Below are 57,671 nucleotides of genomic sequence, written 5' to 3'. Positions count from 1 at the left end.
TACAATATCAACCGCAAGGAATACGCTATTGTAAACCTTAAAGACCTAAGCAAGTTTAATGACGGTGCTGAAGTTAATATCGATACATTAAAAGAAGCTGGAATCGTTAAGAAAGAATATAACGGTGTCAAATTACTTGCAAACGGCGAAGTTAGTGCTAAGTTAACTGTAAAAGTTGCTAAAAGCTCTGACGCTGCTACTAAAGCAATCGAAGCTGCTGGTGGAACTGTAGAGGTGATCTAATGCTTAGAACTATCAGAGATGCTCTAAAGGTGAAGGAAATCCGTAAAAAGATCCTATTTACCTTGATGTTACTTGTGATATATCGTTTAGGATCACAAATTACGGTCCCTGGTGTTAACGCTGCTGCGATGGACAAGGTTAGTTCCTCAGGGTTAGTTCCCCTACTGGATACCGTAACTGGTGGTGGTCTTTCAAACTACTCTATTTTCTCAATGGGTGTTTCACCATTCATTACCGCTCAAATTGTTGTTCAACTGTTACAAATGGATATTGTTCCTAAGTTCGTTGAATGGAGTAAACAAGGTGAAGTTGGTCGTAGAAAACTAAATCAAGTAACGAGATATTTGACGATTGTTTTAGGTTTTGTTCAATCAATCGGTATCACTGCTGGATTTAACCAATTGAGTGGTTTGGGACTAGTTAAGTCACCAAATATGAGAGCATTCATAACAATTGGTGTCATCTTAACCGGTGGTACTATGTTGCTTACTTGGATTGGTGAACAGATTACTGATAAAGGTTTAGGAAATGGTGTTTCAGTAATTATCTTCGCTGGTATCATTGCTAGATTCCCTAATGGGGTTTATCAAATTTATCGCGATAATATTATTAACGCTGATTCCGCAGACCTTGCAAAGAATATTGGATTTATGGTCGGATTGGCCGTTGCTATTCTAATAGTTGTCTTGTTCGTTACTTACGTACAACAAGCAAATAGAAGAATTCCAATTCAATATACAAGACGTGCAGCCGGAAGTGGTAGCGAAAGTTTCCTACCATTGAAAGTTAACGTTGCTGGTGTTATTCCAGTTATCTTCGCTAGTTCATTTATTGTTACGCCTCAAACAATCTTGATGGCGTTCCAAAGTCACAGTGAAGATACTTGGTATCAAGTATTAACTAATATATTCAGTATGCAAACGACGACAGGATCTCTACTATATACATTGTTGATTGTGTTATTCACATTCTTCTATGCATTTGTTCAAGTAAATCCTGAGAAGCTTGCTGAAAACTTGCAAAAGCAGGGAGCTTATATCCCTGGTGTATGGCCTGGTAATGAAACTATCAAGTTCATGTCAGGTGTCCTAATGAGACTTTCAACCGTTGGTTCAGTGTTCCTAGGACTTGTTTCATTGCTTCCATTACTAGCTGCTAACTTATTCAACTTACCTCAATCCATCGGATTAGGTGGTACGAGTTTGTTGATCATCGTTGGTGTTGCTTTGGAAATGGATCGACAATTAAGAGGTCTATTGATGAAACGTGAATACGTTGGATTTATTAGATAATTGGAGATGTGACGATGAATATTGTATTGATGGGATTACCTGGTGCTGGTAAGGGTACTCAAGCAGAAAAGATTGTTGAAGATTTTAAGGTTGTTCATATTTCTACTGGAGATATGTTCAGACAAGCCATGTCTGATAAAACTGAAGTTGGCTTAAAAGCCAAGAGCTTTATCGACAAAGGTGCGTTGGTTCCTGATGACGTTACCGAAGCTATCGTTGAAGAACGCTTAGCTAAAGAAGACGTTCAAAAGAGTGGATATATGCTTGATGGATTTCCGAGAACTCTTGAACAGGCAAATGCTTTACAGACAATTGCAAAGAATGTAAACAAACCTATAGATGCCGTCATCTACATAGATGTAAAGCCTGAGGCATTAGTTGATCGTTTATCTGGAAGATATATTTGTTCAAAATGTGGAGCTACTTATCATAAGATCTACAATCCTACTAAGGTTGAAGGAACATGTGACGTCTGTGGCGGACATGATTTCTTCCAACGTGAGGATGACAAGCCAGAAACAGTTAAGAACAGATTAAAAGTTAATATTGAAATGAATACACCATTAATTGATTTTTATGATAAGTTAAACTTGTTACATAAAATCAATGGTGAACAAGAAATAGATGAAGTTTATAACGAAGTAAAGAAAGTTTTACAAAGTCTGTAAGACTTTTTACTTTTATTTGTTTACATGTTCGTGAGATTATTGTATAATCTTGCGGTATATGCAGATGAATTTCATCCCGATGGAGGTTAATATCTTTGGCAAAAGAAGATGTCATTGAAGTAGAAGGTACAATTTCAGAAACATTGCCTAATGCAATGTTCAAGGTAAAGCTTGAAAATGGAGCAACTGTGTTGGCCCATGTCTCAGGTAAAATCCGTATGCACTACATTAGAATTTTACCCGGTGATAAAGTTACCGTGGAATTATCCCCTTATGATTTAACCAAGGGAAGAATTACATATAGATACAGATAATTTGATTTTAATGGAATGGAGGTTCCAACATGAAAGTAAGACCATCCGTTAAACCTATGTGCGAACACTGTAAAGTAATTAAGAGACGCGGTCGCGTTATGGTTATTTGCTCTGCAGATCCAAAGCACAAACAAAGACAAGGATAATAAAATATAGGAGGTGCAATTAATGGCTCGTATAGCAGGTGTAGATTTACCTCGTGATAAGAGAATCGTTATTGCCTTAACATACATTTTTGGTATTGGTAACACAACAGCCCAAAAAGTGCTAAAAGATGCCGGCGTTTCTGAAGACGTACGTACAAGAGACTTAACTCCTGATCAAGAAGATAAGATTCGTGCAGAAGTTGATAAGGTACGTGTTGAAGGTGACTTACGTCGTTCAGTAAGCATGGACATTAAGAGACTACAAGAAATTGGTTCATACCGTGGTATGAGACATCGTCGTGGTTTGCCAGTTAGAGGTCAAAACACAAAGAATAATGCAAGAACTCGTAAAGGTAAGAAAGTATCTATCGCGGGTAAGAAGAAGTAATTAACAGTTAGGAGGTTAATTCATGGCACAAAGTAAAGGTCGTAAGCGCCGTACTAAGAAGCATATTGAATCTGGTGTTGCACATATCCACTCCACATTCAACAACACACTAGTTATGATCACTGATGTTAACGGTAATGCCGTTTCATGGTCATCAGCTGGTGCACTAGGATTCAAAGGAAGCCGTAAGTCAACACCATTTGCCGCACAAATGGCTGGTGAAGCTGCTGCTAAAGAATCAATGGAACATGGTATGAAAACAGTCGAAGTAGCTGTTAAGGGTCCTGGTTCAGGTCGTGAAGCTGCAATTCGTTCATTACAAGCTACTGGATTGGAAATCACAGCTATTCGTGACGTTACACCAGTTCCTCACAATGGCTCACGTCCTCCAAAGCGTCGTCGTGTATAGAATGGTTTTATACCCATATGAACTAAGCTACACACATTTCGTTTTGAAAGGGGAACTAACCGAATGATCGAATTTGAAAAGCCAACTATCACTGCAGTTGAAGAAAGCAATGATTACGGTAAATATATTATCGAACCGTTGGAAAGAGGTTATGGTACAACTTTAGGTAACTCTCTACGTAGAGTACTATTGGCATCATTACCAGGAACAGCGGTTTCAGATATTCAAATAGATGGTGTATTGCATGAATTCTCAGCTATTGATGGTGTGATCGAAGACGTTACACAAATCGTGTTAAACGTTAAAGGTCTTAATCTTAAATCTTATGCTGAAGACAGTTTAAAAGCTGAAGTCGACGTTGTTGGTCCTGCTACTGTAACAGCCAAAGACATCAAAGCTGACGATGATTTGGAAATCCTCGATCCAGAACAATTTATTTGTACTGTTGCTGAGGGTGGACACTTCCACATGCAAATGACAATTAAAAATGGTCGTGGATATACTCCTGCAGAACAAAATAAAACAGATGAGACACCTATCGGTGTTTTACCAGTTGACTCTATTTTTACACCAGTAGATAAAGTTAACTATCAAGTTGAAAACACTCGTGTGGGTAAGAGAAACGACTTCGACAAATTAACAATTGATATCTGGACAAATGGTTCAATTGGACCACGAGAAGCTATTAGTTTGTCTGCTAAGATCCTTACAGAACACTTAACTAGTTTTGTAAACCTTACAGAAGAAGCTAAGAGCGCTGATATGATGATCGAAAAAGAAGAAACACAAAAAGAGAAGAAGCTTGAAATGACAATTGAAGAATTGGACTTATCAGTTCGTTCATACAATTGTTTGAAGCGTGCCGGTATTAATACTGTGCAAGAGCTTACTGAAAAATCTGAAGCTGATATGATGAGAGTTCGTAATCTTGGACGCAAGTCATTAGTTGAAGTTAAAGAAAAGCTCGCTGATCTTGGATTGTCATTAAGGCAAGAAGACTAATAGTCTGAAATTCAAACAGGAGGTATAGACATGGGCTACCGTAAATTAGGACGTACAAGTTCTCAAAGAAAAGCAATGTTACGCGATTTAACTACTGATTTAATCATTAATGAACGTATTGTTACAACTGAAACTCGTGCTAAGGAAATCAGCCGTACAACTGAAAAGATGATTACTCTTGGTAAGCGCGGAGATCTTCATGCTCGCCGTCAAGCAGCTTCATATGTTAGAAACGAAGTTGCTAACATTTCTGAAGAAGACGACGCAGTTGTTGTTCAATCAGCACTTCAAAAGTTGTTCAGTGATATTGCACCTCGTTACAAAGAACGTAATGGTGGATACACACGTATTTTGAAGACTGCCCCTCGCCGTGGCGACGCAGCTCCAATGGTTATTATTGAATTAGTTTAATAATAAGTTTATTAAAAATCAGTCATTCTGATGAATTAGTGAGTGTTAAGATGATGGTTATGAAAATAGCTAAGTCTATCTCTGAGATTTCGGTAAAACGAAACACTAATTTGTCGAATGATTTTTTTTTACCCAAAAAGACATTTTTTCGCTATGATATAACTAGCAGATATTGAGGAGAGACAATTGGACAATATAATTTCGATCAAAGATGTAACCTATACATATCCAGATTCAGAAGCTCCTGCAATTAATAACCTTTCACTAGAGATACATAAAAATGAATGGCTATCGATAGTTGGTAAGAATGGTAGTGGCAAATCCACGCTTACTAAATTGATCGATGGTCTTATTGAAAGTGACTCAGGTTCTATTGAAGTTGCTGGTCAAATCATTAACGAAGAAAATATTTGGGAAGCAAGAGAAAAAATTGGAATCGTCTTTCAAAATCCAGATCATCAATTTGTTGGTGCTACTGTTGAAGATGACGTTGCTTTTGGCTTAGAGAATCAAGGTGTACCTCGTGATGAGATGATCAAAAAAGTCGATGAGGCTTTGGTAATGGTAGGCATGCAAGCATATAAGACTCGTGATCCGCAGTCTTTGTCAGGTGGACAAAAACAACGTGTGGCGATTGCAGGCGTCTTGGCTACGAAACCGCAGATAATCATTATGGACGAATCAACCAGTATGCTTGATCCCAATGGTCGTAAGACAGTGCTTGATTTGATCAAACGATTGCGACGTGAACAAGATATTACGATTATTTCGATCACTCATGATATTGAAGAAACACAATTATCTGAAAGAATTGTTGTACTCAACAATGGAAAAGTTGTTGAAGACAGTGATCCGAAGTCTATCTATGATTTAGGCCCTGAGCTGACCAATTTTGGACTTGAGGAGCCTTTTTCTAGTCAAGTGGCATCATCGTTAAGAAGTATCATAAAATTGCCTGAGGGCTACTTAAATGAAGAGGAGCTAATTGATAACATATGGAAATCATCTTCAAACATGTAACACACTCATATGAAGCCAATAATCCTATGGCAGCTCTAGGCTTAGATGATGTGTCAGTTGACATCAAAGATAAGAAGTTTACAGCGATAATCGGTCAAACCGGTAGTGGTAAATCGACATTAGTCCGTCATATCAACGCACTGTTAAAACCCACCAGTGGCACGATCACGGTTGGTGAGCGTGAAATCAATTCAGAAACGAACAACAAGAATCTTAAACCACTTCGCAAAAACGTCGGAATGGTCTTTCAATTTCCGGAGAGTCAATTATTTGAAGACACTGTGGAAAAAGATATTATGTTCGGTCCAATGAATTTTGGTATGTCAGAAGATGACGCAAAGTCGGCTGCACATGATATGATTAAACTTGTTGGTTTAAATGAAAAGTATTTGAGCAAATCGCCTTTTGACTTGTCTGGTGGACAAATGCGCCGAGTTGCGATTGCTGGAGTGTTAGCAACACAACCGGAAACGATCATATTAGATGAGCCAACGGCTGGGTTAGATCCAGTTGGTCGCAAGGAGATCATGGATTTATTTAAGCATCTTCAACAAGAGGGTAAAACTATCATCTTAATCACACATAATATGGACGACGTGGCTAATTACGCTGACGAAGTAATAGTTATGCATGATGGTAAGAAAGTTGCTGAGGGGACTCCTATGGAGGTTTTCAACAATCAAAAGTTATTAACAGATGGTATGCTGACTCTTCCACAGAGTGCGATTTTTGCACAGAAACTATCACAAAAATATTTTCATTTTGCACAATTACCGATAACTATCAGTGACTTAGCAGCTGAAATAAAACGACAAATTAATGGTGATTAAATGAACAAATTAATTCTTGGGAGATACTTACCAGGGGATTCGTTGATTTATCGACTGGACCCGCGTGGTAAATTTTTGATTACATTTTATTTTATTGGAATCGTATTTTTAGCAAACAATGTTGCATCTTATGGATTTTTACTATTGTTTGTTTTATTTGCAGTTTATTTATCAAAGATCAGTTTAGGTTTCTTTCTTAAGGGACTCAGGCCGATGTTCTGGTTGATCTTGTTCACAGTTATCCTGCAGATGTTTTTTACACCAAGTAAGACACCTTTATGGAGCTTTGGAATTTTGACCCTCTCCAAAGAGGGGTTGATCATATCGGCCTATATTTTTATTCGATTCGTTTTGATTATTTTTGTATCCACTTTATTAACATTAACAACGACGCCAATCGAGATTTCTGATTCAATCGAGAGCATTTTAAAGCCTCTAAAAGCAATCAAATTTCCTGTAACTCAGGTTGCTTTGATGTTGTCGATTGCATTACGGTTCGTGCCCTTGTTGATCGATGAAACTACTAAGATCATGGATGCTCAAAGAGCACGTGGTGTCGATTTTGGTGAGGGTGGTTTGATCAAGCGTATTAAATCCTTTGTACCAATATTGATTCCATTATTCGTTAGTAGTTTTTCGATTGCTTATGACCTAGCAATCGCCATGGAATCACGAGGATACAAAGATGGAGAGGGTCGAAGTAAGTATCGAGTTCTCAGTTGGTCCACACGTGATACAGTAGCAGCACTGGTAATGTTAGTAATTACAGTGATTTTATTATTTATTCGGAGTTATTAATTTATGACAAGATACAAGTTGACCATCGCTTATGATGGGACTAAGTTTCACGGGTTTCAACGCCAACCTGATATGAGAACAGTTCAAGGCGTGATCGAGAAGGCTCTGTCTAAAATGACTAAGGGAACTCACGTCGAGGTATATGGTTCAGGCAGAACTGATGCTGGAGTCCACGCGTTTGGTCAGGTGATCCATTTTGATTATCCTGGACAGATGCCAGCAATCAGTATGTTAAAAGCCATCAATTCGCTGATGCCATTGGATGTGATCGTGAAAGATTCAGAGATTGTCGACGAAAATTTTCACGCTCGCTTTGGTGTCAAACGTAAGACTTATCAATATCGGGTCGATTGTGGATATTATACAGATCCATTCAAGCGGTTTTACACAGGCCATTATCAATATCCGGTCGATGTGGATAAAATAAAATTGGCATTGCAAGATCTTGAAGGTGAACATGATTTTACTAGTTTCGCGGCTTCAGGCGGAGTAATTGAAAATAAAGTTCGCACAATTTACTCAGCTACGGTAAAATATGTAGCATCAGAAAATGAATTGATTTTTGAATTTACTGGAAATGGTTTCTTATATAATATGGTAAGAATTCTCGTTGCTACGTTATTGGAGATCGGTAACGGCAGACGAGATGTTCATGATTTTTTGAGATTATTTGAAGTAAAAGACCGTCAAGAGGCACGAGGTACAGCACCGGCTAGCGGGTTATATTTAAAAGAAGTATTTTATGAATAAAACCTGTGGATAATTATTGACTTATGGCAGAATACCAAGTATTATTGTTGTTGGTATTGTTTGCCCCACGATGAGCCCCGGAAACTTATTGAGTGTCAAACAGACGTAGAAACTGGAGGAATTTAAAGTGCGTACAACACCATTAGCAAAAGCAAGTGAAGTTGAACGTAAATGGTATGTGATCGATGGTGAAGATGTCGTTTTAGGTAGACTTTCATCAGTTGTAGCTTCAATTCTTAGAGGTAAGAACAAGCCAACTTACACACCTAACGTTGATACAGGTGATAATGTTATTATCATCAATGCAGATAAAGTAAAATTAACAGGTAAAAAAGCAAAGGGAAAGATTTATTATTCTCACTCAGATCATCCAGGTGGTTTGAAGAGCATTAGTGCCGGCGAAAAGAGAGCAACAAAACCTGAATTGTTTGTTGAAGACTCAATCCGTGGTATGTTACCTAAGAACAGTCTTGGTCGTCAAGAAATCATGAAGTTGCATGTTTATGCAGGTCCTGATCACAAACACCAAGCACAAAATCCAGAAGAGTTGGATATCAACAAACTAATTTAAGGAGGAAAACATTTTGGCACAAGTATCATATGCTGGAACAGGCCGTCGTAAAGACTCAACAGCCCGTGTTCTATTAGTTCCCGGAAACGGAAAAATTACTATCAACAAGCGTGATGTCAAAGACTACATTCCTTTTGACAATTTGATTGCTGATATGAAACAACCATTAGATATTACTGAAACAGGCGCTAACTATGACGTTATTGCTAACGTTAATGGTGGTGGCTTCTCAGGACAAGCTGGAGCAATCAGACATGGTATTGCTAGAGCACTTCTTGAAGTTGATCCAGACTTCAGACCTACTCTTAAAGCAGCCGGATTCTTAACACGTGACCCTCGTATGAAGGAACGTAAGAAACCAGGTCTTAAGAAAGCTCGTAAGGCTTCACAATTCTCAAAACGTTAATATATTCCAGATATTACACTTTGGACACTCACCTTTTGGTGGGTGTTTTTTTGTGTTATATGATATTCTTTTGAAGCCTAAAGTATTAGGAGAAATATTTGTTGTGGAAAAACTGTGTTAATTCTAATTATTTGTTTTTAATAAAATCTAGGTGGGTAAGAAGATGTTGGAAACTAAAATCTATAATTGTCTGTATGATCAAAATCTCATGGGAAGTAAGTCGTCTGTTCATAAAGGAAATTCTTTTAGGTCGGACAGAGCTAAAGAGCAACTTGCTTTTTACGAGCAAAAGTATCAAAATGATTTGGATAAAAAAACTTATTTAGACTTAATAATAAATTATACAAATGATTTCTTAGATAAAATAGATATACCACGAATTAATAATCCAGTTAAATATGTTGATAAGTTACAATTCAATGATGAATTTTATGCTGCAATACAAGAAGAATCAGGTATAGCTTCGGATAAAGATATAGTTTGGATGAAATTTACTACTACCGGTCTTTTGGGTCTTGTAGCTGTGAGCAATGATATTAATTTTGAAATACCAAATGATGATAATTATGATGCTGTGAATGCTAAAGGTCAGTGGCGGTACAACTCTTCGGGCATCTTGGCACATATGTTAGATCAAAGATGGGACGAAAGTTTTGTCTTAATATTTCCTCTTAAAAATATACCAATTGCACTGTCTAGGAGTGATGTTGAGTGTGGAATAGGGAATTATTTAATTGAAATGGGCATTCCAATTATGGATTATTATTCTCACAAGTTTTAATTTAATTTTTGTACTAGGTTATGAGAATCTCTAATGAGATAATGTTGATAGAGTTATTAAACTTATCAGTTAGAGGAGGAAGACAATGTTTGATTATGAAGAATTAACATTTGAATCACTAGTGCTTACTTTTGATGAATCTAAAAGGGCGCATCAGTTAATGCATGCATCATTGATCGTTGCAGATGATAATGCGAAGGAACTATATAGTGATTTTGTAGATGCGTGTGTTTCTTATGCTAATATTAGAGCTATTTGGGCTACTTCCTCTAGTAAAGTTCGTTATGAAATTGACGAAAAAAGAACAGCTAATCATAATTTAGTGCTTAGCAGTTTGGATGCTCTGGATAGATATTTAACTAAAAGAAATATTGATACTAATTGGCGAAGTATAATCGGTAAGCAGCATTCTGGTCAGGAACGTAAACGACAAGGTGATTTTGCCTGCTATATAGCTTATATTCAAGGACTTGCTGCAAGGTAAATTTTTTTGTTGTGTATAACTTATTCAATAGCATCAAGGGAGTTGTTAATATGTGTGGAAGATTTACTTTTCAACCGTCAGATAACGAAGAAATCAACCGAATCTATCAATTGGCTGTGGATAATGGTTATGAACCCAAAACAGGAGAAGTCTTTCCCACAGATCAAACAGCAATTGTTCGGTCGGGTAAGGGACAAGTTCAAGTTGTTACGATGAAGTGGGGCTTTCCAGGCTTTAAGTCAGGACAAAATATTATCAATGCACGATCGGAGACAATCATGCAAAAGCCAATGTTTTCGGAATCATTTCTGAATAGACGTTGTGTATACCCGACGACTGGCTTTTTTGAATGGTCAGCTGACAAAGTGAAACACCGATTTAATTATGGATCTGACCCAGATACACTCTACATTGCGGGATGTTACAAAGTTTTTGACGGTGAAGCACACAGTGTCTTGTTAACAACTGCACCGAATGAATCGATGATCAAGATTCACGATCGTATGCCGTTGATCTTGCAAAAAAATCAAATCAAAGCCTGGATCTATGATCAGAAATTTGCCATTGATTTTTTGCAATCAGCAATGCCAAAATTAAAATCTGAACCATTATCTAATTAATAAAGCTCTATGCGTTAATATAATAATCGGATGAATATTTTCCGAAGAACTCAAATGTATCAAGACTTCAAGACCTGTTAATCACTAATAGTCATACTATTAGTAAATTGACAGGCTTTTTTTCATCCTGTAATCTGTGGGAGTCCTAAAGCAGCAGATGATATATCACAAGTAAATCAATTTAGGAGCAATACAATAATTTAGCAGGGGAACGCGAATGCGTTGAGAAGGTTTAACCTGACCCTTTGAACCTGTTGGCCAATACCAGCGTAGGGAGCATGTCATTAAATGACTATTTCGGCATTTCTCTATTCTGGAGAAGTGTCTTTTTTTATAAATTAAATAAAGTGGGGGATCAATATGGAAGCCAGTGTTGCAATTCAAGTTTTACCGATCGTAAATGATGAGGACAAACTGATCAGTATTGTGGATGAAGTTATTGCTTATATTTCTAGTACCGGACTTAATTATCAGGTGGGAGCATTTGAAACATCGATCGAAGGTGATTATGACGAGCTGATGGAAATAGTAAAGCAATGTCAATTGATTGCTGTAAAGGCTGGAGCACCAAGTGTTTCAGCATATATCAAAGTTGTCTATAAGCCAGAAGGAGAAGTATTGAGCATTGAAAAGAAAACGAAAAAGCACCAACATTAATGCTTATTCGATCCTTTCTTTGGTCTTGATACTAGTAATTTGGCAAGTGGTTAGTGTTCTCAAGTTAGTTCCTGACTTCATGTTGCCATCGCCATTACAAGTGGGACAGGCCTTTATCAGTGATTTTCATTTATTGATATTTCACGCCAAGATAACATTACTGGAAGCGGTGGTGGGATTGATATCAGGTGTTACTTTGGGAATAATCTCCGCTATATTTATGGATTATTTTCACGGAGTAAGAGATGCACTGTATCCGGTATTAGTCTTAACACAGACGATACCTACGGTTGCGATAGCGCCTCTATTGACGATTTGGTTTGGATTCGGGATCATGCCGAAGGTAGTTTTAATCATTATTACGATATTTTTTCCAGTATCAGTAGCGATGCTGAATGGATTTTCATCAGTAGATCAAGATGAGATACGTCTATTGCGTTCAATGGGGGCTAATCAATTTCAAATTTTTAAACACATCAAATTACCAGCTAGTCTAGGAGATTTCTTTTCAGCCATGAGAATTGCGGTCACTTATGCTGTGATCGGTGCCGTTATCTCGGAGTGGTTGGGAGGATTCGAAGGACTTGGTGTATACATGACTAGAGTTCGTAAGTCATATGATTTTGACAAGATGTTTGCGGTCATATTTTTGATCTCAATAATAAGTTTATTGTTAGTAGCGTTAGTTAATTTAATTGAAAAATACAGTATGCCTTGGAAAAGGGATTAATAATGGGGGATCAAATGAAATTTAGATGGAAAATTTTATTAGTTTTAAGTATTTTTGCAGTCTTTGCTGGATGCAGCAATAAAAATAGTTCTAAGTCAGAAGCAAAAGATTTAAAGAAAGTTACGATCGTATTGGATTGGACACCGAATACCAACCACACTGGTTTGTATGTCGCAAAGGAAAAAGGCTATTTTAAGAAGCAAGGTTTGGATGTAAAAATCGTTCAACCATCAGATGGGGATGCTAGCTCAATCGTTGCAAGTGGCAAAGCTGACTTTGGTATCTCAGCTCAAGATACATTAGCTGCTAATTATGCATCGAAGAAACCATTGCCAATTACAGCCGTAGCAGCCATTTTGCAACACAATACTTCGGGTATCATGTCTCGTAAGGGTGACGGAATCGAAACTCCTAAGGGCTTAGAGGGGAAGACATATGCCACTTGGGATTCACCAATCGAAAAAGCAATGATCAAGAACGTTATGGAACAAGATGGTGGGGATTATAGTAAATTAAAGATGATTCCTAATAATATCGTTGATGAACCAAAAGCATTGAAAGAAAAACAAGCAGATGCTATTTGGGTGTTCTATGGTTGGGGTGGTATTTCAGCTAAAGAACAAAAAGTTCCGGTGGATTATTTTTATTTCAAAGATTTGAATTCAACTTTTGATTACTACACGCCGGTAATTATTGCTAACAATAGTCTGTTGAAAAAAGACCCTGACACTGCTAAGAAGTTCTTAAAAGCAACCTCACAAGGATATGACTATGCGGTCGATCATCCCAAAGCTTCAGCTGATATTTTGAGTAAGCAAGTGCCAGAATTGAATAAGAAATTGGTCACGGCTAGTCAAGTTTGGATTTCTAAACAATACAAAGCTGAACAATCACGTTGGGGCTATATCGATCCACAACGCTGGAATAGCTTCTATAAGTGGTTGGGCGACAATAAGCTAGTTAAGAATGAGATTCCAAACAATACAGGATTTACCGATAAGTACTTGCCGGAGTAATTGCATGCCAAAGTTAGTAGTCGAACATATTTCAAAGAGTTTTGAGTATAAAAAAATACTAAATGATTTAAGTTTTTACGTGGAAAAGAACGAAATCGTCAGTATTGTTGGTCCCAGTGGTGTTGGTAAGTCAACTTTGTTCAATATTATTGCTGGTCTCTTAGTTCCTAGTCAGGGAGAAGTTTATTTGGATGGTAAGAGTATTCTCAATAAACCGGGCAATGTCTCTTATATGCTTCAAAAGGATCTGCTGTTGCCGTATAAAACGATTGAACAAAATGTCGCTTTGCCGTTACTTCTAAAGGGATGTCATCAGAAACAAGCTTTAATTCGTGCCAACGAATTGTTGAAGGAATTTGGTTTTGAAGCAGTTAATAAATCATATCCGGATGAATTGTCAGGTGGAATGCGTCAACGCATTGCATTACTTAGAACGTACTTATTCTCTGACAATTTGATCCTGTTAGATGAGCCATTCAGTGCTTTAGATACCTTTACAAAAGCAGAGATTCAATCTTGGTACTTAAAGGTTCACAGAAGCTTAGGTTTGACGACACTTTTTATCACACATGATATTGATGAAGCTATTAAATTATCCAATAGAGTTTATGTGCTAAAGGGTAGCCAGGTGAATAGCTTAGCTAGTGTAGAAATAAAGAGTGATTTTAAAAGAATAGACAAGTTTTTGTTGTCGAGAGAATTTTTAAATTACAAGAAAGAAATTATAGCTAGTTTAAATAAATAAAGAACCTGCCAAAATTGGCAGGTTCTTTTAATTGACCATTTGTTCATTTACGTACTGTGCGTATAACTTGTGATTCTTGATCAGTTCTTCGTGTGTTCCATGACCGGTAACTTGTCCATGTTCGATGAAGTAGATTTGATCTGCACCAACGATAGTTGATAAACGATGGGCAATGACCAAAGTAGTTCGACCAATCATTAATTGTTCTAAGGCACGTTGAACTTTTTCTTCTGATTCTGAATCCAAACTAGCAGTAGCCTCATCTAGCATTAGAATTTTAGGATCGCGTAAGAAGGCCCGAGCGATTGCGATTCTTTGCTTTTGACCACCAGACAATTTAACGCCGCGTTCCCCGATTTGAGTATCTAATTGTTCAGGGAACTCTTGAACGAATTTATCAGCATATGCTAGTTCCAAGCCATGCCACAAGTCTGCATCTGACAAAGTTTTATCCAATCCGTATTGAAGATTATCACGAATACTACCAGCAAAAACAGCACTATCTTGTGAGACATATCCAATTTGGGAACGCCAATTAGATACATTGATGTCATCGATATTGTGATCACCGATCGTTATTTGGCCAGCATCAGGCTGATAGAATCTCTCTAGTAAGGAGAATAAAGTCGATTTACCACCCCCACTAGGACCAGCAAAGGCAATGACTGTATTGGGTTTTGCTTCAAATGATACATTAGTCAGTATTGGATGATCAGGTTCATAACTGAAGGAAAGGTTGTGGGCGGAAATGGTTTTTCCCTCGACATTGATTGTATTGCCACTTTCAACCGGTTCAAGTTCAGTATTCAAAATTTCTTGAACACGTTCAGTCGATCCCATGGCCTTTTGAACTTGTGAGAAGAAGGTAGCAAAACTAGTGACCGGTGCAATGATATTGAATAAGTAGAGTAGGAAGGCGACTAGAGCGCCACTGGTCATAGTTCCTGCTTGAACACGAACGGCTCCGTAACCGAGGATCCCAACGAAGATTCCCAACATGGCTGTCATCATAATTGGTTGCAAGACGGCTTCAACCTTGGCATCTTTAACACCTAATTTAAAGATATTATTGATAAAGTTGCCGCCAGTAGTCTTCTCGAATGATTCACCATTGCTGGATTTGATCAGGCGTACTTCAGATAGTTTTTCACTAGCATCAGCATTGAAGTCAGCGGTAGCTGCTTGTAATTGTCGGCCTAATTTTGAAAGAATCCTACCCACTGGTAATAGGATCAATATAAAGATCGGCACTGCACTGAACATAATGGCAGCCATTTTCCAATCCATTAAGAATAAGATTATCATCGAACCGACTAATTGAATTCCACCGGTAATAAAGTTGGGGAACTGCGAGGTTACTAGATCCTTGATAACTGAGGTATCATTGACCAATCGAGAACTACTCTCACCTGATTTATGATCATCGAAGTAACTGACGGGAAGTTTCAGCAGGTGATTCCACAATCTCTCGCGCAGTGTCTTAACGGCACTTTCGCCAACGTAACGGAGCAGAAATCCGCCAATGGTTCCGAATCCTAGTTGGATCGCAAATGCTAAGAGTAAAACTGCCAGCATTTTGCCGTCTATTTTTGTCAGTTGGCTAGTATCTACTAATCCTTTAGTCAGTTGCGGCACAACCAAACTGGCACCGCTGGTGACCAAACTTAATAATAAACCTAATATAAAAATACCTTTTTTGGGGTTAACACTATTGATCAAGTGTAAAAACTCTTTGAGTTTAAGATTGCCTTTATTACGTGGCAAATCTGATCTCATAACTGCTTCACTGCGCATTATTAATATCCTCTAAGTTGTTAAAAATTAAAATCTAAAATTACGTGTTCGATGATCGCCATGTCCCATATGATTTCGGCAACCATGGTCCATCATCATACCGGGCATGAATCCCATACCATCAGGCATTTCGCCGTTCTTCATAGCTTTACGCATCTCTTTTCTCATTTGATGACGCATATCTTCAGGAGACATATCTTGCCAGTCATCACCAAATTTGGCCATCATTGTTTCATGGACTTTTTGCATCTGTTGCATGCGATCCATTGGATCAACGAATTTGTTAGCCTGTTGTTTGAAGTCATCGTCCCAGCCATTGGCTATTTTAGAGAGATTATCGCTGAAGGTTTGCTTTTCGTTGTCATCTAGTCCGGCAAAGAAGGTCTCACTGTAATCTTCATCCTTGAGGGATGCATTTTTATCGGCTTTTTCACGGCCAGCATCAGTCAAATAGACTAGTTTAGTTCGTTTATCATTGTCATCTTCTTTACGGATGATATCGCCACTAGTTTCAAGTTTCTTCAATAATTCGGCAACGGAACTAGGGCGTAGGTCTAATACCTCAGTCAAATAACGCTGACTTAGACCATCCTCTAATCTAAGAATGGCCAGAACACGTTGTTGTCCTGATAACCGTTGTTTATTTTGATGCATATAGTTATTGCTTGCTTCACTGATGAAGTGAAGCTGTTTCATTAAATCATCTGTTAATTTACTCATATTAAGTCCTCATTTCTAATTAATATCATTCGGTACCGAACCTTTTATTCCAAAAATGATTATAGTTCGGTACCGAATAATTGTCAACCAAAAGATTTTATATTAGTACCACACTAAAAAAATCGTTACTATATTTTACAGCAACGATTTTTTTGAGTAGTTAGTAAAATTTCAAACATTATTAATAAACAATGGCACTGATCTTTGGCAAATCAGAACTTTCAGCAGTATCGATCACCTGACAATGTACCTTATTTTGTGCAGCCTTCAGCATTAACTTGTTTTGATCTACGGAATACGAATCACCATTGTTGAATGAGATCAACGATTTAACGCGCTCATCATTCAACGCATGTTTGATACTGTCAACATCATTGATAACCTTGTCTTTTCGATCAGCTTGATTGTATTCTTTCATTAGTTCCTGTGACTTGAGTAATTTTTGATCTTCAAAGATTTGATTGATTCTTTCGGATAACTCGTTTTGTGATAGGTTAATGATCGACCCGTGGATCACATCATAAATATAGCTAGCGTTGCCGTAATTACTGAGATAATTATCAAGCACTTCAGGCAATCCTGAAATAATGAAACGGAATCCTTTTTCTTTATTCATTTTAGCTAATTCGCGATCTAAGTAACGATAGTAGATCAATTGGTCTTTTTGTTGTTCTTCGGATTTCGTCCGATGCCCGTGATAGGCTCCTGCTAATCCAGCGTATGATCCGGTATTTAAGTTAGAATTAGCATCGAAGTCTGAATAATAATCTGAAAAATTACTGTGTATTTCGGCAAATTCAATGGCCTTTAAACTAGCTATATCGATCACGTTGATGCGATCACGGCTAAGATTGATGATGTATTGAGGTCGGTCGGCAATTTCAGGGACGAATAAGTCTTGGATCAAAAAGGTGCTGCCAACGTGTGCCTTAGGTTGAACATCATGATCAACTTCGCTAATTTGGAGATTTTCATTGTTGGCAAAGATCAATAGCGATTTACTTGAAGAACTCCATAGATCACGGTCAAGCGTTAAGTTCTCTAATTTATCAACAACGTCGTTCCAATCACGGCGTGGGTAATTGTATTCAAGATCCTTTTTGACATCTTTGAGCAAGTTTTTATAAGTTAAGATGTTGTTTTCAATTTGAGGAGTTTCAGGGTGGATAGGTAGGATGATACTGATTTTGGGTTCAACGTTAGATGATAAAAGTTGTAGCAAATCTTTTTGAATAGTTATTTTCATAGATATTCTCCTAATCATTACTATAATTTTTTTGTAATATAATAGTATCATCATGCATAAGATGTTGGCTAGTAATAACCATTTTACCAATAATATTTTAGCTATTTTTGATAAAAAGTTATTGCGGTCGTTAAATTTTTGTGCCAGTAAGAAGTCTAGATTTATTCGAAACTTTGTTGTTTTAAAAGATAAATAATTCACAATATCTCTGTAAAGGCTTGCATGACCTATGATATACTCTTAAATGGGACTAAATTGGTTTAGTCAAATTTTAAAAAAGGGGTATTAAATCATGGCTACTACGAAAAAGAAAAAACACGCCTTTCCGTCGGCCTATACGGTCATAGTCATTGTTTTAATCATGGTTCAAGCTCTAACATTCTTTATACCTTCAGGTAAGTATTCAACTTTAGAATACAGTTCTGAGAGCGATGCTTTTGTTATTACCAATCCTAAAGGTAAAACTAAAGAAGAACCTGCGACTAAGAAAACACTTGATAAGTACAAAATAAATATCAAGTTGTCTAAGTTCAAGGATGGTACTATTTACCGTCCGGCAGCAATTCCTAATTCTTATGAAGGGATCAAGAAGCCAAAGCGTGGCGTATTTGGTACGATCAATCAGTTCTTGACCTCCCAAGTTCAAGGTATTGTTGACAGTGTTGATATTATTGTCTTTATTCTTATATTAGGTGGGGTTATCGGAATTGTTAATGCCACCGGAGCGATGGACGCAGGAATGAAGCGTCTGTCGGAAATCTTAAATGGTAAGCAAAAATGGCTGATCATCATTGTTATGTCATTGATTGCTTTGGGTGGTACAACTTTTGGATTAGCGGAAGAAACAATCGCCTTCTATCCAATTCTGATACCGATCTTCTTATTAGCGGGATACGATACTCTGACCGCGATTGCGACAGTTTATCTGGGAACCGCTATTGGTACGATGAGTTCCACAATTAATCCGTTCTCTACCGTAATTGCTTCGAATGCGGCTGGGATCACTTTTACCGATGGGATGCCGCTGAGAGTCTTGATGTGGGTAGCTGCTGTCGGAATTTCAATTATCTATACGATTCGCTATGGTGAAAAAGTTCGGAAGGATCCGTCTAACTCATTAGTTGCAGATCAAATGGAATCTGATCGTGAACAATTCTTAGATGAAGATATGGCTGAAGAAAAAGTCTTTACTCTTCGTCAAAAGCTCTCGCTGATCGTCTTTGCCTTAGGATTCGTCGTAATGATCTGGGGAGTGCAACAATTAGGCTGGTACTTCACAGAGATTGCGGTAGTCTTCTTAGCAGTAACTTATGTCTTAGTATTTGTCGCTGGTTTAGGTGAGAAAAAGTTCGTTGAGAGCTTTGTTTCTGGTGCTGGTGATTTGTTAGGAGTTGCTCTGACTGTTGGTTTGGCACGTTCAGTTGGTATCGTAATGGAAAATAGTTACGTTAGTGATACGATCATGAACTACTTCAGTAATCAGATCAGTGGCATGAACAATATTCTCTTTATTTGTGTACTATTCTTCGTTTATATTATCTTAGGTTTCTTTATTCAATCATCATCAGGACTTGCCGTCCTATCGATGCCTATTATGGCACCGCTAGCCGATGTAGTGGGAATCGATCGTGCTTTGATCATCGATGCTTACAACTGGGGACAAGGCTTGATAGGATTGATTGCGCCAACCGGTTTGATCCTAGTGTCACTATCAATGGTAAATATTGGCTTTGATAAGTGGATCAAGTTTGTTATGAAGCTTTTAGTTACAATTGTTGTCTTAATATTGATCTTCCTAAGTGTCGGAGTTTTGATTTCTTAAGTAAAAAAATAAATCTTTTTCGTAATTTAGTTTTGTAGGGAAAATTCTTATAAACTTTTGATTACGAGGAAGATTTTTTATTATGTTTGATAATATTATGGAAATACAATTAGAAAAAATTAGCGTTCAAATTGAACGAATCTTATTTGAAAATAATTTATTACTGTCCGAATTAGCCGATAAAACTGGATTGATAGCTGAAGATATTCAGAATTATATTGATTGCCGGCGCATACCACCGCTTTCGTCTGTCAAAGCCATTGCTGAATTTATTAGTAAACCAGTCGGTTGGATCTATTTTGGAGAAGTGAATGAATATATTTATGATTACTTGGTTTTACGGGGTTATGAAGCTATGCTGAATGACTATCCAGATATACCGAGACGGATAGAATATGATTTTATTAATGGTGAATTCAAGAACCCAGGTTGGGAAAATCAATACGGATATCCGGAAGAAGTGTTTATTGATGACTGTTTCTTCGATATTGAGCGTGAATGCATGAATGACCACGTTCGCCTTTCAGCATTGAGATATTTAGCACATCACAATATTCCTTTTAGAAGTTTTAAGGAAAAAGAACTGAGTATTAATCGAGTTGTCAATTTAGTTTCAGAAGTTAGAGAATATACAGGTGATTTTGGTTACGAAGATCAGGATGATATTGATTTTATCATTGAAGATTATTTTAAGAGAATATAGAAATGGCCACTCCACAAAAATGTAGAGTGGCCATTTTGATTTAGAATAATCCGCCAGCTAGATTATTTAGATCTGGCTTATCAACGGCGACGATTAATTTTTCATTAACGAATGCTTCAAGTCCTAGATTACTCATCTCACGACCGAAGCCTGATTTTTTAACACCACCAAATGGTAGTTCTGGAAGAGTGAACATGAATGTATTTACAAAGACCATTCCAGTTTCAATTTCCTTAGCAATATCTGAACCGTGCTTCTTACTACCGGAGAAGACGATACCGCCTAGACCATAATTGGAATCATTGGCAATTGCGACAGCTTCGTCATCACTTGAAGCTTTATAAACTTGTGCAACTGGTCCAAACATTTCTTTAGAGTAAGCAGGATTCTTACTATCGATGTCAGTTAATATCGTTGGCATGAAGAATTGTCCAGGTAGGTCAATTGGTTTGTTACCATATTGAACCTTGGCTCCGGCTTTGATAGCTTCATTCACTTGTTCAGTCAATTTATCCTTAGCTCTAGCTGATGACATTGGTGCCAAAGTTGTCTTAGGATCCATTGGATCTCCTGGTTTGAATTCTGAGAATTGCTTAGTTAAGCGTTCCACGAATTCATCGTATAAGTTATCAGCAACGATGAATCGTTTGGACGAAGTACATACTTGACCGGCATTGTAGATTCTAGCCTTAGCAGCTACGCTCATTACTTGATCGATGTCAGCGTCGCTTAGGACGATGAAGGCATCTGTACCACCGAGTTCCATTGTGGATTTCTTTAAATTCTCACCGGCAACTCGATTAACAGATTGTCCGCCACGTTCAGAACCAGTCAAAGCCACTCCTTGAATACGATCGTCGGCAATGATCTCTGACACTTGATCGTATGATAGGAATAAGTTAGTCAAACTACCTTGAGGAGCTCCAGCATCATTGACAACTTTTTCAAATGCTACGGCGGAGCCAGGTGTGTTTGAAGCGTGCTTTAAAATCATAGGATTACCAACCATAAAATTAGGTGCAAAGACACGCATAATTTGATAGTAAGGGAAGTTCCAAGGTTCAACCATCATGATCGTACCAGTTGATTGTTTCTCTACCCAGGCATCACCAGCACCTGATTTGATAGGTGTTGGTTTAAGTAGATCTTCAGCGTTATCAGCAAAGTAATCAGCAATCAAAGCACATAATTCTACTTCACCTTTAGCTTCACCAATCAATTTTCCCATATCAAGGACCATTGTTTTAGCAAGGTCAGCTTCATTCTTTCTCATTAAATCGGCTATTTTGTGTAGAATTGCAGAACGTTCTGAAATAGGTTGTTTTTTAAATTGGTGATAGAGCTTGTCATCAATTGTAAGTGTTTTTTGGATATCTTCCTCAGTTGCATTGTCGTATTCTTTTACGACTTCGTTATTAAACGGATTAATTGTTTTATAGGCCATAATTAAATTCCTCCAATTTTTGAGTACGGTTTAAGAATACACGTTAGAGTAGGGTTTAAGTCAACTAATTGCATTGAAACAAGCTTCACTAACTCTGAAAATATAAATTTATTCTTATTGATAGTACATACGAAATATCTAATAGATATATTGGAACTATAAGCTTTCAGTGATGCAACATTTACATTGTAAACTTTCAGTAAAGTTTTTTCTTACATATCATTGCAATCTTTACATTAAATATATAGAACGTATACATTCCTTTGTTAAGCTAGGTTTGTTCAAAAAAAGAAAGAGAAAGTTGGTTATTATTTAATGAAAAAAGGGCGATTTATAACAGTTTGTTTAGGGTTAATGTTATTACTTGTCGGTGTATTAACTGGTTGCTCCAGTCAAAACTCAGCAAGTGCAAAGAAAGACTCAGGTAAGATCTCAGTAGTATTTTATCCAAATGAATCTGCTAAGAACTTCACTGCTTCACGTGATGAAATGAAGAAACAGATCCATGAAGCAACTGGTAAGGAAGTAGATATCCAAACAACAACAGATTATAACGTTGCCATTGAGGCAATTGCATCAGGAAAGGCTCAATTAGCATTCATGGGGGCTGATGGTTATATTCAAGCACATGCACAAAACAAAAAGGTTCTTCCATTCTTACTACAATCTGGTGAAGATGGAACAACTAAAGGTGCAAGCTATAGATCATACTTAATGGTTCCAAAAGAAAAGGCCGCTTCATATATGAAAGACGGTAAATACAATATTGATAAGATCAAAGGCGAAAAGATCTCATTCGTTTCAGCAAGTTCAACTTCAGGTTTTGCAGTTCCAACAGATGAAATTCAAAAACACTTTAAGTTAGCTGATAAAGACAAGCTTTCTGAAGGTGGCAAGTTCTTCGATAAAGTTCTTTATGGTAGTTCACATCCTGGTTCAGCTGTTAACTTACTAAAGGGTGACGCTGATGTTGCCGCATTTGATGATATTGATTTAGCACCATTCCTAAAAGTATCAGAAGGTAGTTATGACAAGGTTGGTTCAACATTTAAGGTTAAAGATGATGCTGATGCACCATTTACAGATTTCAAGGGTAAAGAAATGATCAGTATTTCTGTACTTCCAGTTCAAAATGGACCATTCGTAGTTAATACAGAATCACTAAGTGAAAAAGATCAAAAAGCTATTCAAAAACGTTTCACATCAAAAGATGTAACAGACAATCCAAAGTTGTTCGCTAAAGAAGGAGCAAAGAATCCTACTCTATGGCAAAAGAAGAGTGCTAAAACAACACTTCTTCCAGTTAACGACGATTGGTACAAACCTACTCACGAATTAGTTGGTAAATAAGGGGACAAACAATGCTAGAGGTAAAACATTTAGAGAAAAGCTATCAAAAAGATAAACCGGCGTTGACAGATATTTCATTTTCCGTCGAGCCAGGAACATTTGTTGCAATTATTGGACCTTCAGGTGCAGGTAAGACAACTATTTTGCGAAGCTTGAATCAATTGATCAAGGATGACGGCGGACAAATTCTGCTTGACGGTGGTGATCTTAGGACAGCAAACAAATCACAATTACGAAATTATCGTCGACAAATTGGAATGGTATTTCAAAACTACAATCTTGTTGAACGTTTAACTGTAATTGAAAATGTTTTACACGGACGCCTAGGATACAAGTCTACTTTTGCAGGGATGTTTGGTCGTTACACAAACGAAGAGAAACAAGAAGCCATGACTTTGTTAGAAAAAGTTGGGTTAGAAGAATTCGCATTACAACGCTGCTCGGATTTGAGTGGTGGTCAAAAGCAACGTGTTGGTATTGCCAGATCATTGATTCAACATCCAAAAGTTATTCTTTGTGATGAACCGATTGCTTCACTTGATCCAGCATCATCTCAAACTGTTATGCAATTATTGAAGGATTTAACTACAGAATTTAACATTATCTGTATCGCTAATCTTCATCAAATTGGTTTAGCGAAAGATTATGCTGATCGTATCATTGGGATTCGTCACGGTAATATGGTTTTTAATGAAGAATCAGATGCCTTGTCTGAGGAAATATTGGAGACATTGTATGATCAAAACGTTACTGAGGAGCTTAATTAATGCAAACACCTGTAAATTATTTAGCTCGAAAACATTGGAAACAGACAGGAACTATCGTACTTATTGGAAGTATTTATCTATTAAGTAGTTGGATCTTGAAATTTGATAATCTATCAGGAGTTGTTGCAATTCCCAAGGCCTTTTCGTGGCTAGGAATCAATTTCAAACCGACTGCTAATTCAATACACTTCCTACCAACTATTTGGCAAAAACTGATAGGGACAGTGTTATTAGCAATTGCCTCTACTGTTGTTGCATCGATCATTGCGATTTTTGTCGCAATTTTAGGTTCAAAGGTAACTGGCGGTAATGCATTGATACAGACAATTGTTCGTGGTATAGCATCTTTCTTCCGAAATATACCATTGGTTGCTTGGGCAATGATATTGTTATTTTCATTTAAGCAAAGTGATTTCACGGGATTCTTAGCATTGCTTTTAATGTCAGTGGGATATCTGATCCGTGCTTTTATGGAAATTATTGAAGATGAGGCTAGCGAAACGATGCTGGCTTTGAAGGCAACTGGTGCCAGCTATTTTCAAGTGATTTTCCAAGCTGTGTTACCACAAATTATGCCAAGTTTAATTAGTTGGGTTTTATATATGATTGAAAACAATGTTCGAGATGCAACGTTGGTTGGTATCTTGACCGGAACAGGTATCGGATTTGTTTTTGATATATACTACAAAAGTTTTCGATTTGATGCGGCGGGTATGACAGTATTGTCGATCATTGTCGTAGTAATTGCGCTAGAAGTATTGTCGAATCAGATCAGAAAGGTTATCTTATGATTTCGAATAGCGATGAAAGGCTGATTACAAAGCCAAAGTCACCACAACCTAAAAAAATAAAACTGCGTAATCCTAGTTTATCAAGATATATGATTATTGGAGTTATTACCTTTTTAGTGTTGACTACTGCATATACATTGACACATTTGGATTCAGCTAATGTTAAGATCGGTTCAGCTTTTCGCGGGCTGATGATGACATTGAATCAAATGTTTTTACAACCAAGCGCTGGAACTGATGGGATAGTCATGCTTTTACAAGCATTAGGTATCAGTTTGTTACTGGCAATTATGACAACAATTATTGGTGCAGTTGTAGGTTTCTTTTTAGCTGTGATGGCTTCTAAAAACTTAACCAATGCATGGTTGAGTAGCAGTATTAGAGTTTTTATGGCTGTAGTACGTGCAATTCCAACTATTATCTGGGTTTTGATTTTTTCAATTGTCTGCGGATTGGGGACAAACGCTGCTATTTTGGGACTTAGTTTCCATAGTGTGGCTTATCTGACTAAAGCATACTCAGAAAGTATTGAAGAAATCGATCAATCTACTATCGAAGCATTGAAGGTTACTGGTAGTAAATTTTGGGTAATTGTATTTCAAGCAATTTGGCCAACGATAATTGCATCTTTAGTATCATGGACATTTATTCGTTTAGAGATCAACTTTGCCAATGCGGTTGCTGTGGGTGCAGCTGCTGGTGCTGGTGGAATAGGGTATCAACTATTTGTTGCCAGTGGAATGAGTTTTGATTTTCACGAAGTAGGGATGATCGTTTATCTGATTATTGCCGTTGCCATCTTATTAGAATTTATTGCGGTTAAATTAAGAAAGACTTACATCGCTAAGTAGGTCGAGAGGATAATTTTATGATTAAAACAGTAATTTTTGATTGGGCAGGAACTACTGTCGACTATGGTAGTTTGGCACCAGTCATTGCATTCAAAAAAGCATTTGATAAAGCAGGAATTAACATTTTAGATTCAGAAATCAGACAAGATATGGGAATTGCTAAATGGGATCATATTGGTAAGATCCTTGCAATGCCAAGGATTGCTGACCAATGGAAAGAAATTTATCATCGAAATCCTAGTGAAGAAGATAGAGAAAATGTTTATGGACTTTTCCAAGAATCATTGATCAATCATTTGAAAGTTTCTACAGAATTAAAACCAGGTGTATTGGAAGCATTTCAATATCTAACTGCACACCATATTCGAGTAGCTACTACAACTGGTTATACTTTGGAAATGATGAACATTGTAAGAGAAAGTGCTGCTAAGTTAGGATATCTTCCTGAATTAGTTGTAACTTCTGAAGATGTAGCTGGTCAAGGCCGTCCTTCACCAGCTATGATCAAAACAATTTTATCCCAATTCAGTATTGATGAATTGCAAAGTGTCATTAAGATTGGTGATACGGTGGTTGATATTCAAGAAGGTAAGAATGCTGGAGTTATAACTGTTGGAATCATTGAAGGTAGCAGTTTGATGGGACTATCAGAAAATGAATACAATAGTTTAACTGAAGATGAAAAAGTTCTAAAACGCGGAGCTGTTCGTAAGATTTTCGAACGTGAAGGTGCAGATTTAATTATTAACAATATGTCAGAATTACCAGATGTAATTGAAACTTTGAATGCATCTGAGGAGGTAACTAATGGATAACAATTATTTATTATTAACACCAGGACCATTAACAACTAGTGCTACTGTAAAGAAGGCAATGGAATTCGATTATTGTACTTGGGATAATGATTACAAAGAAATCACACAATCAATTCGTCAATCATTATTAGCTTTAGCTGATGTTAATCCGTCAAAATACACTGCTGTTCCCATTCAAGGAAGTGGTACTTATGGTGTTGAATCAGTTATTAGTTCAGTTATTCCGGATGATGGTACGTTATTCATTGCAATGAATGGTGCATATGGTAAACGAATAGGTCAAATGGCTGATGTGTACGGCATCAATCACGTTGACTTAGTTGTAGATGAACAGAAGCCGGTCCTTTTGGCTGATGTTAAGTCAACAATTGAAGAACATCCAGAAATCACTCATTTTGCGATGATTCATTGTGAAACAACAACTGGTATTTTAAATCCTATTGAGGATATTATTCCTTGGGTTCATGAGAAAGGTATTATTACTATTGTGGATGCTATGAGTAGTTTTGGTGGTATTCCAATTGATGTCAATGGTATAAATATCGATTACTTGATCAGTAGTACTAACAAATGTATTCAAGGTGTACCTGGATTTGCATTTGTAATTGCTAATAAAGCACTACTTGAAAGTACCGCAGGTATGGCTAGAACTTTATCCTTGGATTTATATGATCAATATAATGAAATGGAAAAGAACAATGGTAAGTGGCGCTTTACATCACCTACACACGTAGTTCATGCCTTTGCACAAGCACTTGAAGAATTAAAACTTGAAGGTGGTCTCCAAAGACGTTATAAGAGATACCAATCTAACCAAAAACAATTGGCATCAGGTATGGAACACCTTGGTTTCAAAGTTTTGATTGATGAAAAGTGGCAATCACCAATCATCACTTCATTTATTTATCCAACAGAAGATTTCGATTTCCAAGAATTCTATAATGAATTAAAAGAAGCTGGATTTGTAATTTATCCAGGAAAAATCTCACAAATTCCAACTTTCCGTATTGGTAACATCGGTGAAGTTTATCGAGATGATATTGCTAGATTGCTAAAAGCAATCGAACAAATTCAAGATAGAGAAAAAGCTTTATAATTTCTATTTAAATTTAAAAAGGTCTTGCAGATTTTTAAAATCTGCAAGACCTTTTTTAGAGTGTGGCAATAATTTTTCCGATAGTTTTATGGTTACTTAATTCTGTTAATCCTTCGGGAATCTCTGAAAAATCGATAATTTTTGTAATTACTGGATCTAATTTGTTGTCGGCAATAAGATCCGCCAATGATTCTGCCATTACGGATAAGTCGTTCAGTTGGTTGACATAACCAGATTGATGTACACCACCAAGATTTAGTGCTGCAACACCTTGTCCGTGCTCAGACAAATTATAATGTGTAATATCCGGTGTATTCAAGATACATATCAAATTACCATTATAGGCTAGTCTCGGTAAGTCCGCCTCAGGATTACCGATGTCGTTGATAATAACATCAACACCTGCGCCATCAGTGATTTTACTTATCTGTTCGTCTACGTTCTCATTTTTATAATCAATTATAAAATCGGCACCGAGTGATTTTACAATATCTTTTTTATGTTCCGAAACAGTGGTGATAACAGATAATCCAGCTAATTTGGCAAGTTGAATAGCAATTGTTCCGACGCCACCGGCACCAGCGTGAATGAGAATATTCTTTTTGCCAGTCAAACTAAATTTTCTATAAATTGCTTGATATGCTGTAAGTCCACTACATAGAATTGCGGCTGCTTCCTCATAAGTGACTTTGTCAGGTATTCTAGCAACATTATTATATTTTGACTTAGCATATTCAGCAAAAACTCCATCTTTTGATAAATCACTGTGGAAGAATACTCGTTCACCAATTTTGAAATTCTTAGGATTGTTTGATCCAACATCAACGATTTCACCTGCAGCATCTAGTCCCAGAATATGAGGGTAGTTCCACGCTGAGTTGTGATGTTCAACTAGTTTGAAATCAACTGGATTTAGTCCTAATGCGTGTACCTTTATAACTATTTCGTCAGCTGCCATCTGAGGCTTATTCATATTCATCGGTTGTATATCGTTAATACTGTTATCAGTAACTGCTGGTATTACTAGTGCTTTCATGATAAATTCCTCCATGTTCATTAAATTAATTGTTTTAATATTACCTTGCATTATTAAGTACATTATTATATTATTTATTCTTCAAGTACTCAATATTGTTAAGTAGAGGTAATAAGATGGATATTTATTTATTCAGATCAGTTAACAACTTAGCTAATAAATCTGATTTATTAAATCTAGTAGGGATTTTTACAGCCAAGTACACTGTCTATATTTTAGCATTGATCATGATATGTCTCTGGTTTGTTAAGAGAAATGATTCAAAATTTCGGCAGATGTTAATGATTAGTGTCATATCATGTTTGTTGTCTGAATTAGTTGGCAAATTTATTGCGGGAAATATTTATTTTCATCGCCAACCGTTTGCGGTTCTAAGCTCAGTAAATCAATTGATTCCTAAAAGTGTAGGAAATAGTTTTCCTAGCGATCATACAATTGTTTTCTTTAGTATCATGATTATTTTTTTCATTTACACTAAAAGTAAAATTAGATACATTTTTCCTGTAATAGCGATCATTGTAGGACTTTCCAGAATATTTGTAGGGGTTCATTATCCAATTGATGTATTTGTCGGTGCCTCAATTGGGACGATAATTAGTATTATCTCGTTTATTTATCTAAATGATTCAATAGTGGTCTCAAAAGTCTTAAAGAAGATCTATAAGATAGAAAATAAATTTTTAAATTGGAGCATCATTAGTAATTAGCAGTTAGATTCTGTAAAATATAAGTAATAATAATCACGTAAGAGGATTTAACCTAATGAATAAGGAAATGTTAAAAGGGACAATAGATTTACTGATTTTGTCTGTTCTCAAGGAAGCAGATAACTATGGTTATCAAATTTCCAAAACCATAACTGACAAGTCAAATTCTACGTTTGAAATTCAAGAAGCAACTTTGTATTTAGCTTTAAAACGGCTAGAAAAACAAGAATGTATTGAAGCCTATTGGGGAGAAAAGACCCACGGTGGTAAGCGTAAGTATTATCATATTACAGATCAAGGAATTAGCCAGTTAGATGATATGAAACACGACTTTAAATTACTATCTGAAGTTGTTCAAAGGTTTATGTGAGGTGGATATAATGAATTATTTTTCTATTAAGCAAATTAGCTACAAAGCGATTCTTATGTTCTCGATGATTTTGTTCTATGTCTGTTACTACTTAGATATTGTTATTGATCCATCGAAGACGGAATTTGTCTTTGTTGTTGGATATATGTTTGCCATCATGCTGGCCGCGTTTTGGGCAATTATCAACTACATCGATCATTTGAGAATCAATCCGTTGTATAAATCATATGGTTCAATCGATCAATTTGTTCATGATTTAGATATTTCTCAGGATGAAAAGATGGAAGTCAAGACGATGATGGTTGATTATGTGGCTGATCAGAAGTCACTCGGTAAGGACGAAGATACTGCCATTGCCGAAATAATTAATCAGTTTAAGAACGAAGAACTACATAAGTCGACTAACAGCGAGGTATTCTTTATCCATGTTCATAAATATCTACTTGGCTTAGGCGGCATCTTGTTAGTTGCCAGTATTTTAGTATATTTGATCGATCAAATGACTTTGAAAAATGAGGCACTGCGTGTCCTAGGTATAACGTTGATTTGTTACGCAGCAGGGTTCTACTTGTCATTTATTATGTACAATATTTTGAATAAAGTTCTAATAAAAAAATAATAGCTTATTCACACTTCTTTCATGTACTAATGCTATAATCTAGCATCATAAGGAGGAATGAAATGCTTACATTAATGGCAACAAGCACGTCAAGTTCAGCACCGCTTTTGATTGCAATTGGAGTAGCCATCTTAGTAATAATCTGGTTATTACTGAAGACGGGGGCGGCACTTTTACGCCATCCATTTATTGGAATCCTGCTGATAGTTTTCGGTGTTTTAGGCCTTTGGAACTTTTTCATCGTTGGAATTGGAATTATTGTCGGTGGGATAGTGTTCTTGATATTAACTCAGTTTTTTAATAATTAGCAAAATAAATAGGGCTTCTGGCTTTGACAAAACGTCAATCCAGAAACCCTATTTTTATAAACTTTATTGCTAAAAACGTTTTCAAAAATTAAATCGTGGGTTATTCTAAAATTGTATTGTAACTATTCTTTAATCAAGGGGGATTAAAAATGAATAATACAAAACTATTAGAGAATTTAAAGATCCTACAAGATTTAAAATTTGAAATCTATAAGCGCTGTTCTAATTCGATCGATTACCATAATTTCAATGTTTTAACACTAAATCTTCCCAATCGTACGATAGATTTAGCAGATTTTTATAAACGACATAACCAAGAATACTCAGTTGAAGAAATCGCTGGTTTGATCGTTAACGAATATGAACTATAGATTGATTACTTTCAACAGTACTTCTGAAACTCTTTTTCTTTCGTCTTCAGGTAAGTTCGATAGATATTTGATTAAATCTAATGTATAAATATCTGAAAGACTTGAATCGGTAAAAAAGTCTGATAGTTGCATATTCAAAGCAATCGCAATATCATTCAACTTTTTTATTCTAACGTTATCAACCTCACCTCTCTCGATACGTGAGATAAAACTTTCAGAAACACCAGACTTTTCAGCTAATTGTTCAATTGTTAAGTTCAAAGACCTACGACGTTCTCGAATAAGCTTACTTATTTTACCAAGCATTTATGTACCTCCAGTCAAAAATGATTCTCTTTAACGATAGATTAATTAGATTGCTCATTGAAGAGCAAGGTATAATTAATTAGTTTATCAAAAAGGGCATATTAGCACAATCAAAAGCGTTTACAGAACTATTGATTCCATCGTTAGTTTGTGAAATTTGAATTTGTTTACACTTTTAATCATTCCTGCTTCTTTTTTTGTGTATACAAGTATTACTTGATTTATTACACGATAAAATCAAGTTTTACCCTACAAAATAAGATAACAGTTAAAAATATATAATGAAATAATTTTTATGCTATTTATCCCATTAGTTCGTTGTAATTATACTATTCATTCCTTAAAGAAAACTAAAAATATGAGAATTAAATTCTTTTAAAGTTTATAATGCACTCAAAATACAAAAATCCGATAAATTAGTCAATAATTTTACATTTAAAAAAATTATTTCTGACAAAAAACGAGCTGTAGAATTTTTGCAGCTCGTTTTTATTTTCTTAACTTTGAATGCTTGTAAGAGTAGTTAAAGTAGATCACTAGTCCAATAGTAAACCAGATAATGAATCTCAACCAAGTTTCCCAATTTAGACCGGCTATCAGTAATAAGCAGAATGCAATGGCAATTAGCGGTGTAACAGGAACACCGGGAGCACGAAATCCACGATGAATTTCCGGATGCTTATGTCTCATCCAAAGAACTCCGGCTGAAACAAGAATGAAGGCCGTTAAAGTACCAATGTTTACTAGTTCTGAAAGAATATTTAAGTTGATAAGGCCAGCGGTTATGGCGGTAATAATACCGAAGAACCAAGTTCCTTTATATGGAGTTTGACGTTTTAGATCAACATCGCCGAAGAATTTGGGAAACAGACCGTCACGTGACATAGAGTAAGTGATACGTGATTGTCCATACAATTGAACTAGGATAACAGTTGTCATACCAAGGATAGCACCAATACTGACGATAATACTCAACCAAGTTTGACCAGTTGCTTTCAAAACTGCCAAGATAGGAGCATCGAGAAATTTAGCGAAAATAGTATATTTAACAACACCAGTCATGATCAATGTCATAGCAATGTACAAAATCGTAGAAATTCCCAGTGACAACATAATACCTCTAGGTAAAGTTTTGCTTGGATTAATTGTTTCTTCAGCGCTAGAGGAGACAGAGTCAAAGCCAATAAAAGAGAAGAAAACAATCGATGCAGCAGGAATAACACCAGAAGCCGTGCCGTTGTGGAATGAATAAATACCATAAGGTGTAAATGGCTTCCAGTTTTGAGGTTTGACGAACCAAATAGTACAAGCAATAAACAAAATAATTACAGCTAGTTTAATAATAACCATCGTGTCATTGACACGTTTAGTAGTATTGATCCCTTGAGCCAAAATATAAGTGATCAACAAGATAATTAAAAATGCGGGAAGATTAAAGTAAGTTGTTACGCCGGGAGTTGTTCCCGCTGCAGCCGTCAAAATTTTAGGAATATGGATCCCTAAATTACCCATTAAATTTACAAAGTAGCCGGACCAACCAGCAGAGACAGTTGCTGCACCTAGTGCATATTCAAGGATCAAATCCCAGCCAATGATGAAGGCAATTATTTCGCCAAAGGAAATGTAGGAATAAGTATAAGCTGAACCAGCTACAGGAGCCATTGAAGCAAATTCTGCGTAGCATAATCCAGCGAAACCACAGCAGATCGCAGCGATTAAAAATGACACCGCTAATGAAGGTCCAGTTGTCAAAGCCCCCTTGCCGGTTAAAACAAAGATACCTGTTCCGATAATTGCCCCAATGCCAAGAAAGGTCAAATCCCAAGTATGCAATGTTCGTTTCAAGGGGGATGTGTGGCTTAGTAGTTCGTTAATGTCTTTCTTCTGAAATACTTGCATGAGTAAGCACCACCATTCATTATTTTTGTCAATCTTAGTACATGTTTAAACATATATCCAGAAAAATGATTTTCAAATTAAAGAGAAATATTCATTAAATTTAATAATTAATGCTATTAAATAAATTATTCACGAGAAAGATTCTTTGACAATTTTTTCTATTATTGCAAGAATGAACGTGAATTCGTTTTCAGAATAAAAATGTTTAAAATAGAAGGAAGTTTTTATTATGACAAAAATGATAGCTGGACAAGCACTAGTAAAAGTTCTTGAAGAGTGGGGTGTCGATCATGTATACGGCATTCCTGGTGGTTCAATCAATCATACGGTTGAGGGACTGTACCTTGAAAAAGATAAGATCAAGTATATCCAAGTGCGTCATGAGGAGGTTGGTGCGATTGCTGCCTCAGCCGATGCCAAGTTTACAGGTAAGATCGGTGTAGCCTTCGGTTCAGCCGGTCCTGGTGCAACTCATTTATTCAATGGTTTATATGATGCCAAGATGGATCATGTTCCGGTACTAGCCCTAGTTGGTCAAGTACCACAAACTACCATGAATACTAATTACTTCCAAGAAATGGACGAGACTCCAATGTTCGCTGATGTTGCAGTTTACAATCGTACAGTCACAACAGCTGAACAAATTCCTTACGTTATCAATCAAGCCATTCGTGAAGCATATCGTCAAAAGGGTGTTGCTGTAGTTACATTGCCGGAAGATTTAACGGCTGCAGAAATTGACTATGAATCACCAAAGACACCAAAAGTAGTCGAAAATGATTTCTCGCAGACAATTAATCCTGAAGATGTCTCTAATACATTGAAGATGTTAAAGGAAGCTAAACATCCCTTAGTATATGCTGGTCGTGGTTTGTTGGGTGCTCGTGAGACATTAACTAAGTTCTCAGAACAATTTAATTTACCAATTATGAATACCGTTCCAGCAACTGGTGTTATTAGCACTGATCATCCTAATTTCATTGGTACTTTTGGACGTTTAGGAAGTAAGTCTGGTTTTGAAGCTTTGCAACACGCTGATCTGATCCTCTTCTTAGGTTCGGAGTTCCCATTTGCCGGTTTCTGGCCAAAGAACTTGAAGATCATTGAAGTCAACAATAATCCTTATGACATTGGTAAGACAGTAGATGTTGATTATGCAGTTATTTCTGATGCTGAAAGTTATCTGAAAGCCTTGATCGATACTGGTGAGAGTTTGCCCGCAGGTGACTGGCTAAAGGCCAACCAAACTAACAAAGCTAATTGGGACAGATGGCTAGAAGCACGTGCTAATGATGATAGTGATGGTCTGAATCCAGAAACAATTACTGCTAAGATTGCTGAAATGGCTGGTCCAAATGATACTTACGGTGTTGATACAGGTAATGTCTCAGAATTTGGTGTTCGTGGCTTACCAATGAACAAGAATCAACGCTTTGCACTATCTGGCTTGTTTGCCACAATGGGCTTTGGACTTCCAGCCGGAATTGCTGGGGCCTTGAGTGTTCCTGAAGGTCAAGCTTGGACTATCTCAGGAGATGGTGGTTTCTCAATGGTTGCCCCAGACATCATTACCGAAGCACGCTATGGATTACCAGTTGTTAACGTGGTGCTATCTAACGAAAGACTTGGATTCATTTATTATGAACAAGTTGCTACTAAACAACATTTGTACGGTGTTGATCTAACCGGTGCCGACTGGGCCAAAGTTGCTGAAGGACTCGGTGGTATTGGATTTACTGTTACTAATATTAAAGAAGCTAACGATGTCTTTGCGCAAATCAAGAAACTACAAGATTCAGGTAATAAGAAGCCAATCGTCGTTAACGCAGTGATCAAACAAGAAGATCCAATTGCTACAGCCTTCATGCCGCTTGATGCAAAATTGTATGGTCAAGATGCAGTTGATCAATATTCTGCTCAATATCACATCGATCCAAAAGATCAACCATCACTTGGTGAGTTGTTGCGTGCTAAGGGCGATAACCTTTAAAATATAGTACCTGATGAGACGACAATATGTCATAATGAAATCACTAGGAGTGGTTAGATTATGAAAGTCTCAGATCAAACAGAATTATTTCAAATGGTATATTCTCGTCAAAATAATATTTATGTCATTGGCGAAGCTTATGAAATCTGTCGTTCAGTATTGTATTCAACTAAAGATGTTGAAGCTAAGCCGAATGTCCTGACTAAAATTGCTAAGCTGTTTAGAAGCTCTGACACTAAACAATTAGATAATTTACGTCGCATAATTGCAAATAAGTATCATATTAAAGAAACAAAAAATGATGATGAATACCGTTTAGTTTTGCGGCGCTAAAAAAGCGTGTGATGAAAGATCACACGCTTTTGTTTTACCCAAAATCACCAGAAATGTAATCATCGGTGGCTTTGATTTTTGGCTTAGTAAATATTTTACGAGTTTCGTTGTATTCGATAATATGTCCCATGTGGAAGAAAGCTGTGTAATCGCTGATTCGGGATGCTTGTTGCATATTGTGAGTCACGATTATAACAGTTAGATTTTTACTCAACAATTGGACAGTATCTTCAATCTTTGAAGTAGAGATGGGATCAAGCGCGCTGGCAGGCTCATCCAGAAGAAGGATATCTGGTTTCATAGCGATCGATCTTGCAATACAGAGTCGTTGTTGCTGACCACCTGATAGAGCCAAGGCACTTGTATCTAACTCGTCCTTTACTTCTTCCCACAGTGCTGCATCTTGCAGACTCATTTCAAGTCTCTCTTCTAGTTCGTTCTTATCGTGAATACCATTTTCCTTGAGAGCAAATTGAATATCCTCACGAATAGATTTTGCGAATGGATTCGGACGTTGGAAGACCATACCGATGTGCTTTCTAACTTCATACACATTAGTTTTGGGATCGTTGATATCAACGTTTCGATACATGATTTTTCCGTTGACCGTGGCAATTTTATCGTTCATTCGATTTAGGCATCTGAGATAGGTTGATTTACCCGAACCAGATGCACCAATTAGTGAAATTATTTTGAATCTAGGAAATTTTAAACTAGTATCAAAAATAGCTTGGTTCTTACCATAAGAAACTTGGATATTGTCAGTTTCAATTGCCATTTCTGATTTTAAATCAATAATATATTTATCGTTAAAGTCATATGTTTTCAAAATAATACCTCACTTTGCTGCAGTCATTTTTTTGTAAATGTGGTTACCGATATATCTGGCACCCAAGTTGAATATTAAGATGACGATGATCAATACAGCAGAAGAACCGCTCGAGATTGCATGGGCATCAGGTGTTACAGCTTCGGTATTAACTTTCCAGATGTGAACGGCTAAGGTTTCAGCTGGTCGCATTGGATTTAAGAAACTGCTAGGGTCAAAGATATTCCAGTTTGAATAAGAAACAGAAGGAGCACTTTGACCAGCAGTATAGATCAAAGCAGCAGCTTCACCGAAGACACGTCCAGAACTGAGGATCACCCCAGTTAAGATGCCAGGCAATGCTTCCGGAACGATGATCTTAGTGATGGTTTTCCAGTCAGATAACCCGAGTGAAATACCGGCTTCCTTTTGTAAACTAGGAACACTATTTAATGATTCTTCAATATTACGTGTAAGTAATGGTAAGTTGAAAAATGTTAGAGCAATGGCACCGGATAGGATGGAGAAGCCCATATTTAATTGATTTACTAGTAATAAGTAACCGAACAATCCGACAACAACTGAAGGAAGAGAACTCAAAACTTCGATTGAAGTACGGATAATATCAGTGATCCAATTATCTTTGGCGTATTCAGCTAGATAGATACCAGCTCCCATCGCAATTGGAAATGAGATGATAAGCGTTAGTACTAATAGATAAATGGAATTGAATAATTGATCTCGAATACCACCGCCAGCACTGAAGGACTGGGCTTGTGATGTCAAAAAGTGCCAGCTGATGTCAGGAACACCATTGATCAAAATGTAACCAATCAAAAATACTAAGATTGAGACCACAGCAACAACAACGGTATAAATAATTCCTGTGGCAATTTTATCTGTACGTTTAGGATGCATTGTTGATATTACCTCTCTTTCCGATGAATCTTACTAACATGTTAAAGAACAGTGACATTAGTAAGAGAATCAAAGCTAACGACCAAAGTGCATCGTTTGGAAGAGTTCCCATGACAGTATTACCAATATCGGTAGTTAATTTACTAGTCAAAGTAGAAGCTGGTGAGACTAGATTTTTTGGCATTAGGATGGCATTACCGATAACCATTTGTACCGCCAAAGCTTCACCGAAAGCACGTGCCATACCGAAGATGATGGCAGTTAAGATACCAGGTGTTGCTGAACGTAAGATAACTTTGTAAATAGTTTGCCAGCGAGTAGCGCCTAAGGCTAGAGATGCTTGGCGATAATGCATTGGCACAGCCTTTAAACTGTCGACAGTTAGTGAAGTGATCGTCGGTAAAACCATGACGAATAGAACTAAGGTACCTGACAGGATACCGAAGCCTGTACCGCCAAAAATGTGTCTGATGAAGGGAACAATCAGTGATAATCCGATGAATCCATAGACGACTGATGGAATTCCGACTAGTAATTCAATAACTGGTTGTAATATTTTAGCACCACGTTTAGCTGATATCTCTGTCATGAAGATAGCCACACCGAGAGCAAAGGGGGTTGCTACTAATGCGGACAGTAATGTCACGCTAAAGGAAGTTACGATCATTGGTAGTGCACCGACTAAAGGTCGGCCTTTGCTGTCGGTACTGCCCGGTTCCCAATTTGAAGTGGTGAGAAATTGCCAGACATTAACATGATCTTTAGTAAAGGTTGCGATACCCTTTGAAGCGATGAAATAAAGAATGCAGGTAACCAGCAGAATGATCAAACCAATACAGGTATAGCAGATAGCTCTACCTAAATGATCTTCTCTGGTGGCCTTGGAATTTTGCTGTAATTTACGTTGGATTTCGTCCATAACATTTTAGCCTCCTATAAATTGAGACATGAAAAAAGGAACTTCGACTGTCAACAATGCTAATAGTCAAAGTCCCTCAGAATTATTTGTTTGAAACAGTACCTTTGGCATCTTTTTGAACTTTCATGTCATGAATACTGATGTATCCCATCTTGCCAACAAGGTCTTTTTGAACTGCACTTGAGTCCATGTACTTCAAGAATTTAGCTGTTGCATCTTTAGCTTCACCCTTTGTATACATATGTTCATATGACCAGATAGGCCAGTCGTTTGTTTCAACATTTGCATCTGTAGGTTTAACATCGTTGATTGATACAGCTTGTACTTTGTCGTTGATGTATGAGAATGCTAGGTAACTAATAGCACCTGGTGTACTTTCAACGATCTTTTGAACAGTACCGTTTGAATCTTGTTCTTGTGACTTAACGGCTTTTTCACCACCGAGAACGGCGTCTTCGAATGTAGCACGAGTACCACTACCTTCGGCACGGTTCACAACTGTGATTTCTTGATCCTTGCCGCCAACATCTTTCCAGTTAGTAATTTTGCCTGTAAAGATTTTTTTCAATTGATCCATTGTTAGGTTCTTAACGCCGGTTTCTTTGTTAACAACTGGAGCCATACCAACTACGGCAACTTTGTGATCAACAAGCTTCTTAGCATCGATACCGTCTTTTGATTCGGCGAAGATATCAGAGTTACCAATGGCAACTGATCCGTCTTGAACTTGGCTAAGGCCTGTACCAGAACCTCCGCCTTGAACGGTAATACTGATGTTGCTGTTATCCTTTTGGAAGTTACTTGCAGCTTTTTCTACTAAAGGTTGTAGAGCTGTTGATCCAACAGCGGTAATTTTGCCTGATGCGCTGGAATCTGATGAACTAGAACTACTTTTGCTGTTACTGCATCCAGTTAATACGGCGATGAAAGCACCGAATAATAGGATCACAGAAATGATATTTTTCTTTTTCATAACTAACCCCTTACTAACAATATTTAGTACATGATGCAAATATAACTCGCCAATGTATAAAACTTGTTTGTTGTTTGTAAAGATTGTGTAAAGTTTGCATTTATATTTTAATATCATATGTATAAACAAATTTGTTTGAAAATGCCTGAACGGACAATTATTCTATATGTATTGGTGTATATCAAATAACAATATTAAATTGATGCAAAAAAGATTACGCCGGACAATTAATAAGCTATAATCGTGGTACACAAAAGGGAAAAGAATATATTTATTGAGTGGAAAGAGGTTGGATAGATGCGACCGTTGGTATTACTGAGTAAAAACCTACCACTATTCATTGAGATGAATAGTTACTGTAATAGTCAGGGGTGGTTCATTCATAATATGACTACGCCTGAAAAGACTGTCGAAATGGTCAATGACGATGATGTATCTGGCCTTATATGGGACTTGTCTACAACTGATTTAAAAACGTCACTAAATACACTTAAAGAGATACGAGACAAGATCGATGGACCGATCATTGTATTATCTCCAACAAAGAAAAAGGACGAGTGCAAGCTATTTTACGATATTAATGTTGATGCTTATTTAGTCGAACCACTATCTTATCCGGAACTTATTTCCAAATTCAAACAACTGTTTTGGGTCTATGATAAATTTGCCGTTAATCAAGCTAAAAAAAAGATTGAAAAAAATGTCAAACATACTGTGCAGTGTCATGACCTTTCAATTGACTTGAAACATTTCAGGGTATCTCATGAGGGAGTGGATCTAGGATTGACCCCGAAGGAATTCAGTTTATTGTGGTATTTGATGCAGCATCGTGGTCAAGTATTAAGTAGAGAGCAATTACTATCTGGGGTCTGGGGATACGATGCCGCTGGATCAAGTCGAACAATAGATATTCATATCAGCCACTTACGAGATAAGTTAGAAGAGAATCCGTCTTCGCCAACTTGGATCAAGACAGTGAGAGGCTTTGGATATATACTGGACAATGATTATCCTTTGGTGGCCACACAATAAAAATTTCAATAGTAATTAAGAAAAAAGGAGCGTTACGACGATCGTCGTAACGCTCCTTTTTGTTATGTAATCATACATTCAGTGGTATTAAGAACCGCATTATGCAAGTTTCTTATTCATCAATAGTCGGATGATCTTATCGAATTCAGCAACCGCCAAGACGATTATACCGCCAATTACAGCAAGTCCCCATTCAGGTAATCCGATTGATCCAGTATGGAAGATTTCTTGCATAAATGGAACATAAGTCAAAATCAGTTGCAAGATGATCATCAATCCAACGAAAACAAAGGCATACATATTGGAGAATAATTCTTTGGATAACGCCAGTTTTGGTGTACGGATGTTAAATAAGTAGAAGATCTTACCAACTACTAGGACGTTGACCATAGTAGTACTTGCAATTGTTTGACTGACACCATTTCCAACCAACCAAGCGTCAACTACTAAACTGACCCCAGCAATCAGAATTGCCACATATGTCATTTGGAAAATATCATGGCGACTCATGAATTTTGCACCAGTTTTTCTAGGAGCACGATCCATAATTCCTTCTTCAGCCGGTTCAAAGATTAATGCAAATTGGATTGTGATGGCTGAAACCATGTTGATCCAGAGTAGCTGTGTCGGGTGTAGTGGGATTTCATTTTTAGTTAAAATTGCGTAGGCTACGATCAAACCTTCAGAGAATGAAATTGGTAATAAGTAGAGAATACTCTTCTTGATATTATCGAAGATCCTACGTCCTTCTTTAATGGCAGTTGAGATGGTTGCAAAGTTGTCATCAGTTAGAACCATGTCAGCTGAATCTTTAGCAACGTCAGTACCCTTGATACCCATTGCTACACCAATATCAGCACGTTTTAAGGCGGGAGCGTCGTTGACACCATCACCAGTCATGGCGGTAACCTTATTATTTTTTTGTAATGCTTCAATGATCTCTATCTTATTACTTGGTGTAGTTCGTGCGAAAACTTGATTCTTGTCAGCGGCTTGAATGCGCTCGTCATCGTTCAAACGATCCCATTCAGGGCCAGTGATGGCATGAATTTCATCGGCTAAGCCTAATTTTTCACCAATTGTTTTAGCAGTTATAGCATTATCACCGGTAATCATTTTAACGGCCACGCCAGCTTTACGCATGACTTTTAATGCTTCGATAACCTCTTCACGTGGTGGGTCGATGATGGCAACGAGTCCTAAGAAGTTTAATCCGTCAGTGATTATTTCATGGGTAATTTCGTTTAAGTCATCAGGCTGTTTCTCATAACCGACAGCAATAACACGTTTACCTTCTTCAGAGAATCTCTTCACCAATTTGAACCATTTATCATAGTCGAATTGAGGATCGTTTTTTTGAGCCATTTCCAACAACTTATCAGGAGAACCCTTAACGAACAACAGGCGCTTATTGTCTTTATCCTTAACTAACTTTGCCATATAGCGGAAGTCTGAGTCGAAAGGTAAAATATCGAGTTCTTCATATTTATTTTCAGTACCATAAGGAACGACTTTGTGATAAAGCGTTAAGAAGGCTCCGTCAGTAGGTTCACCGTTAATTATCCAGTGACCATCTTCTTCAGATAAGTCGGTGTCATTAGCTTCATATCCAGCTTCTAATAATAGATTGAGCCTTTCATCTATTTTAACGGCTTGTCCATCTTTGGTAATTTGTCCTTCTGGACGATAACCGATTCCGCTAACTTGATACTCTTGATCATCAATCAAAATATCAGTAACGGTCATTTCGTTTTTGGTTAGTGTACCAGTTTTGTCAGTTGCAACAACGTCAACGGAACCTAAAGTTTCAACTGCTGGTAGAGTTTTTACAATTGTATTCTGATTCTTCGCCATGTCACTAACACCCTTAGCTAGAATAACCGAGGTCGTGGCAGGCAGTCCTTCAGGAATAGCACCAACCATCATGGCTACGACTGCTAGTGCTAAGACTGACAATGAATATGTATCAAAGAAAAATCCGATTAAGAAAATAACGATTGATGCAGCCACGATGAAGTAGGAAGTGTTTGTACCTAATTTATCGATAACAGTCATCAGTGGTGTTTTTCTTTGTTTAACTGAGCTAACAGAAGTAGAAATTTTACCGATTTCAGTTTCTGCGGCTGTTGCTACGACTAGTCCAGTACCACTACCATTGGTAACAGCTGTGGAAGCAAAGGCCATATTTACTTGATCAGCCAAGGCAACATCATCATCTTCAAGTGCTTCAGCTATCTTTTCAACCGAGTTAGCTTCACCAGTTAGGGCGGATTCTTGAATTCTTAAGTTATCAGAATCAACGATTCTAAGGTCAGCTGGAACATTGTCACCCGCTTCTAAGAAGACTAGGTCTCCAACGACCAGATCTTCAGCCGGGACATCTTTACGTTGTCCATCTCGATATACAGTGGCATCAGTTGATAACATCTGCTTGATTTTTTCTAGTGCATCAGAGGCGTTAGTTTCTTGATAATAACCGATCAAAGCATTAATGATAACTACTAATCCAATAATGATCGAATCAGAGTAGTGTCCCATTAGTAGTGTGATCAATGTCGATGCAATTAAGACGTAAATGACCATACTCTTAAATTGGCGCAAGAATATTTTCCATTTCGGTGTCTTATTTGCTTCTAGTTTATTTGGACCATCGGCGGATAATTTTTCAGCAGCTTGCTTGTCGGTTAATCCTTGTTTAAAATCCTCAAAGTTGTTTTTTTCTTTTAGTTCGTTTAATCCCATTTGAAAAAATTGTTTTTCCAATTATTGTTTCTCCTCAATTAAGTTTTTTGAAAATAGGGTTAAAAAAAGCGCGTTGCTGAATAGCAGTGCGCTTCAAAAAAACGTGATCAACTTTTAGTGCCGGAGATAATTGCGATATTCGTTTTCAGTCCAGTTCCACTCCTTAGAAATATTATATTAATAAATTAACAGGTATTTTTATTAATGTCAATCTTAATAATCTTATTAGATTTTAATTATATAAATGGACTGAAAAAACCATCATGGAGTATACCAATTTACAATAATTTGATTTTGAAAATTTAGTTATCAGTTTCATAGGTATATACCACGTGATTTTTATCTTGAAAAGTTACAGGTATACCATTATCATAGTGTTCGTTGATTTATTTTAATGTTCTTGGAGGGAAAATATAAAAATGAAAACTTATTTACAGAGAATGGGACGTTCATTACAACTTCCTGTAGCGGTCTTACCAGCCGCAGCTCTGCTTGTAGGAATTGGACATTGGATGCCAGCTAATTGGGCATTAGCACAATTTTTACAAGCAGGTGGTACGGCAATTCTAGGTCAATTAGCATTGTTATTTGCGGTTGGACTAGCTTTGGGGATGGCCAAAGAAAAAGACGGGGCTTCAGCACTAGCAGGAGTAGTGGCCTATATTGTTCCGGTCGGAGTATTGGCACCTGCTAATGTTGCCTTACTTAAGGGAATCAGTGCAAAGAATGTTGATCCAGCTTTCAATGCTATCTCAGGTAATGTATTTATCGGTATTATTGCCGGATTGACTGCAGCGGCGTTATACGATCGCTTCCACGAGACAAAATTACCTATGGCGTTGTCATTCTTTAGCGGTAAACGATTGGTTCCAATTATGTCATCATTAGTAATGCTATTATTTACAGTCATTCTATTATTTATTTGGCCAACGTTATATAACGCTCTGATTACTTTTGGTAAATTCTTTGTTCAATTAGGGCCTTGGGGCGCTGGGTTATTCGGCTTCTTCAATCGACTATTGATACCAACTGGTTTACATCAAGCGTTGAATCAGGTATTTGAATTTAATATTGCTGGTATCAATGATATTGGTAACTTTTGGGCAAACAAGGGTACCAAAGGGATTACCGGTATGTATTTAGCTGGATACTTCCCAGTTATGATGTTTGGATTACCAGCTGGTGCTTTGGCAATTTATCGTAACGCATTACCAGAACGTAAGAAGGCCACGGCCGGATTAATGATGGCAGGAGCTTTCGCTTCATTCTTTACCGGCGTTACGGAGCCATTGGAGTTCTCATTTATGTTTGTAGCATGGCCTCTATACGTGATACATGCCGTTTTCACAGGATTGTCTATGGCATTTGCGGCTTTCATGCATTGGACAGCCGGATTTACATTTAGTGCAGGTCTAGTTGACTATGTCTTGAGCTTACATATGCCGATTGCCAATCATCCTTTGATGTTACTAGTTCAAGGAGTAGTGATGGCAGTCATTTATTACTTTGGTTTTGATTTTGCTATTAAGAGATTCAATCTTATGACACCAGGTCGTGAGCCATTAGAGACAACTAATGGTGAAGCTGTAGAAGTTGAGACAGCAGACGATGATGACAAGTATATGATTGCTGCTAAAAAAGTTTATTCAGGAATTGGCGGTCATGATAATATCAAGGTCATTGATAACTGTACGACTCGCCTACGCTTGCAATTGTTTGATACTGGTAAAATTGATCAAGCAATGATCAAGTCATCTGGTGCAGCCGGAATCAATGTGTTGGATAAAAATAATATTCAAATCGTCATTGGTACAGAAGTACAATTCGTGGCCGACGCTTTGAGTGAGTTATACAAAGAAAATGCTCAAATAACTACTACTAAAGCAGCTCAACCAGAAGGCGATTCTGCACCATCAAATGACAATATTAAGTCAGGAGAAACAGATTTCTTCTATAGTATTGGCAATGGTCAATTAGAAGATATTGAAAAAGTACCTGATCCTACTTTTGCGCAGAAGATGCTTGGTGACGGTTATGCTGTTGTACCAGATGATAAAAAAATAGTTTCGCCAGTTGATGGAACTATTTCCACAGTGTTCCCAACTAAGCACGCGATTGGAATTACGACGGATAATGGTTTAGAAGTTCTTGTTCATATGGGGATTGATACGGTTCAATTGAAGGGTGAACCATTTGAAGTTGCAGTCACTGAAGGACAAAAAGTTACACATGGGGAACTGTTAGCAAAAATGGATCTCGATGCTGTTCAAGCAGCTGGCAAGAAGACCGACGTGATGATTATCATCACTAACATGCCAGCAGTATCGTACATGAAATTCACTGAATCTAATCGTAAAGTTCAATTGGATGATGAAGTTGTACAAGTAAAAATTAAGTAATTAGGAATATTTTTAAAAAACCTCGTATTTTTATAAAAAAATACGGGGTTTTTGTCATTTATATAAGATGTTGAGTTGTGTTATTTGAAAGCGCTTGACAACTTTTATAAATGCAATCATAATTTGAATTGGTTAAACAAGTGGATTGATAATTACTACGGATGAAACAACTATTGCATTCGCAATAGTTGTTATTTAGTTGGGAGGCAGTAAAGTGGATATGGCTAAAGCAAATATGGACAAACTCCATACAATCGGTGAAACGGCCAAAATCTGTGGCGTTTCCCGGAAGACATTACGCTTTTATGAAGAGCTGGGCTTACTAGTTCCAGACTATGTTTGTCCAGATAATGGCTATCGTTATTACAGTGATGATACGTTGAATATGGTCCCAATTTTGAAATATTACAAGCAAATGGGCTTTCATCTGCAAGAGATGAATGGTGTTGGGGATACTTGTGACTGCTTCTTTCACGAAAGGAACTTTCTAACTAAGTTAGATGAGCTAAAAAAAGAAGAAAAAGAACTGCAAAACCGTTACCAGGCTATCTACGATTGGGTAGGAATGTTGCATGAAGGTAATATGGCAATTGAGAATGGACTTTCCAGTATTACCTTGAAGTATGTGGAGCAAGAGCAGTACTATTCTTTGGAACAAGATTTTAAGTACGATTATAAGGATTCAATCATCAATCTACCATGGATTAATCACTTGGAAGAGTACGGAAGTGCCATTACTGGTCCGGTCATTCTATCATTTAATAATTATCAAGAAAAAGCTGCCGGTACGATTTCAAGAGCTACGATCATGCAGAAACCAGTTCGAAACGATCCACATCGTTTGCAGACAAAGGATTTCGGCGGACAAATGTATTTATGCACTTATAATGTAGGCGCTCCGAATACATCGGCGTCTAAGTATCATGATCTAGAAGTATGGGCTAAAAATCACGGATATGAATTGAGTCCAGAATGTTACGAACGTTATCTAGTCGATTATTGGGCAACCAAAGATGAAAATAGTTTCGTTTGTGAGATCATGGTTCCAGCAGAAAAAATTTCTTAACTAATGAGCTTTGAGATAATTCTCAAGGCTTATTTTTTTGTCTTGAAAGATTAACATAGTGAAAAAATCACAAAATTATTTTTATACGAAAAAAATCATAAAAAAGCGAAAAAATGAGAAAAAAGCAAATTTTTTTAAAAAACTAATTTTCCTGATTATTTTGTTATGAATTTTGAATTATCGATAAAAACAGAATGGAATATTTATTCCATGTGTATATAATTCGTTATACCTTCCCCTGCAGGACACTGTTGCTATGAATATGTATATTTGAATCCATAATTGTCAAATATCACTGATATATCAATCATCTAAAAAATATTCCTTGAACAAAAATATTTGGGAATATTTTTTTGTTTTTTTTAAAAAAGTCCTCAAAAAGTGTTTTTTATTCCTAAATTACCCCACTTTAAAAAAATTATTTTTTTTCAAAGTAATTCATTTGATGGGGATTCAAGTACTTATTTTATTAATTTCTAAATTAATGAATGCCTTATTATAGGCATTCTTATCTTCAAAATATTAATTATTGATACCAATAAATCAAAATCTATATCGTGCCAAATAAGCATGATTGTGCAAAAATACACAAATACTAATTTTGATGTTGACCCCTACCATAAGGGTAGGTCATATATTTAAATCGTTAAGTTATGTAAGCGTTTTAAGACGCGCAAACTAGGAGGAACGATTATGAAATTCGATGCATTAGGTATGGTAGAAACGAAAGGCTTAGTAGGATCAATTGAAGCGGCAGATGCCATGGTCAAGGCTGCGAATGTTTCATTGATAGGAAAAGAACTTGTTGGTGGCGGAATCGTTACCGTAATGGTAAGAGGCGATGTTGGAGCCGTTAAAGCAGCCACAGATGCCGGAGCTGCAGCAGCAGAAAGAGTCGGAGAAGTATTATCAGTTCACGTAATTCCTCGTCCACATGGTGAAGTAGAATCAATTCTTCCAAGTGCACCTGCAAATGTAACTGAATAAGGAGGATTCCTATGAATAGTGGAAAGAGCATTATGAATACTTCCGTAGTTTCTGCGGATACAAAAATGAAGGCTGTTGGTAAAAAATTTCAGGCAACTGGAATTTCCAACGGCCTGGTTTCTGGGTTGACATATGGTATTTACTCGACCCTAGTTGTTGTGGCAAGTGGATACAATCCATTAGTTAGTGCCGCAGGGATCCTGGCAGCACCATTTGTTGCTTCAGGATTGAATGACCTCTTTGCTGGTATTTGGCTATTATTCTATAACGCAAAGCAAGGTCGTTTGAAAGAACTTGGACGTACTTTGAAAACTAAACCAGGACTGATGTTAGTTGTCGGTTTCTTATTAGGGGGACCAATTGCTAACGGAGCTTATCTAGTTGGATTAGCCTTAGCTGGTGCTTATGCCATTCCGATTTCAGCAACATGTAGTTTGTTCGGTGCATTGTTTGCTTGGATCTTCTTGAAGCAACGCCCTACAAAACGTGTTGTTCTAGGAATGGTAATGTGTGTTGCCGGAGCAATTATTATTAACTTCGTTAAACCAGAAGGTGCACCAAACTTTACTTTAGGAATTATTTGCGCATTGATCGCTGCTATTGCTTGGGGACTTGAAGGAGTCTTCTCAAGTTTTGGTGGTGCAATGATCGATACTGACGTAGCAGTTAACCTACGTGAATTAATCTCAGGTTTATTCGCATTGCTAATAGTTGTTCCACTTATCGGTGGCGGTATCAAACTACTCGGTAGAACACTTCAAGCTCCATCACCAATGCTTTGGTTAGCAATTGCCGGATTGAGTGCAGCCATTTCATTCGTTACTTGGTATAAAGCCAATTCAATGGTTGGATGTGCGATCGGTATGTCACTGAACGTTACATACGCATTCTGGGGTGTATTGTTCTCAGTCCTATTCTTAGGACAAGCCCTTTCAGCAACAATCGTAATTGGTTCAATCGTCATCGTAATTGGTGCGATCGTTGTTACCATGAATCCTTTAGATCTATTTAGAAAAGGGGATGCATAAGATGTTACTACCAAGTAGAACAGCTGTTTTGAATTACATGTTCGACAAATGTGAAGTTGATGTTAAGTCAGTTATGGCAGCCTTGAAGAATGATTATGGTAATGAAAAACAATTTAACGAAAAAATGTATCTTGATCATCTGATGGCCCTTGAAGCTAACGGAATGGTAGAGATGTCCAGTTATGAATTAGATGAAAATGATGAATTGATAATGAGATACAAAATCACTGATGACGGTAAAAGTACTGTTGAAAAATACGTTGATAAACGTTATCGGATTGCGTAAGGAGGCAGAGATGTGAGATATAGAGGTGAAGAAGCAGTTGGCTTCATAGAAACTATCGGCTTGGTTCCAGCTTTGAAGGCTGCAGACGTAATGCTAAAAGCCGCAGACGTAGAGTTGATCTCTTACGAAAACATCGGTTCCACATTAGTAACAGTAATGATCAAAGGTGACGTTGCCGCAGTTGAGGCATCTGTTGAGGCTGGAGCAGTTGCAGCTGATGCAATTGGTAAATTAACCGCCAAGAACGTGATCCCAAGACCAATCCCAGCAGTTGGAGATATCGTATCAGTTCACGATATCGATCATCAGTAAAGTACGAGGAGAGAGAATATGAAGACATACCAAGCAATCGGTGCTATTGAAACATTCGGCCTCGTCTTTGTAGTTCAAGCAGCTGATGCAATGTGCAAAGCCGCAGATGTCGATGTAGTCGGTTATGAAAATACTGCTTCAGGTTATATTTCAGTAATTGTTCAAGGCGATGTAGCCGCATGTAAATCAGCCGTTGAAGCAGGAGTTAAGGCAGTCGAGAATATGGGAGCAGAAGTATATAGCTCAGTTGTTATTGCCAGCCCTCATCAAGATTTGAATAAGATAATCGACCGCTATTCACTAGACATTCTATTGGATGAAAAATAAAAAAGGAGTTGGGCAAAATGCAGTTTGTGGATAAAGATTTGAAATCAGTCCAGGAAGCAAGGATATTAGTCGAATCTGCGCGCGATGCCCATGTTCTTTTGAAAGAATACGGTCAACAAGATCTTGACCGAGTAATTGATAAGTTAATGTCCGGTATCCTGATCGAAATTCCTGAATTAGTTGATTTAGAGATTGCAGAGACCAAGGCCGGTGTTAAACAAGACAAATTAAAACTATTCGAAGAATTTTTACCAATTCTGGAAGATAAACTTAAAAATCAAAAAGTTATCGGAAGTTTGAAAGAAAATTCTAAGAATCAAATTGAAACGATTGGTGTTTCTCTGGGGGTCGTAGCAGTATTACTACCAACTGAAAATATTATTTTGAACAGTTTATATGCAACGCTAATTGCTATCAAATCCGGCAACACAGTTATCTTGGTACCTCAACCAAGAACTGAAAAAGTCGTTGCCAGATTTTATAGCAAAGTAGCTCACATTTGCAAAGAAGCTGGACTTCCACAAGGTGCCATCGGTTATATGGAAAACACAGCCGATGAAGGTGTTACACAAATACTTGCTCACCCAGATACAGCCATTGTAATTGATATCGGAGTTCCTAAATATTTTGACAACAATCAAGTTGTTAACAAGCCGATGATTTACGGTGGGACAGGTTCAACGCCAGTCTTCATTGATCACACAGCCGATGTTGCTCAGGCAGCAAAGTCAGTTGTGGATAGCCGATCATTTGATAACGGACTTTTACCAGCCGCCGAACAATTTGTTCTTGCTGAAGGTGTCGTTTCAAACGACGTCAAAGCACATATGAAGGAGTCCGGAGCTTACTTCATGTCAGACGACGAAGAAAAAAAATTACTAGGTAGCTTATTCTTAGATGAAGATCATGTAAATCCATTATTTACAGGACAAAGCGCAGTATGGTTAGCAAAACATTCAGGATTCAGTGTTCCGGAAGATACCAAGGTGCTCGTATCAGAGAAGCCTTACATCTTCGACGAGAATCCATTTACTAATGAATTGAAGTGTCCAATCTTAACATTCTATGTTGAACCTGATTGGATGCATGCATGTGAAAAATGTATCAGATTATTAAAGACAAAGAGAAATGGTCATACCTTAGCAATTTACTCGACCGATGAAAATGTCATCAATGAATTTGCTTTGAAGAAACCAGTCGGCAGAATGATTGTTAATGGACCAGCAAGTTTCTCAAGTATCGGATTAAATTCAACATTGCCAGTTTCATTGATTCTAGGCGGATTAACTACTGGACGAGGATTCATTTCCAAGAACGTCGTAGCTGAAGACCTAACTTATCAAAGAGACATCGGATATACGAAACCAAACATCCGCAACAATGTACAAGTTCAAGAAGTAACTCAGGAAAGAGATATTTCAGCGGACAAAGAATTATTAGCCAAAGTATTAAAGAAAATTATGGATCAATAAATTTGAAAAGTGAGGGAGTCAGATGGACGTTAAAGAATTTTCAACTAAACTCGCCGCAGCAACACAAGATCTAAGCCAAGAAGAAAGAAACGCATTGATGAAGATGTTCGCATCAGTTTCTGATCACATCGAATCATCAGATGGAGCTATCGTCGCTGGTCAAGATCATGTAGACGATCAAACAGATTCAGAAGTTCCAAATGGAATCACACCAAGATTGAAAGCTTTGAAGGAAAATTACTTGGATCAAGTACCTTCAATCACAACTTATCGTGCACGTGCCATTACTAAGATTGCTAAAGAAAATCCTGGTATGCCAAAGATCGAATTACGTGCTAAATGTTTCCGTTACTGTTGTGAAACAGCACCTCTAGTAATTCAAGACAACGAATTGATCGTTGGAGCACCTAATGGAGCACCTCGTGCCGGTGCCTTCTCACCAGATATTGCATGGCGTTGGATGGAAGACGAAATCGATACAATCGGTACTCGTCCACAAGATCCTTTCTATATCTCAGATGAAGATAAGAAGATCATGCGTGAAGAACTCTTCCCATATTGGAAAGGCAAGTCAGTTGATGAATATTGTGAAGACCAATATCGTGAAGCCGGTGTTTGGGAATTATCAGGTGAATCATTCGTATCAGATTGTTCATATCACCAATTAAATGGTGGTGGAGATTCAAACCCAGGTTACGACGTAATCTTGATGAAGAAAGGTATGCTTGATATTCAAAACGAGGCTAAAGAACACCTCGAAAAATTGGATTATGAAAATCCAGATGATATCGAGAAGATCTACTTCTACAAGTCAGTTATTGATACTACTGAAGGTGTAATGATTTACTCCCGTCGTATGTCAGAATATGCCGCTGAAAAAGCTGCTAAAGAAACTGATCCAAAACGTAAAGCTGAACTTCAAAAAATCTCTGAAGTTACTGCCAAAGTTCCTGCTCACAAGCCTGAAACATTCTACGAAGCAATTCAAGCTGTATGGACAGTTGAATCATTGCTAGTTGTTGAAGAGAACCAAACAGGTATGTCAATCGGACGTGTTGATCAATACATGTACCCATTCTTCAAAGCAGATCTTGAATCTGGCCGTATGAACAACCGCGAAGCCTTTGAACTTGCTGGTTGTATGTTGATCAAGATGTCAGAAATGATGTGGATCACAAGTGAAGGCGGTTCTAAGTTCTTCGCTGGTTACCAACCATTCGTTAACATGTGTGTCGGTGGTATTACAAGACAAGGTCAAGATGCTACTAACGACTTAACATACTTACTAATGGATGCCGTAAGACACGTTAAGGTTTACCAACCATCATTAGCATGTCGTATCCATGCACATTCACCAAGAAAGTACCTCAAGAAGATCGTTGACGTTGTTCGTGCCGGAATGGGATTCCCAGCATGTCACTTCGATGATACACATATCAAGATCATGTTAGCTAAAGGTGTATCGATTGAAGATGCCCGTGACTACTGCTTGATGGGTTGTGTTGAACCTCAGAAGTCAGGTCGTCTATATCAATGGACATCAACAGCTTATACACAGTGGCCAATCTGTATTGAATTAACTCTTAACCATGGTGTTCCACTATGGTACGGCAAGAAAGTAACACCTGACTTAGGTGACTTGTCACAATACAAGACTTATGACGAATTTGATCATGCTGTTAAAGAACAAATCAAGTACATTACAAAATGGACTGATGTTGCAACAGTTATTTCACAACGTGTTCATCGTGATTTAGCTCCAAAACCATTGATGTCAATTATGTATGAAGGTTGTATGGAACATGGTAAGGATGTTTCTGCCGGAGGTGCAATGTACAACTTCGGACCTGGTGTTGTTTGGTCAGGACTTGCAACATACACAGACTCAATGGCAGCTATTAAGAAGTTAGTCTTTGATGATAAGAAATACACATTGGATCAATTGAACGAAGCTTTGAAAGCTGACTTCGAAGGATTCGATCAAATACGTACAGATTGCTTGAACGCTCCTAAGTATGGTAACGATGACGATTATGCTGATCTTATTGCAGCTAACTTGATCAACTTTACTGAAATGGAACACAGACACTATCACACATTGTACTCAATCTTGAGTCACGGAACATTGTCAATTTCAAACAACACACCATTTGGTCAAATGACTGGTGCATCAGCCAACGGTCGTAAAGCTTGGGTTCCATTATCAGATGGTATCAGTCCAACACAAGGTGCAGACTACAAAGGCCCTACAGCTATTGTTAAGTCAGTATCTAAGATGGCAAATGACAGTATGAACATTGGTATGGTTCACAACTACAAGATCATGGCTGGATTGTTGGATACACCAGAAGGTGAGGAGAGTTTGATCACATTACTTAGAACAGCAAATTCTCTAGGTTGTGGACAAATGCAATTCAACTACTTGGATAACAAGACATTGATCGATGCTCAAAAGCATCCAGAACAATATCGTGGCTTGATCGTCCGTGTTGCTGGATACAGTGCCTTCTTCGTTGAACTATGTAAAGACGTTCAGGATGAAATTATTAGTCGTACAATGCTAACGCAATTGTAGATTTTAGAGCTGGAGATGAGAAAGTATGATTGATACACAAGAAAAAGAACGGATAGAAAGACAGGCCTTTGTTTTCAACGTACAAAAATATAGTCTGTATGACGGCCCGGGAATCCGAACCATCATCTTTCTCAAGGGTTGCCCACTACGTTGCAGATGGTGTGCTAATCCCGAAGGCCTTAATCGTAAATTCGAAGTAATGTACAAGGAAAGCATTTGTAGTCAATGTATGGCCTGTGTGGAGGCTTGTCCAAAGGGCATCCATTACATTGATGAAAATGGTAATCACCAAGTACGCCGTGACATTTCATGTGACGGTTGTCGTAAATGTGAAGAGGTTTGTCCTATGAGTGCCCTTCATATCACCGGGGAGATCAAGACAGTTTCTGAATTGATGAAGATCGTTCATGAAGACGATGCTTTCTACGAAACATCTGGTGGTGGTGTCACATTAAGTGGTGGTGAGTGTACTTCTCAACCTGATGCAGCACTAGCAATTCTCAAGGCCTGCAAGGAAGACGGAATCAACACAGCCATCGAAACATGTGGACACAGTCGCATGGATCGTTTGATGGAAATGGCAGATTACATTGACCTATTCCTATTTGATATGAAGCACATGGATCCAGTTAGACATAACGAATTAACAGGTATCAGCAACGAAAAGATCCTTGCCAACTTGAAAGAATTATTCAAGAGAGGATACAACGTTAAAATCAGAATGCCTATGTTGAAACAAGTTAATGATAGTCATGAAGAAATCCAACAAATCGTTGATTTCTTGATGCCATACAAAGACTTGCCAAACTTCCACGGTATCGATTTACTTCCATACCACAAACTAGGAGTTGCCAAATATGGTCAACTAGGTATCGATTATCCAGTTAAAGAAGATCCAAGTTTGTCAGACGCTGATTTGACAAGAATCGAAGGATGGATCAAAGAATACGATTTTCCAGTAAGAGTTGTTCGTCACTAGACAGAGGGTGTTAGATTTCAAAAGCCCGTTTCAAAGGAAAGGAGGATTCCCATGGCAGTGGATAGCAGAGAAGAAACCACTCAACGTATGATTGAAGAATCAATTCCAGGTAAGACAGTTACCTTGGCACATGTGATTGCTTCGCCGATTCAAGACGTTTATCAAGCACTAGGCATCGAAGAAGAAGGAGCCATTGGAATTCTCAACGTATCACCCTTTGAAACAGCAATGATTGCCGCTGATACAGCTGCCAAAGCAGCCGATGTCACAGTCGGATTCTTAGATCGTTTCACAGGTTCAGTAGTTATCTCAGGAGATGTTCAAAGCGTTGAAGTCAGTTTGACCGAGGTTCTGCGAGTATTCAGAGATGTGCTTGGCTTCGAAGTTGTCGGAGTGACGAAAACATGAGGCCTAGAGTGATGCTCGTTGGACCAAGGTTGAGCGGTAAAGCAACGATTGCTACATATTTAGAGCAATCAAAGGTGCCACTTAGAAAAGTTGACAATATTGTTTATCGCAAAGAGACAGTTACTGTACCAGATAATTACTTAGAATGTCCCTGGATGTACAACCACATCATAGCGTTACAACAGACAGCCAAATGTGGATTGTTTATCCAACCAATGAAAGCTCTGAAGAATACTTATCCACCGAACTTTGCGAAAGTTTTCCGAATCCCCATATTCGGAATCATAACTTATCACGATTCATACACAGAGGATGATTATTCATACGCGGAACATTTGTTGATGGATACAGGGATCAAACAAATAAATGCAATTTTAAATCTGGATGATCCAGAAGAATTTAAACAGTTGAGTGAATTATTAAATTAGAGAGGAGGCGAAAAAATGGGAAGTTTCAAAATGCCTACAAAGATTTATTCGGGACATGGCGCAGTTGATAAGATTCGTGACTTCGGTATCAACCGAGCACTCGTTATCTGTGACCCATTCATGGAAAAGTCCCACAAAGTTGACAATATCACCAAAGTATTTGATGAATTGAAAACACCATATGCAGTATTTTCGGAAGTTGTACCTGATCCAAGTATTGATGTTGTTTCAAAAGGAATCGCTAAAGCAATCGAGATCGAACCTGATGCAATCATTGCTCTAGGAGGCGGCTCCGCATTGGACACAGCTAAGTCAGTTAGACATATTTATCTCGGAGTTAAAAAGGATAAAAAAATCCAACTGATCTGTGTACCAACTACTAGTGGTACTGGTAGTGAAGTTACATCTTTCGCTGTAATCTCTGATCCTGCTAATAACGGGAAGTTTGCATTGGTTGATGAATCAATGGTTCCTGATATTGCAATATTAGATTCAGAATTTACATTAAGTGTACCTGCTAGTGTAACTGCTGACACAGGGATGGACGTATTGACTCATACATTGGAAGCCTACGTTTCAACTGATGCCACAGATTTTACAGATGCCCTTGCTGAAAAGGCAATGCGCATTATCTGGGAAGATCTAGTAGATGTCTACAAAGATGGAAGTAATGCTGAATTAAGAGAGAGAATTCATAACGCATCTTGTTTAGCCGGAATGGCATTCAGTGAAGCATCGCTTGGTATTAGCCACAGTTTAGCTCACGCTCTAGGTGGTCGATTCCATATCGCTCACGGTAGATGTAACGCTATGTTGTTGCCATACGTTATCGCTTATAACGCTGGTTTGGACCTACCAACAGATGATCAACCAGCATTAGCCAAGTATCAACAAGCAGCTAAGATGCTCGGAGTTCAATCGGGAACAGCCAAGACAACTGTTACCTTATTGATTTCCAGAATTCAAAGAATGTCCAAACAAATGAACATTCCTAAGACGATCGAAGAATGTGGAATTGATGAAGCAGAATTTATGGAAGCAATTCCAGATATGGCTGCAGCGGCCATGAAGGACAAATGTACACTTACAAATCCAAGACAACCTAAGAAGGAAGATCTCGAAGGGTTGTACAAGAGAATTTGCAGAGGTGGATTCTAATGCATTTCATAACAGAGCAAGACATTCAATTTGAAAACAGAAAAGCACCATTATCCAAATTCTTTCTTGCCTCTGACGATCGATTAACACCTGGAGCTCGACAATATTTGATAGATCATCAAATAAAAGTAGTTGATTCTAATTCCAAAGTTGATTCAGTAGCGACCACAGTAGCGGACGTTGCTAAAAAGACTGAGGAATTGAATCACAACTTCCAATTGTTGGAATTAGAACTTCAAGATGCAGCTTTAAAAGCAAATGAAGTCGATCTAGCATCAAGCCAGCGAATCTTTTCACTGTCCGAGATGCCTGTGAAAATTCAACAAAACCAAGTAGTTGATTCATTAGAAGAAATTGTTCCAAGTAAGGAAGGACAATCTCAATTGAATAAGCAAAACCTCCTTACACCACAAGGGAAGATCTTGATCAAATTGAAACGCAGCCAAGTGTTTGCCGAAGATTTGAAAGATAAAACCACAGATTCCCAGAGTGATTCATTGGACAGTTTGATTCAATGCATCGACAACGAAATCCATTTATTGATAGGAGAAGGCCATGATGGTAGCGAATGATATGCAAAAATGCGACGAGCTGGTAAACCAATTCGAACAAGTAATCAAAAAGCCTATTAAGAGTAAGACAAAGACTTATTACACTGGAGTCGATTTGGGAACAGCCTGCATTGTATTAGTAGTAATGGATGAAAATTATCAACCCGTCGCTGGGGCATATCGTTACGCAGATGTTGTCAGAGATGGAATGGTAGTCGATTACATCGGTGCTATTACGATAGTTAGAGAATTAAAAGAAAAGTTAGAAGAACAACTTTCCACAGAATTGATTTATGCAGCATCAGCAATTCCTCCAGGGACTGATACTTTGGATGGAGGAGCGATTAAAAATGTTGTCCAAAGTGCCGGATTTGAACTTACCAATATCTTGGATGAGCCAACAGCGGCAAATCTAGTATTGAATATCAAAAACGGAGCAGTTGTTGATATCGGTGGTGGAACTACAGGTATCTCAATTATCAAAGATGGAAAAGTTATCAAAGTGGCTGATGAAGCTACTGGTGGAACACACTTGACCTTGGTAACAGCTGGATCGTACAAACTTCCATTTGACCAAGCTGAGTTGTTCAAACGCGACCCTAAGAATCAACCTGAATTGATCACAGTTCTAAAACCTGTGATTGAGAAGATTGCATCGATCATTACCGAACAGATCGACGGATA

General features: G+C 37.6%; 65 protein-coding genes and 1 riboswitch (2 of these 66 cut by a window edge). Of the genes, 53 read left to right on the top strand and 12 right to left on the bottom strand.

Annotated features, from left to right (window positions below):
- The 22 genes from rplO to U8519_RS04390 all read left to right on the top strand — a co-directional run.
- Positions 1 to 243, top strand: the 3' portion of a protein-coding gene (rplO, locus tag U8519_RS04495) for a 50S ribosomal protein L15 (RefSeq protein WP_125568069.1). The gene continues 198 nt to the left of window position 1, outside the view; the window shows 243 of its 441 coding nt (coding positions 199-441); its start codon lies beyond the left edge, outside the window; the stop codon is at positions 241 to 243.
- Positions 243 to 1,535: a preprotein translocase subunit SecY gene (secY, locus tag U8519_RS04490; RefSeq protein WP_334329128.1), complete on the top strand. Its 1,293-nt coding sequence runs from the start codon at positions 243 to 245 to the stop codon at positions 1,533 to 1,535. The genes rplO and secY overlap by 1 nt, the downstream gene beginning before the upstream one ends.
- 14 nt (positions 1,536 to 1,549) lie before the next feature.
- Entirely contained in the window at positions 1,550 to 2,203 is a 654-nt protein-coding gene (locus U8519_RS04485) for an adenylate kinase (protein ID WP_334329127.1), read from the top strand.
- A gap of 95 nt (positions 2,204 to 2,298) precedes the next feature.
- On the top strand, positions 2,299 to 2,517 hold the full coding sequence (infA, locus tag U8519_RS04480; protein ID WP_010018544.1) for a translation initiation factor IF-1: 219 nt from the start codon (positions 2,299 to 2,301) through the stop codon (positions 2,515 to 2,517).
- A gap of 29 nt (positions 2,518 to 2,546) precedes the next feature.
- Positions 2,547 to 2,663, top strand: a complete 117-nt coding sequence (gene rpmJ / locus U8519_RS04475) for a 50S ribosomal protein L36 (RefSeq protein WP_010018546.1) — start codon at positions 2,547 to 2,549, stop codon at positions 2,661 to 2,663.
- 22 nt (positions 2,664 to 2,685) lie between these two features.
- Entirely contained in the window at positions 2,686 to 3,051 is a 366-nt protein-coding gene (gene rpsM / locus U8519_RS04470) for a 30S ribosomal protein S13 (protein WP_125587930.1), read from the top strand.
- A 22-nt stretch (positions 3,052 to 3,073) separates the two neighbouring features.
- Entirely contained in the window at positions 3,074 to 3,460 is a 387-nt protein-coding gene (gene rpsK, locus U8519_RS04465; RefSeq protein WP_025023834.1) for a 30S ribosomal protein S11, read from the top strand.
- A 63-nt stretch (positions 3,461 to 3,523) separates the two neighbouring features.
- On the top strand, positions 3,524 to 4,462 hold the full coding sequence (locus U8519_RS04460) for a DNA-directed RNA polymerase subunit alpha (protein WP_334329126.1): 939 nt from the start codon (positions 3,524 to 3,526) through the stop codon (positions 4,460 to 4,462).
- Between the two features lie 30 nt (positions 4,463 to 4,492).
- Positions 4,493 to 4,873, top strand: coding sequence for a 50S ribosomal protein L17 (rplQ, locus tag U8519_RS04455; RefSeq protein ID WP_125568079.1), 381 nt, complete (start codon positions 4,493 to 4,495; stop codon positions 4,871 to 4,873).
- 186 nt (positions 4,874 to 5,059) lie between these two features.
- Positions 5,060 to 5,893 (top strand): energy-coupling factor transporter ATPase, encoded by an 834-nt coding sequence (locus U8519_RS04450; RefSeq protein ID WP_334329125.1) that lies wholly within the window; start codon positions 5,060 to 5,062, stop codon positions 5,891 to 5,893.
- Positions 5,869 to 6,723, top strand: a complete 855-nt coding sequence (locus tag U8519_RS04445) for an energy-coupling factor ABC transporter ATP-binding protein (RefSeq protein WP_334329124.1) — start codon at positions 5,869 to 5,871, stop codon at positions 6,721 to 6,723. Before U8519_RS04450 ends, U8519_RS04445 begins: the two co-directional genes overlap by 25 nt.
- Positions 6,724 to 7,521 carry an energy-coupling factor transporter transmembrane component T family protein gene (locus U8519_RS04440; protein WP_334329123.1) on the top strand — a complete coding sequence of 266 codons (798 nt, stop codon included), beginning with the start codon at positions 6,724 to 6,726 and terminating at the stop codon, positions 7,519 to 7,521. It abuts the gene before it with no gap.
- 3 nt (positions 7,522 to 7,524) lie between these two features.
- Positions 7,525 to 8,271 (top strand): tRNA pseudouridine(38-40) synthase TruA, encoded by a 747-nt coding sequence (gene truA, locus U8519_RS04435; protein ID WP_334329122.1) that lies wholly within the window; start codon positions 7,525 to 7,527, stop codon positions 8,269 to 8,271.
- Between the two features lie 127 nt (positions 8,272 to 8,398).
- Positions 8,399 to 8,842, top strand: a complete 444-nt coding sequence (gene rplM, locus U8519_RS04430; RefSeq protein ID WP_125712144.1) for a 50S ribosomal protein L13 — start codon at positions 8,399 to 8,401, stop codon at positions 8,840 to 8,842.
- A gap of 13 nt (positions 8,843 to 8,855) precedes the next feature.
- The gene (rpsI, locus tag U8519_RS04425) at positions 8,856 to 9,248 is read left to right on the top strand and encodes a 30S ribosomal protein S9 (protein WP_334329121.1); all 393 of its coding nucleotides are present in this window, start codon (positions 8,856 to 8,858) and stop codon (positions 9,246 to 9,248) included.
- A 163-nt stretch (positions 9,249 to 9,411) separates the two neighbouring features.
- Entirely contained in the window at positions 9,412 to 10,029 is a 618-nt protein-coding gene (locus U8519_RS04420; protein ID WP_334329120.1) for a hypothetical protein, read from the top strand.
- A gap of 85 nt (positions 10,030 to 10,114) precedes the next feature.
- Positions 10,115 to 10,513, top strand: a complete 399-nt coding sequence (locus U8519_RS04415) for a hypothetical protein (RefSeq protein WP_334329119.1) — start codon at positions 10,115 to 10,117, stop codon at positions 10,511 to 10,513.
- Between the two features lie 50 nt (positions 10,514 to 10,563).
- Positions 10,564 to 11,133 (top strand): SOS response-associated peptidase, encoded by a 570-nt coding sequence (locus U8519_RS04410; RefSeq protein ID WP_334329118.1) that lies wholly within the window; start codon positions 10,564 to 10,566, stop codon positions 11,131 to 11,133.
- A 195-nt stretch (positions 11,134 to 11,328) separates the two neighbouring features.
- Positions 11,329 to 11,426: riboswitch (TPP riboswitch) on the top strand.
- A gap of 67 nt (positions 11,427 to 11,493) precedes the next feature.
- Positions 11,494 to 11,790, top strand: coding sequence for a thiamine-binding protein (locus U8519_RS04405; protein WP_334329117.1), 297 nt, complete (start codon positions 11,494 to 11,496; stop codon positions 11,788 to 11,790).
- A complete protein-coding gene (locus U8519_RS04400; protein ID WP_334329116.1) occupies positions 11,759 to 12,520 on the top strand; it encodes an ABC transporter permease in 762 nt (253 codons plus the stop codon). The genes U8519_RS04405 and U8519_RS04400 overlap by 32 nt, the downstream gene beginning before the upstream one ends.
- A 14-nt stretch (positions 12,521 to 12,534) precedes the next feature.
- The gene (locus tag U8519_RS04395) at positions 12,535 to 13,536 is read left to right on the top strand and encodes an ABC transporter substrate-binding protein (protein ID WP_334329115.1); all 1,002 of its coding nucleotides are present in this window, start codon (positions 12,535 to 12,537) and stop codon (positions 13,534 to 13,536) included.
- Positions 13,537 to 13,540: 4 nt separating this feature from the next.
- Entirely contained in the window at positions 13,541 to 14,281 is a 741-nt protein-coding gene (locus tag U8519_RS04390) for an ABC transporter ATP-binding protein (protein WP_334329114.1), read from the top strand.
- Positions 14,282 to 14,308: 27 nt separating this feature from the next.
- Here U8519_RS04390 and U8519_RS04385 read toward each other — a convergent pair whose 3' ends face one another.
- From U8519_RS04385 to U8519_RS04375, 3 genes are all read right to left on the bottom strand, one after another.
- Positions 14,309 to 16,075, bottom strand: a complete 1,767-nt coding sequence (locus U8519_RS04385) for an ABC transporter ATP-binding protein (protein WP_334329113.1) — start codon at positions 16,073 to 16,075, stop codon at positions 14,309 to 14,311.
- A gap of 27 nt (positions 16,076 to 16,102) precedes the next feature.
- On the bottom strand, positions 16,103 to 16,795 hold the full coding sequence (locus tag U8519_RS04380) for a MarR family winged helix-turn-helix transcriptional regulator (RefSeq protein WP_334329112.1): 693 nt from the start codon (positions 16,793 to 16,795) through the stop codon (positions 16,103 to 16,105).
- A 181-nt stretch (positions 16,796 to 16,976) separates the two neighbouring features.
- Positions 16,977 to 18,041: a baeRF8 domain-containing protein gene (locus U8519_RS04375; protein ID WP_334329111.1), complete on the bottom strand. Its 1,065-nt coding sequence runs from the start codon at positions 18,039 to 18,041 to the stop codon at positions 16,977 to 16,979.
- 292 nt (positions 18,042 to 18,333) lie between these two features.
- On the opposite strand from U8519_RS04375, the gene U8519_RS04370 reads away from it, so the two are divergent.
- On the top strand, positions 18,334 to 19,863 hold the full coding sequence (locus U8519_RS04370; protein WP_334329110.1) for a YfcC family protein: 1,530 nt from the start codon (positions 18,334 to 18,336) through the stop codon (positions 19,861 to 19,863).
- An 82-nt stretch (positions 19,864 to 19,945) separates the two neighbouring features.
- Positions 19,946 to 20,566: a hypothetical protein gene (locus U8519_RS04365; RefSeq protein WP_334329109.1), complete on the top strand. Its 621-nt coding sequence runs from the start codon at positions 19,946 to 19,948 to the stop codon at positions 20,564 to 20,566.
- Between the two features lie 40 nt (positions 20,567 to 20,606).
- On the opposite strand, the gene U8519_RS04360 is transcribed toward U8519_RS04365, so the two are convergent.
- Positions 20,607 to 22,010 (bottom strand): NAD-dependent succinate-semialdehyde dehydrogenase, encoded by a 1,404-nt coding sequence (locus tag U8519_RS04360; RefSeq protein ID WP_334329108.1) that lies wholly within the window; start codon positions 22,008 to 22,010, stop codon positions 20,607 to 20,609.
- A gap of 315 nt (positions 22,011 to 22,325) precedes the next feature.
- Between U8519_RS04360 and U8519_RS04355 the strand changes: the two genes are divergently transcribed.
- Genes U8519_RS04355 through phnW form a run of 6 tightly spaced genes read left to right on the top strand, consistent with a single transcriptional unit; the run spans position 22,326 to position 27,680 of the window.
- Complete coding sequence (locus tag U8519_RS04355; RefSeq protein WP_334329107.1) at positions 22,326 to 23,360, top strand: phosphate/phosphite/phosphonate ABC transporter substrate-binding protein; 1,035 nt, start codon at positions 22,326 to 22,328, stop codon at positions 23,358 to 23,360.
- 11 nt (positions 23,361 to 23,371) lie between these two features.
- Positions 23,372 to 24,127 (top strand): phosphonate ABC transporter ATP-binding protein, encoded by a 756-nt coding sequence (gene phnC / locus U8519_RS04350; RefSeq protein WP_334329106.1) that lies wholly within the window; start codon positions 23,372 to 23,374, stop codon positions 24,125 to 24,127.
- Complete coding sequence (locus U8519_RS04345) at positions 24,127 to 24,918, top strand: phosphate/phosphonate ABC transporter permease (protein WP_334329105.1); 792 nt, start codon at positions 24,127 to 24,129, stop codon at positions 24,916 to 24,918. Before phnC ends, U8519_RS04345 begins: the two co-directional genes overlap by 1 nt.
- Positions 24,915 to 25,769, top strand: coding sequence for a PhnE/PtxC family ABC transporter permease (locus U8519_RS04340; protein WP_334329104.1), 855 nt, complete (start codon positions 24,915 to 24,917; stop codon positions 25,767 to 25,769). Before U8519_RS04345 ends, U8519_RS04340 begins: the two co-directional genes overlap by 4 nt.
- A 17-nt stretch (positions 25,770 to 25,786) precedes the next feature.
- Positions 25,787 to 26,584, top strand: coding sequence for a phosphonoacetaldehyde hydrolase (gene phnX, locus U8519_RS04335; protein ID WP_334329103.1), 798 nt, complete (start codon positions 25,787 to 25,789; stop codon positions 26,582 to 26,584).
- A complete protein-coding gene (gene phnW, locus U8519_RS04330; protein ID WP_334329102.1) occupies positions 26,577 to 27,680 on the top strand; it encodes a 2-aminoethylphosphonate--pyruvate transaminase in 1,104 nt (367 codons plus the stop codon). The genes phnX and phnW overlap by 8 nt, the downstream gene beginning before the upstream one ends.
- Before the next feature lie 55 nt (positions 27,681 to 27,735).
- Here the strand turns inward: phnW and U8519_RS04325 are convergent, their stop codons facing one another.
- Entirely contained in the window at positions 27,736 to 28,716 is a 981-nt protein-coding gene (locus U8519_RS04325) for a zinc-binding dehydrogenase (RefSeq protein WP_334329101.1), read from the bottom strand.
- Between the two features lie 116 nt (positions 28,717 to 28,832).
- Between U8519_RS04325 and U8519_RS11925 the strand changes: the two genes are divergently transcribed.
- From U8519_RS11925 to U8519_RS04305, 5 genes are all read left to right on the top strand, one after another.
- Positions 28,833 to 29,423, top strand: a complete 591-nt coding sequence (locus tag U8519_RS11925; RefSeq protein ID WP_442892120.1) for a phosphatase PAP2 family protein — start codon at positions 28,833 to 28,835, stop codon at positions 29,421 to 29,423.
- Positions 29,424 to 29,478: 55 nt separating this feature from the next.
- Positions 29,479 to 29,793, top strand: coding sequence for a PadR family transcriptional regulator (locus U8519_RS04320; RefSeq protein WP_334329100.1), 315 nt, complete (start codon positions 29,479 to 29,481; stop codon positions 29,791 to 29,793).
- A gap of 10 nt (positions 29,794 to 29,803) precedes the next feature.
- On the top strand, positions 29,804 to 30,412 hold the full coding sequence (locus U8519_RS04315; protein ID WP_334329099.1) for a hypothetical protein: 609 nt from the start codon (positions 29,804 to 29,806) through the stop codon (positions 30,410 to 30,412).
- A 62-nt stretch (positions 30,413 to 30,474) separates the two neighbouring features.
- Entirely contained in the window at positions 30,475 to 30,720 is a 246-nt protein-coding gene (locus tag U8519_RS04310) for a hypothetical protein (protein ID WP_334329098.1), read from the top strand.
- Between the two features lie 149 nt (positions 30,721 to 30,869).
- Positions 30,870 to 31,091 carry a hypothetical protein gene (locus tag U8519_RS04305; protein WP_334329097.1) on the top strand — a complete coding sequence of 74 codons (222 nt, stop codon included), beginning with the start codon at positions 30,870 to 30,872 and terminating at the stop codon, positions 31,089 to 31,091.
- On the opposite strand, the gene U8519_RS04300 is transcribed toward U8519_RS04305, so the two are convergent.
- Positions 31,086 to 31,397, bottom strand: a complete 312-nt coding sequence (locus tag U8519_RS04300; protein ID WP_334329096.1) for a helix-turn-helix domain-containing protein — start codon at positions 31,395 to 31,397, stop codon at positions 31,086 to 31,088. The two genes, U8519_RS04305 and U8519_RS04300, sit on opposite strands and share 6 nt — an antisense overlap.
- 489 nt (positions 31,398 to 31,886) lie before the next feature.
- A complete protein-coding gene (locus U8519_RS04295; protein ID WP_334329095.1) occupies positions 31,887 to 33,296 on the bottom strand; it encodes an amino acid permease in 1,410 nt (469 codons plus the stop codon).
- Positions 33,297 to 33,525: 229 nt separating this feature from the next.
- On the opposite strand from U8519_RS04295, the gene U8519_RS04290 reads away from it, so the two are divergent.
- Complete coding sequence (locus U8519_RS04290; RefSeq protein WP_334329094.1) at positions 33,526 to 35,286, top strand: thiamine pyrophosphate-binding protein; 1,761 nt, start codon at positions 33,526 to 33,528, stop codon at positions 35,284 to 35,286.
- 60 nt (positions 35,287 to 35,346) lie between these two features.
- Positions 35,347 to 35,619: a hypothetical protein gene (locus U8519_RS04285; RefSeq protein WP_334329093.1), complete on the top strand. Its 273-nt coding sequence runs from the start codon at positions 35,347 to 35,349 to the stop codon at positions 35,617 to 35,619.
- A 34-nt stretch (positions 35,620 to 35,653) separates the two neighbouring features.
- Here the strand turns inward: U8519_RS04285 and pstB are convergent, their stop codons facing one another.
- The 4 genes from pstB to U8519_RS04265 form a co-directional block, all read right to left on the bottom strand.
- Positions 35,654 to 36,397 carry a phosphate ABC transporter ATP-binding protein PstB gene (pstB, locus tag U8519_RS04280; protein ID WP_334329504.1) on the bottom strand — a complete coding sequence of 248 codons (744 nt, stop codon included), beginning with the start codon at positions 36,395 to 36,397 and terminating at the stop codon, positions 35,654 to 35,656.
- A 60-nt stretch (positions 36,398 to 36,457) separates the two neighbouring features.
- Positions 36,458 to 37,345 carry a phosphate ABC transporter permease PstA gene (gene pstA, locus U8519_RS04275; protein WP_334329092.1) on the bottom strand — a complete coding sequence of 296 codons (888 nt, stop codon included), beginning with the start codon at positions 37,343 to 37,345 and terminating at the stop codon, positions 36,458 to 36,460.
- A complete protein-coding gene (gene pstC, locus U8519_RS04270) occupies positions 37,335 to 38,264 on the bottom strand; it encodes a phosphate ABC transporter permease subunit PstC (RefSeq protein WP_334329091.1) in 930 nt (309 codons plus the stop codon). Before pstC ends, pstA begins: the two co-directional genes overlap by 11 nt.
- A gap of 82 nt (positions 38,265 to 38,346) precedes the next feature.
- Entirely contained in the window at positions 38,347 to 39,237 is an 891-nt protein-coding gene (locus U8519_RS04265; RefSeq protein ID WP_334329090.1) for a phosphate ABC transporter substrate-binding protein, read from the bottom strand.
- Between the two features lie 297 nt (positions 39,238 to 39,534).
- Between U8519_RS04265 and U8519_RS04260 the strand changes: the two genes are divergently transcribed.
- Positions 39,535 to 40,269, top strand: coding sequence for a winged helix-turn-helix transcriptional regulator (locus U8519_RS04260; RefSeq protein ID WP_334329089.1), 735 nt, complete (start codon positions 39,535 to 39,537; stop codon positions 40,267 to 40,269).
- A 99-nt stretch (positions 40,270 to 40,368) separates the two neighbouring features.
- Here the strand turns inward: U8519_RS04260 and U8519_RS04255 are convergent, their stop codons facing one another.
- Entirely contained in the window at positions 40,369 to 43,032 is a 2,664-nt protein-coding gene (locus tag U8519_RS04255; protein ID WP_334329088.1) for an HAD-IC family P-type ATPase, read from the bottom strand.
- 398 nt (positions 43,033 to 43,430) lie between these two features.
- Here U8519_RS04255 and nagE point away from each other — a divergent pair, with 398 nt between their 5' ends.
- The 15 genes from nagE to eutJ all read left to right on the top strand — a co-directional run.
- Positions 43,431 to 45,410, top strand: coding sequence for an N-acetylglucosamine-specific PTS transporter subunit IIBC (gene nagE / locus U8519_RS04250; protein WP_334329087.1), 1,980 nt, complete (start codon positions 43,431 to 43,433; stop codon positions 45,408 to 45,410).
- Positions 45,411 to 45,630: 220 nt separating this feature from the next.
- Positions 45,631 to 46,476, top strand: a complete 846-nt coding sequence (locus U8519_RS04245; RefSeq protein WP_334329086.1) for a MerR family transcriptional regulator — start codon at positions 45,631 to 45,633, stop codon at positions 46,474 to 46,476.
- A gap of 693 nt (positions 46,477 to 47,169) precedes the next feature.
- A complete protein-coding gene (locus tag U8519_RS04240; protein WP_334329085.1) occupies positions 47,170 to 47,463 on the top strand; it encodes a BMC domain-containing protein in 294 nt (97 codons plus the stop codon).
- Positions 47,464 to 47,474: 11 nt separating this feature from the next.
- A complete protein-coding gene (locus U8519_RS04235; RefSeq protein WP_334329084.1) occupies positions 47,475 to 48,491 on the top strand; it encodes a DMT family transporter in 1,017 nt (338 codons plus the stop codon).
- A gap of 1 nt (position 48,492) precedes the next feature.
- On the top strand, positions 48,493 to 48,777 hold the full coding sequence (locus U8519_RS04230) for a hypothetical protein (protein WP_334329083.1): 285 nt from the start codon (positions 48,493 to 48,495) through the stop codon (positions 48,775 to 48,777).
- Between the two features lie 12 nt (positions 48,778 to 48,789).
- Positions 48,790 to 49,089: a BMC domain-containing protein gene (locus U8519_RS04225; RefSeq protein ID WP_125565745.1), complete on the top strand. Its 300-nt coding sequence runs from the start codon at positions 48,790 to 48,792 to the stop codon at positions 49,087 to 49,089.
- Positions 49,090 to 49,107: 18 nt separating this feature from the next.
- The gene (locus tag U8519_RS04220) at positions 49,108 to 49,416 is read left to right on the top strand and encodes a BMC domain-containing protein (RefSeq protein ID WP_125565743.1); all 309 of its coding nucleotides are present in this window, start codon (positions 49,108 to 49,110) and stop codon (positions 49,414 to 49,416) included.
- A gap of 17 nt (positions 49,417 to 49,433) precedes the next feature.
- Positions 49,434 to 50,888, top strand: a complete 1,455-nt coding sequence (locus U8519_RS04215; RefSeq protein WP_334329082.1) for an aldehyde dehydrogenase family protein — start codon at positions 49,434 to 49,436, stop codon at positions 50,886 to 50,888.
- Between the two features lie 22 nt (positions 50,889 to 50,910).
- Positions 50,911 to 53,463: a choline trimethylamine-lyase gene (gene cutC, locus U8519_RS04210; protein ID WP_334329081.1), complete on the top strand. Its 2,553-nt coding sequence runs from the start codon at positions 50,911 to 50,913 to the stop codon at positions 53,461 to 53,463.
- A gap of 25 nt (positions 53,464 to 53,488) precedes the next feature.
- The gene (gene cutD / locus U8519_RS04205; RefSeq protein WP_334329080.1) at positions 53,489 to 54,442 is read left to right on the top strand and encodes a choline TMA-lyase-activating enzyme; all 954 of its coding nucleotides are present in this window, start codon (positions 53,489 to 53,491) and stop codon (positions 54,440 to 54,442) included.
- A 51-nt stretch (positions 54,443 to 54,493) separates the two neighbouring features.
- On the top strand, positions 54,494 to 54,850 hold the full coding sequence (locus tag U8519_RS04200; RefSeq protein ID WP_334329079.1) for a BMC domain-containing protein: 357 nt from the start codon (positions 54,494 to 54,496) through the stop codon (positions 54,848 to 54,850).
- Positions 54,847 to 55,278 carry a EutP/PduV family microcompartment system protein gene (locus U8519_RS04195; RefSeq protein ID WP_334329078.1) on the top strand — a complete coding sequence of 144 codons (432 nt, stop codon included), beginning with the start codon at positions 54,847 to 54,849 and terminating at the stop codon, positions 55,276 to 55,278. Before U8519_RS04200 ends, U8519_RS04195 begins: the two co-directional genes overlap by 4 nt.
- A gap of 15 nt (positions 55,279 to 55,293) precedes the next feature.
- Complete coding sequence (locus tag U8519_RS04190; protein WP_334329077.1) at positions 55,294 to 56,436, top strand: 1-propanol dehydrogenase PduQ; 1,143 nt, start codon at positions 55,294 to 55,296, stop codon at positions 56,434 to 56,436.
- The gene (locus U8519_RS04185) at positions 56,436 to 57,008 is read left to right on the top strand and encodes a hypothetical protein (RefSeq protein ID WP_334329076.1); all 573 of its coding nucleotides are present in this window, start codon (positions 56,436 to 56,438) and stop codon (positions 57,006 to 57,008) included. The genes U8519_RS04190 and U8519_RS04185 overlap by 1 nt, the downstream gene beginning before the upstream one ends.
- Positions 56,995 to 57,671: the 5' portion of an ethanolamine utilization protein EutJ gene (eutJ, locus tag U8519_RS04180; protein WP_334329503.1), read on the top strand. It continues 160 nt past the right edge of the window; only the first 677 of its 837 coding nucleotides appear in the window; it begins with the start codon at positions 56,995 to 56,997; its stop codon lies off the right edge, out of view. Before U8519_RS04185 ends, eutJ begins: the two co-directional genes overlap by 14 nt.

It is taken from the genome of Companilactobacillus sp. HBUAS59699 (assembly GCF_036913575.1).
Classification (GTDB): domain Bacteria; phylum Bacillota; class Bacilli; order Lactobacillales; family Lactobacillaceae; genus Companilactobacillus.
This window is presented reverse-complemented; position numbering and strand designations above follow the sequence as displayed.

Bases quoted from the DNA above. Each gene is read 5' to 3' on its own strand.
- U8519_RS04370 (WP_334329110.1), top strand. From the start codon at position 18,334: ATGGCTACTACGAAAAAGAAAAAACACGCCTTTCCGTCGGCCTATACG.
- U8519_RS04290 (WP_334329094.1), top strand. From the start codon at position 33,526: ATGACAAAAATGATAGCTGGACAAGCACTAGTAAAAGTTCTTGAAGAG.
- rpsK (WP_025023834.1), top strand. From the start codon at position 3,074: ATGGCACAAAGTAAAGGTCGTAAGCGCCGTACTAAGAAGCATATTGAA.
- U8519_RS04360 (WP_334329108.1), bottom strand. From the start codon at position 22,010: ATGGCCTATAAAACAATTAATCCGTTTAATAACGAAGTCGTAAAAGAA.
- U8519_RS04325 (WP_334329101.1), bottom strand. From the start codon at position 28,716: ATGAAAGCACTAGTAATACCAGCAGTTACTGATAACAGTATTAACGAT.
- U8519_RS04320 (WP_334329100.1), top strand. From the start codon at position 29,479: ATGAATAAGGAAATGTTAAAAGGGACAATAGATTTACTGATTTTGTCT.
- U8519_RS04375 (WP_334329111.1), bottom strand. From the start codon at position 18,041: ATGAAAATAACTATTCAAAAAGATTTGCTACAACTTTTATCATCTAAC.
- secY (WP_334329128.1), top strand. From the start codon at position 243: ATGCTTAGAACTATCAGAGATGCTCTAAAGGTGAAGGAAATCCGTAAA.
- cutC (WP_334329081.1), top strand. From the start codon at position 50,911: ATGGACGTTAAAGAATTTTCAACTAAACTCGCCGCAGCAACACAAGAT.
- U8519_RS04245 (WP_334329086.1), top strand. From the start codon at position 45,631: ATGGCTAAAGCAAATATGGACAAACTCCATACAATCGGTGAAACGGCC.
- U8519_RS04300 (WP_334329096.1), bottom strand. From the start codon at position 31,397: ATGCTTGGTAAAATAAGTAAGCTTATTCGAGAACGTCGTAGGTCTTTG.
- U8519_RS04405 (WP_334329117.1), top strand. From the start codon at position 11,494: ATGGAAGCCAGTGTTGCAATTCAAGTTTTACCGATCGTAAATGATGAG.
- U8519_RS04380 (WP_334329112.1), bottom strand. From the start codon at position 16,795: ATGAGTAAATTAACAGATGATTTAATGAAACAGCTTCACTTCATCAGT.
- U8519_RS04365 (WP_334329109.1), top strand. From the start codon at position 19,946: ATGTTTGATAATATTATGGAAATACAATTAGAAAAAATTAGCGTTCAA.
- U8519_RS04390 (WP_334329114.1), top strand. From the start codon at position 13,541: ATGCCAAAGTTAGTAGTCGAACATATTTCAAAGAGTTTTGAGTATAAA.
- U8519_RS04440 (WP_334329123.1), top strand. From the start codon at position 6,724: ATGAACAAATTAATTCTTGGGAGATACTTACCAGGGGATTCGTTGATT.
- U8519_RS04410 (WP_334329118.1), top strand. From the start codon at position 10,564: ATGTGTGGAAGATTTACTTTTCAACCGTCAGATAACGAAGAAATCAAC.
- U8519_RS04295 (WP_334329095.1), bottom strand. From the start codon at position 33,296: ATGCAAGTATTTCAGAAGAAAGACATTAACGAACTACTAAGCCACACA.
- phnW (WP_334329102.1), top strand. From the start codon at position 26,577: ATGGATAACAATTATTTATTATTAACACCAGGACCATTAACAACTAGT.
- pstC (WP_334329091.1), bottom strand. From the start codon at position 38,264: ATGGACGAAATCCAACGTAAATTACAGCAAAATTCCAAGGCCACCAGA.
- rpmJ (WP_010018546.1), top strand. From the start codon at position 2,547: ATGAAAGTAAGACCATCCGTTAAACCTATGTGCGAACACTGTAAAGTA.
- U8519_RS04235 (WP_334329084.1), top strand. From the start codon at position 47,475: ATGAATAGTGGAAAGAGCATTATGAATACTTCCGTAGTTTCTGCGGAT.
- cutD (WP_334329080.1), top strand. From the start codon at position 53,489: ATGATTGATACACAAGAAAAAGAACGGATAGAAAGACAGGCCTTTGTT.
- phnX (WP_334329103.1), top strand. From the start codon at position 25,787: ATGATTAAAACAGTAATTTTTGATTGGGCAGGAACTACTGTCGACTAT.
- U8519_RS04195 (WP_334329078.1), top strand. From the start codon at position 54,847: ATGAGGCCTAGAGTGATGCTCGTTGGACCAAGGTTGAGCGGTAAAGCA.
- U8519_RS04200 (WP_334329079.1), top strand. From the start codon at position 54,494: ATGGCAGTGGATAGCAGAGAAGAAACCACTCAACGTATGATTGAAGAA.
- U8519_RS04385 (WP_334329113.1), bottom strand. From the start codon at position 16,075: ATGCGCAGTGAAGCAGTTATGAGATCAGATTTGCCACGTAATAAAGGC.
- U8519_RS04240 (WP_334329085.1), top strand. From the start codon at position 47,170: ATGAAATTCGATGCATTAGGTATGGTAGAAACGAAAGGCTTAGTAGGA.
- U8519_RS04185 (WP_334329076.1), top strand. From the start codon at position 56,436: ATGCATTTCATAACAGAGCAAGACATTCAATTTGAAAACAGAAAAGCA.
- U8519_RS04460 (WP_334329126.1), top strand. From the start codon at position 3,524: ATGATCGAATTTGAAAAGCCAACTATCACTGCAGTTGAAGAAAGCAAT.
- U8519_RS04215 (WP_334329082.1), top strand. From the start codon at position 49,434: ATGCAGTTTGTGGATAAAGATTTGAAATCAGTCCAGGAAGCAAGGATA.
- U8519_RS04415 (WP_334329119.1), top strand. From the start codon at position 10,115: ATGTTTGATTATGAAGAATTAACATTTGAATCACTAGTGCTTACTTTT.
- U8519_RS04445 (WP_334329124.1), top strand. From the start codon at position 5,869: ATGGAAATCATCTTCAAACATGTAACACACTCATATGAAGCCAATAAT.
- rplQ (WP_125568079.1), top strand. From the start codon at position 4,493: ATGGGCTACCGTAAATTAGGACGTACAAGTTCTCAAAGAAAAGCAATG.
- U8519_RS04345 (WP_334329105.1), top strand. From the start codon at position 24,127: ATGCAAACACCTGTAAATTATTTAGCTCGAAAACATTGGAAACAGACA.
- U8519_RS04355 (WP_334329107.1), top strand. From the start codon at position 22,326: ATGAAAAAAGGGCGATTTATAACAGTTTGTTTAGGGTTAATGTTATTA.
- pstA (WP_334329092.1), bottom strand. From the start codon at position 37,345: ATGCATCCTAAACGTACAGATAAAATTGCCACAGGAATTATTTATACC.
- U8519_RS04230 (WP_334329083.1), top strand. From the start codon at position 48,493: ATGTTACTACCAAGTAGAACAGCTGTTTTGAATTACATGTTCGACAAA.
- U8519_RS04260 (WP_334329089.1), top strand. From the start codon at position 39,535: ATGCGACCGTTGGTATTACTGAGTAAAAACCTACCACTATTCATTGAG.
- pstB (WP_334329504.1), bottom strand. From the start codon at position 36,397: ATGGCAATTGAAACTGACAATATCCAAGTTTCTTATGGTAAGAACCAA.
- U8519_RS04190 (WP_334329077.1), top strand. From the start codon at position 55,294: ATGGGAAGTTTCAAAATGCCTACAAAGATTTATTCGGGACATGGCGCA.
- U8519_RS04340 (WP_334329104.1), top strand. From the start codon at position 24,915: ATGATTTCGAATAGCGATGAAAGGCTGATTACAAAGCCAAAGTCACCA.
- nagE (WP_334329087.1), top strand. From the start codon at position 43,431: ATGAAAACTTATTTACAGAGAATGGGACGTTCATTACAACTTCCTGTA.
- U8519_RS11925 (WP_442892120.1), top strand. From the start codon at position 28,833: ATGGATATTTATTTATTCAGATCAGTTAACAACTTAGCTAATAAATCT.
- U8519_RS04395 (WP_334329115.1), top strand. From the start codon at position 12,535: ATGAAATTTAGATGGAAAATTTTATTAGTTTTAAGTATTTTTGCAGTC.
- phnC (WP_334329106.1), top strand. From the start codon at position 23,372: ATGCTAGAGGTAAAACATTTAGAGAAAAGCTATCAAAAAGATAAACCG.
- U8519_RS04420 (WP_334329120.1), top strand. From the start codon at position 9,412: ATGTTGGAAACTAAAATCTATAATTGTCTGTATGATCAAAATCTCATG.
- U8519_RS04265 (WP_334329090.1), bottom strand. From the start codon at position 39,237: ATGAAAAAGAAAAATATCATTTCTGTGATCCTATTATTCGGTGCTTTC.
- U8519_RS04315 (WP_334329099.1), top strand. From the start codon at position 29,804: ATGAATTATTTTTCTATTAAGCAAATTAGCTACAAAGCGATTCTTATG.
- U8519_RS04310 (WP_334329098.1), top strand. From the start codon at position 30,475: ATGCTTACATTAATGGCAACAAGCACGTCAAGTTCAGCACCGCTTTTG.
- U8519_RS04285 (WP_334329093.1), top strand. From the start codon at position 35,347: ATGAAAGTCTCAGATCAAACAGAATTATTTCAAATGGTATATTCTCGT.
- U8519_RS04305 (WP_334329097.1), top strand. From the start codon at position 30,870: ATGAATAATACAAAACTATTAGAGAATTTAAAGATCCTACAAGATTTA.
- U8519_RS04220 (WP_125565743.1), top strand. From the start codon at position 49,108: ATGAAGACATACCAAGCAATCGGTGCTATTGAAACATTCGGCCTCGTC.
- U8519_RS04485 (WP_334329127.1), top strand. From the start codon at position 1,550: ATGAATATTGTATTGATGGGATTACCTGGTGCTGGTAAGGGTACTCAA.
- rpsM (WP_125587930.1), top strand. From the start codon at position 2,686: ATGGCTCGTATAGCAGGTGTAGATTTACCTCGTGATAAGAGAATCGTT.
- truA (WP_334329122.1), top strand. From the start codon at position 7,525: ATGACAAGATACAAGTTGACCATCGCTTATGATGGGACTAAGTTTCAC.